This is a genomic window from Pseudomonas sp. RAC1, from assembly GCF_030658255.1.
In the GTDB taxonomy this organism is placed as follows: Bacteria; Pseudomonadota; Gammaproteobacteria; order Pseudomonadales; family Pseudomonadaceae; genus Aquipseudomonas; species Aquipseudomonas boreofloridensis.
On record NZ_JAUTXS020000014.1, the window covers coordinates 56,040 to 113,710 of the forward strand.

The following is a 57,671-nucleotide window of genomic DNA, read 5'->3' on the forward strand; positions in this document are numbered from 1 at the left end:
GATTTCCTGCGGACTGCCACCATGGTTGATTCATACGACGACGCCTTCGACGGCGAAAAAAGCAAGACCCAGATCAAGCGCGAGCTGCATGCACTGGTCGAACTCGGCGAGCGCCTCACCACGCTCAAGCCCGACACCCTCGCGCGCCTGCCGCTCACCGACGAGCTGCGCAAGGCCCTGGAGGAAGCCTCCCGGCACACCGCCCATGGCGCTCGCAAACGCCACATGTCGTTCGTCGGCAAGCTGATGCGCGTGCAGGATGTGGACGCCATCCAGGCGCTGCTGGAACAGATCGACAGCTCCACACGCCAGTACAACGAACGCTTCCATGGCCTGGAACGCTGGCGCGACCGGCTGATCGAGGGCAACGACGAAGACCTTGAGCGTTTCGTCAGCGAATTCCCCGAAACCGATCGCCAGCACCTGCGCTCGCTGATTCGCCATGCTCAGCACGAAAAAGCACGGAACAAGCCGCCCGCCGCAGCGCGCAAGGTATTCAAGTACATTCGCGACCTCGACGAACTGCAACGCGGCCTGCGCTGAGCGCGCGCGCAGGAGCGGGCTGGCCCGGCGAACGCGGGCGAAACCGCTGCCGGCCGGCAGCGCATCGCCCAGGTCGCGACACGGCGCCGCGCCTGCACCGCGCCCAGAATACGTCAAGCCCCGGTCCCACCTACGGTAATCGCATCGAGCTTGAGGGTCGGCTGGCCTACGCCCACCGGCACCGACTGCCCGTCCTTGCCGCAGGTGCCCACGCCACTGTCCAGCGCCAGATCGTTGCCGACCATCGACACCCGGCTCATCGCCTCCGGACCATTGCCGATCAGCGTCGCGCCCTTGACCGGTGCGGTGATCTTGCCGTCTTCGATCAGGTAGGCCTCGCTGGTGGAAAACACGAACTTGCCACTGGTGATGTCCACCTGTCCGCCACCCAGGTTGGCGCAGTAGATGCCCTTCTTGACCGAGGCGATGATCTCCTGCGGATCGCTCTGGCCAGCGCGCATGTAGGTATTGGTCATGCGCGGCATGGGCAGGTGCGCATAGGATTCGCGTCGGCCGTTGCCGGTCACCGCCATGCCCATGAGGCGAGCGTTGAGCTTGTCCTGCATGTAGCCTTTGAGGATGCCGTTCTCGATCAGCGTGGTGCACTCGGTGGGCGTGCCTTCGTCGTCGACGCTCAGCGAGCCGCGACGATCCTTGAGCGTGCCATCGTCGACGATGGTGCACAACTTCGACGCCACGGCTTCGCCGATGCGACCGCTGTAGGCCGAACTGCCCTTGCGGTTGAAGTCGCCCTCGAGACCATGCCCAACCGCCTCGTGCAGCAGCACACCTGACCAGCCCGGACCGAGCACCACCGGCAGTGAGCCAGCCGGCGCCGGTCGGGCATCGAGATTGACCAGCGCCTGACGCAACGCCTCGCGCGCATAGTCCATCACGCGCGCCTCGGTGAAGTAGCGGTAGTCGGTGCGCCCGCCCCCGCCGTGACCACCGCGCTCGCGGCGACCGTTGTGCTCGACGATGACGCTGACGTTGAAGCGCACCAAGGGCCGCACATCCGCCGCCAGACTGCCATCGGCCGCCGCCACCAAAATACGCTCCCAGACGCCCGCCATGCTGACGCTGACCTGCTGGATACGCGGATCGAGGGCACGGGTGGCGGCATCGACGCGCTTGAGCAACTCGACTTTGTCGGCGCGGCTCAGCACGTCAAGTGGGTTGTCCGGCGCATACAACGCGGCCACGTCCTGGCTGCGGAACGCCTGAACCTTGCCGTTCTGGCCGGCGCGCGAGATCGACCGGGCGGCACGGGCGGCCGAGGTCAGCGCTTCAAGGTTGATCGCATTGCTATAGGCGAAGCCTGTCTTCTCGCCGGACAGCGCACGCACACCCACGCCTTGGTCGAGGTTGAAACTGCCTTCCTTGACGATGCCGTCTTCCAGCGCCCAGGTTTCCGAGATCTGTCCCTGGAAATACAGGTCGGCCGCGTCGATGCCGGGCCCGGCCAACTCACCCAACACAGCTTGCAGGCTGTCGAGGGTCAGTCCGCCCGGTGCCAGGAGCTGATCGCTGACGGTCGATAACATCTGGCTCATAGTCACTCCACGGTGAACGCAGGCCGCAAGGCGTCCTGCGAGAAAAAGCGCCGGTGCGAAGTCACCGGCATGCGCGCCCGAATGGACGCTTGTTCGTCGATATCGCGCGCAGCGAGCAGCACACCTTCGCCGCGCGCCTGTTCGGCCACGATCCGCCCCCAGGGGTCGACGATCGCCGCTTGACCATGGGTCTGGCGCCCTCCGGGATGAGTCCCGCCCTGGGCGGCTGCCAGCACGTAGCACTGGGTTTCGATGGCCCGGGCACGGATCAGCACTTCCCAGTGCGCCGCACCGGTCACGGCGGTGAACGCCGCAGGTGCGCTGATCAGCTCCGCTCCTGCCTCGCGCAGGGCGCTGTAGAGCTCGGGAAAGCGCAGGTCGTAACACACCGACAGGCCCAGTTTGCCGACCGGGGTATCGGCCACCACCACGCGCGCACCCGGCGCATAGTCGTCTGACTCCCGGTAGCGTCCGCGATTATCAGCCACATCCACATCGAACAGATGCAGCTTGTCGTAGCGGGCAACGATTTCACCCTGCTCGTCGACCAGCAACGAACAGGCGTGGGCCTTGGCCTCGGGCGAAGCGACCGGTGGCAGCGGCAACGTGCCCGCCACTACCCATAACTTGAGGTCGCGGGCGGCACGTTTCAACCAGGGCAGTATCGGCCCCTGGCCCAGGGCCTCGGCACGGCCGATGGCGGCGGCATCGTGCCGCCCCATGGCCGCGAAGTTTTCCGGCAACACAGCCAAGCGAGCGCCGTCGGCGGCAGCCTGCTCCAGCAGCGCGTGCGCCCGCTGCAGGTTGGCCAGGACATCATCCTGACTGACCATCTGGATCACCGCTGACTTCATGACCGCTCCCGAAGCTATTTGTCGAAGGGTTTCACAAATGTGATCTTAGGCTCTTTGACCGGACCTTGAACCCGATAATGCACGCTGGCGAAGCGCGCAACGCGGTCGCCGATCAGACGATCGACCAGGAACAATGCCCCACCCACCGCCGGAGCACCGACGATCAACGCGGCCAGTGGCAGGTTGTTGGTGACCGGCAGGGTCACCTGCAGATTGGCGTCGATCCGGTCACGGACCAGATCGAGCGTACCGTCGAGTTCGAAATTGCTCGAAGGTCCGGTCACCGCGATCGGCTTGCGGGTCACATAGACACCTTCGCTGGCCACCAGCAAGCCCTTGACCCGATCATAGGCCAGGCCCTGACCGAACAGATCGGTGAAGTCCAGGCGCAGACGGCGACCGATCGAGTTGAAATTCAACAGGCCGAATACGCGAAGGGCTTGGGCACCGCCCTCGACCTCGACGAACTGCCCGGTGCGCAGTGCAGCATCGAGGCTTCCCGAGAAACGCTTGAGACTGACCCAGGCTGGCGAGCCTGGCCAGCGACCGTCGACGTCCATGCGGAAGCTGCGGCTGGTGACGGTCGGCGCAAAGCCCCAGGCCTTGAGCACATCACCGAGATTCGCGCCCTGCACGCGGCCTTTGTACCAGCTGGCGCTGCTGTCGGGCGTGCCCTCCCAGCCAGCGCTGCCATCGACACGCAGACCCTTCAGATCGAGCTTGATGTCATTCACCGAAACGCCGCGTGCCGTTGGGCGTAGCTTGACCGCCGCGCTGCCGAACAGATCGTCGCCGCGGTAGAGCTTGTCGATGCTCAGGTCGAGCATGGGCGCCTTGCGTGGATCGAAGGAGGCCAGCGGGTCCGGCGCATCGTCGGCCGCTTCCTGCTGCGGATCGGCCGGGGGCAGACGCAGGGTCTGCAGTGTAACCACCATCGGCGCTGCCTTGGCGTCGGGCAGGCGGGCGTTGCCCATCACTTCGCGGCTGTCCAGCCGCAGGTCCCAGGCGCTGGCCACCCGCGCCAGGCGCACCACGGCCTGATTGAGTTCGGTGCCGAAAGCGCTCAGCCGGCCGATGCTCAAGTCGACGCTCTGCAAGGTCTGGCGCGCGCTGCCGCCAGGGTCCTGCCCTGCATATTTGCTCATCTGCTGCTGCCAGGGCTCCAGGTCCAGCGTCTCCAGCCGGCCCCGCACTCGCAGGCCTTGAGCACCGGGTACGCTGGCCGAACCACCGCCGAGCACCAACTCGCCGCGGCCCTGTTCGGGCTTGTCCAAGGTGGTGGCATAGGCCAACTGCGCCAGGTCGGCATACCGCGCATCGAAGCGTCGCTCGGCGCCTTGCAGGGTCATGCCGAAGCTGCTGTCGCGCACCGTGGTCATGGCCTTGCCGAACGGCGGCGGCAAGTCGATGATCAGCCCCTTGAGCGACGAGTTGATGTCCAGACGGTTGTCACGACTGCCAAGGCTGAGTTGCAGTTGGTAGGGCAGATCGCCCGAAGCCGGCAATGGCTGCTTGAACTGCAGCCACTCGGTCAACGCCTTGAGTGCCACCTGACCGCTGGCCTGGATACGGGTCTGGATCTGGCCGCCCTGCCCTTCGGCGAAAATCTGCGCCGAGACCGGTTTACCGAAGGCCTGCAGGCTGATGTCCTTACCGCTCAAACCCTTGTCCAGATCGAAGTTGAAGTCGCCCTTGAGGCGGCTCAACTCAAGCGCAGGCGGCTCCACTTTCAGTCGCGCATCATGGGTGGCGAAATCGACGTTCACCTTGGGCTGCATGCCGTGCTCCAAGGGAATGTCCAGCTTGACCTTGCCCCGCAGCGGACCCTCGCCCTCCCAGCCGGCGAAGATCTCGCCAGTGCCGATGGGCGCCTGCTTGAGGATCTTCAGACCGTCGCCCAGGCTGCCGTCGAACTTGCCGTCCAGATACAGGTGGCTGTGCTGGTCGCCCTCGACGTGAGGAATATCGACGCGCACATCGCTGACCTTGGTATCGAGCAACAGGCCCTGGTTGGCGTGAATATGCACGCCGCTGTCCTGAATGCGCACCTTGCCGTCCACCTGTCGCACCTGCGGCCAGCCAGGCTGGAAATCGAGGGTGGCGTCGTGGACGTCGAAGAACAGGCTGATGCTGCGCGAATGATCCGGCGCATCGTGGTTCAACGAACCCTGGTACTGGAAATAACCCTCGTCGACCGCGCCCTTGACGATGGCGCTGCGCAACCACTGGTCCAGCGCCGGGCTGAGCACCTGCGGCAGGTACTTGGCCGTGTAGCGCCCGTCGCCGTCGGTCAGACCGACGCGCAGGTCCATGTAGTCGGCCTGTTGCTCGTGGAAACGGAAGCGAATGAGGAAGTCGGCGGCGATCTTGCCTTCATCGCCGAGCACTTTGATGTAGGGCGCGATCAGGGTGAAACCGTCGTCGTCCAGCGCCCAGGTCAGGCGAGCATTGGCTTTCTGGTAGTGCCAGGGCTTGGCGAAGATCGGGTAGAGGTGAAGCATGAAGGCATCGCTGTCCAGGCGCAGCTCGCCCTGGCCCAGATCGCCGCTGATGCTGCCGCTGACATTGCCGGCCGCCGGAGCGCCGTGGTAGGCGTCGAAGCCGACGTTGTCGAGGTTGGCGGCGAACGCCAGGCGTTGGTCGCCTTCGGCCTGGGGGCGGATGTCGAGTCGCACGTTGCGCAGGGCACCGGTAACCTTCAGCGCATCGACTACGGTCATCAGTTTGTCGGGCAGTGGCGCCAGTGCGTCGATCAACGGGGTGATCGGCGTCAGGTCGAGGCGGTCGGCCTGAACGTGCCAAGTGTCGCCTGAGTCATCCGTAGCGGGTGCTTGCTGCGCCTGCAGGTGGCTTTCCCAGCGAGTGTCGCCGATGTTCGCCGCCAGCGAATCGACCACCGCCTCGTACCCTTCTCGCCCTTGGCGAACCCAGGCCGACAGGGCCAGATTGTCCAGGGTGATCATCTTGCGGTCCGCGTAGGCACTTCGCAATGTCGGTGCGTTGAGCCGAACGACGCCGCGCTGCAAGCGCCCTTCGTGCCAGTCGACCCAGAACTCGCCGCCTGCACGCAGGGTCTTGGCCCGCCATTGGCCCAGCACACTGGGCGGCAGCCAGCGCGCCCAGTCGCTCTGCGGCAGGCTCAGATAGGCTTGGTAGTCGCCTTCGCGCCAGGCCTCGGGTTTGGCGCGACTGCGCAGGTTGAGCGCCAGAGGCTGGCCGTCCGGCAGCGTTGCCTGCAGTTCCAGGGACTGCCGCGCGGGACTGGCCTGCAGACCGAGGCTGACATAGGTCAGGGTGAGAGGGTCGCGTCCAAACGGCTGGAGGGTAACCTGACTGTCGAACACATCGACCCGTCCCAATTGACGCAGGCGCTGCAGCACCTGGGCGGCATCGAACGGCTCGTCATCCTTTTTCGGCAGCCCTTCCAAGCGCCACTCGCCCTGTGGATTCTCGCGCAGGATCACTTGCAGGCCGCCAAGCTGAATGTGCGCCAGACGCACTTCGCGGGCCTTGAGGCTGGCCCACAAGTCGGGTACCAGCTTGACCTCGTCCAGGCGCAGCGCCGACGCCCCCTCACCCAATTGCAGATCGCTGACCCGCAGCACCGGTGCCAGGCCGCTCCAGCGTCCCTCCAGGGCGCCGATATGCACGGGCATGCCCAGCGCCTGCTCGGCCTTGTCCTGCAGCTCGTTACGGTATTCGGCCACCAGCGGCGTCAATTGTCGGCCGAGACTCACATACAGCGCGAGTAACACGACCAGCAGTGCGCAGAGGCCAAGGCCCCACCGGGTCATCGCGCCCAGGACGCGGTTCAGACGTCCCATGGCCAAGGCCCTCCGAGTCGTCCTTCAACTATGGCCGCACCCGCAGATTTCGCCACAGCACGGAGGTATTCAGCGCGAGTCAGAGCAGCACCACATCATATTGTTCCTGGGAATACATGGACTCGACCTGGAAGCGAATGGTTCGCCCGATGAACGCTTCCAGTTCGGCGACGTTACCCGACTCCTCATCCAGCAGCCGATCGACCACCTTCTGATTGGCCAGCACCCGATAGCCCTCGGCCTGGTAGGCGCGGGCCTCGCGCAGAATCTCGCGAAAGATCTCGTAGCAAATGGTTTCCGGGGTTTTCAGCTTGCCGCGCCCCTGGCACGCCTGGCAGGGCTCGCAGAGCACCTGCTCGAGGCTCTCGCGGGTGCGCTTGCGGGTCATCTGCACCAGGCCCAGCTCGGTGATGCCGATGATGTTGGTCTTGGCGTGATCGCGCTCGAGTTGCTTCTCCAGCGTGCGCAGCACCTGGCGGCGGTGCTCCTCATCTTCCATGTCGATGAAGTCGATGATGATGATGCCGCCGATATTGCGCAGGCGCAGTTGTCGGGCAATGGCCGTGGCCGCTTCCAGATTGGTCTTGAAAATCGTCTCTTCGAGGTTGCGATGGCCGACGAAGGCGCCTGTGTTGACGTCGATGGTGGTCATGGCCTCGGCCGGGTCGACCACCAGATAACCACCGGACTTCAGCGGCACCTTGCGCTCCAGCGCGCGCTGGATCTCGTCTTCGACACCGTAGAGGTCGAAAATCGGCCGCTCGCCCGGATAGTGCTCGAGGCGGTCGGCGATCTCGGGCATCAGCTCGCCGACGAACTGCGTGGTTTTCTGGAAGGTTTCCCGGGAATCGATACGGATCTTCTCGATCTTCGGGTGGACCAGGTCTCGCAAGGTGCGCAGTGCCAGGCCCAGGTCTTCGTAGATGACGGTGGGCGCGCCGCAGGTCTGGATCTGGCTGGCGATCTGCTCCCAGAGGCGGCGCAGATAGCGGATGTCCTGCAGGATATCCTCGGCCCGCGCGCCTTCCGCGGCGGTGCGCAGGATGAAACCGCCGGCGTCCTTGAGGTTTTCCTGGGTCATGGAGTCGCTGACCACCTGTTTGAGGCGGTCACGCTCGGCTTCGTCTTCGATCTTCAGCGAGATGCCGACATGGCTGCTGCGCGGCATGTACACCAGGTAACGCGAGGGAATCGACAACTGGGTGGTCAGGCGCGCGCCCTTGGTGCCGATCGGATCCTTGGTCACCTGCACCACCAGGGCCTGGCCCTCGTGCACCAAGGCGGTGATGGTCTCGACCGCCGAGCCTTCGCGTTGGGAGATTTCCGAAGCATGGATGAAGGCTGCGCGCTCCAGACCGATGTCGACGAAAGCCGCCTGCATACCCGGCAACACCCGCACCACCTTGCCCTTGTAGATGTTGCCGACGATACCGCGGCGCTGGGTGCGCTCGACATGCACTTCCTGCAACACGCCGTTTTCCACCACTGCCACGCGTGATTCCATCGGGGTGATGTTGATCAGGATCTCTTCGCTCATGGCAGCTCTCGTCAAAGGTCTTCGGTAATCATGGATGGCGGGCGCACGTCTGGCCAGCGTTAAGCGGTTTCCTCATGCTGCCAGCAGGGAATGGCGAACTGTTCGAGCAGCTCGGCGGTTTCGCTCAGGGGCAGGCCGACCACGGCCGAGTAGCTGCCGGCGATGGCGCTGACGAATACCGCGCCAAGGCCTTGGATGGCGTAACCACCGGCCTTGTCCACAGGCTCGCCGCTGGCCCAGTAGCGCCAGGCTTCGTCGAAGGAGATGGCGCGAAAACGCACTTGGGTGGCCACGCACAGGCTCAGCGAGCGTTGGCCATCGGTGAGCGCCACGGCGGTGAGCACCTGGTGCTCGCGTCCGGACAGATCGCCGAGCATGGCCAGCGCATGCTCGCGATCGTCCGGCTTGCCGAGGATCACGCCGTCGAGCACCACGGCGGTGTCGGCACCGAGCACCACGCCGGGCGCCGTCAGCGTGGCGAAACCGGCTGCGGCCTTGGCCCGTGCCAGACGCTCGACATAGGCCTGGGGCGCTTCGGCGGGCAACGGCGTTTCATCGATGGGGGCGTGGACCCGAGTGAACGGCACGCCGATCTGGGCCAGCAGCTCGCGCCGACGCGGCGAGCCGGAGGCCAGGTACAGTTGGGTCATGTGGACATCTCCCTGTCAGTGACGACGCGTCAGTGGATGTGCAGGCGTCGGCGCAGGCCACGCAGGGCGAAGCTGATCCAGGGCCAGAGCAAGGCACTGATCACCGCCGACCAGACCAGCGCCAGGGTCGGCAGGCGGTTACCGGTCAGGGCGCTGAGCCACAGCTGGATCAACTGGGCGATGCCGAACACCACCAGGATCACCAGGCTTTGCTGCCACATGGGGAACATGCGCAGGCGCTGCTGCAAGGACAGCACCAGGAACGTGATCAACGTGAGAATCAGCGCGTTCTGTCCCAACAGGGTGCCATACAGCACGTCTTCGGCCAGCCCCAGGACGAACGCGGTGGTCATGCCGACCTTGCTCGGCACCGCCAGTGTCCAGAACGCCAGCAACAAAGCGAGCCACATGGGGCGAAACACTTCCATGAATTGCGGCATCGGCGTCACGCTGAGCAACAAGCCGATGACGAAGGTCAGCCAGATCGCCCAGCCATTTCTGCTACGGGTACTGACCATCATTCACTCCGCGGCTGGGCCGGCGCTGCTGGCGTGGCGGCCGGATGAGAGGTGGACGAGCCGTGCGCCGGCGCCGAGGAACCAGACGCGGCTGGAGCATGGCCCTGCGCGTCGCCGGTCGAGGCCGGCGCTTGGCCGGTCGCCGCGCCCGGATGAGCGTCCTTGGCACCCTGGCGATCGGCCTCCTCCTGCGCGATGGCCGCATCGGTGGCGCGTTGCTCAGGCGTGCGTCGGTCGCTGAACACCAGCAGCATGTAGCGACTGCGGTTGAGCGCGGCGGTGGGGATGGCACGAACGATGGCGAAGGGCTGCCCGGAGTCGTGGATCACTTCGTTGACCGTGGCCACCGGATAACCGGCCGGGAAACGTTGCCCCATGCCGGAGCTCACCAGCAGATCGCCTTCCTTGATGTCGGCGGTGTCAGCCACATGGCGCAGCTCCAGACGTTCCGGATTGCCCGTGCCACTGGCGATGGCGCGCAGGCCATTGCGATTGACCTGGACAGGGATGCTGTGGGTGGTGTCGGTGAGCAGCAGCACCCGCGAGGTGTAAGGCATCAGCTCGACCACCTGGCCCATCAGGCCGCGCGCATCGAGCACCGGCTGACCGAGAAACACGCCGTCGCGCTCGCCCTTGTTGATCAGGATGCGATGGGTAAACGGATTGGGGTCGACGCCGATCAACTCCGCCACCTCGACCTTCTCGTTGACCAGCGCGGAAGAATTGAGCAGTTCGCGCAGGCGCACGTTCTGCTCGGTCAGCGCGGCCAATTTCTGCAAACGCCCCTGCAACAGCAGCGCTTCGGTCTTGAGTTTCTCGTTCTCGGCGATCAGTTCGGTGCGGCTGCCGAACTGCCCGGCCACGCCTTGCCACAGACGCTGCGGCAAATCGGTGACCCAATAGGACTCCATCAGCACCAGCCCCATCTGGCTGCGCACCGGTTTGAGCACGTCGAAGCGCGAGTCGACCACCATCAGCGCGACCGACATCACCACCAGCACGAGCAGACGAACGCCCAGCGAAGGGCCCTTGGAGAAAAGCGGTTTAATGGGCCGTTCCTCGTGGACGACGATTCAGGCGGTCATTGCACAGGGTCAATGCAACCACCTGCCTGCGGGTTGACGGAAACGACGCCCAGCGGACGCCAGCCCAGCGCATACAGGTAGCACTGTGTGTGCCACCTGTAAACCGGGGGATTTCAGCGAACAGCGAACGGCACGCGACTCACTCGCTGGAGAGCAGGTCCATGGCGTGCTTATCCATCATCTCCAGCGCACGACCACCGCCGCGCGCGACGCAGGTCAGCGGGTCTTCGGCGACGATCACCGGCAGACCGGTTTCCTGGGCCAGCAGCTTGTCGAGGTCGCGCAGCAGGGCACCACCACCGGTCAGCACCAGACCGCGCTCGGCGATGTCCGAGGCCAGTTCCGGCGGCGACTGTTCCAAGGCGCTCTTGACCGCCTGGACGATGGTCGCCAGGGACTCCTGCAGCGCTTCGAGCACTTCGTTGGAGTTCAGGGTGAAGGCACGCGGCACGCCTTCGGCCAGGTTACGGCCGCGCACATCGACTTCGCGGATTTCGCCACCTGGGTAGGCGGTGCCGATTTCCTGCTTGATGCGCTCGGCGGTGGATTCGCCGATCAGGCTGCCGTAGTTGCGACGTACGTAGGTGACGATGGCTTCGTCGAAGCGGTCGCCGCCGACGCGAACGGACTCGGCGTAGACCACACCGTTGAGCGAGATCAACGCGATCTCGGTGGTACCACCGCCGATATCCACGACCATCGAACCGCGCGCTTCCTCGACCGGCAAGCCGGCGCCGATCGCGGCGGCCATGGGTTCTTCGATCAGGAACACTTCGCGGGCACCGGCGCCCAGCGCCGATTCACGGATGGCGCGGCGTTCGACCTGGGTCGATTTGCACGGGACGCAGATCAGCACACGAGGGCTGGGCTGCAGGAAGCTGTTTTCGTGAACCTTGTTGATGAAGTACTGCAGCATCTTTTCGCAGACGCTGAAGTCGGCGATCACGCCGTCCTTCATCGGACGAATGGCGGCAATGTTGCCAGGTGTACGGCCGAGCATGCGCTTGGCTTCGGTGCCGACGGCCACGACGCTTTTCTGGTTGCCGTGGGTACGGATGGCAACGACCGAGGGCTCATTCAGGACAATACCGCGCTCACGCACGTAAATAAGGGTGTTGGCAGTACCCAGGTCGATGGACAGATCGCTGGAAAACATGCCACGCAGTTTCTTGAACATGGGAAAGTGACCCTGGGGAAAGCGTGGGTAAAAAAGTGCGGCAAACTCTAACAATGGCAGGGATTTTGGGCAAGGAGCCAATATGGTAAATTGGCAGTTTTTCCGAGCACGCCAGCCGATGATCGCGGCCGTATGACCGCCAGAATCCCGGCATGTTCCTCAATACGGAAGCATTCTGTTTCTGTTTTTCCTGGAGATCCCCATGGCGCTTGAACGCTGTGACGTGGAAAAGATCGCCCATCTGGCCCGCCTGGGTCTCAATGAAGGCGAACTGCCACGCATTACCGATGCCCTGAACAGTATTCTCGGGCTGGTCGACCAGATGCAAGCCGTCGACACCACCGGCATCGAGCCGCTGGCCCACCCGCTCGAAGCCACCCAGCGCCTGCGTCCCGACCAGGTGACCGAAAGCAACCAGCGTGATCGCTACCAAGCGGTGGCACCCTCGACCGAGAACGGTCTGTACCTGGTTCCGAAAGTCATCGAGTAAGGGATAGAACCTGCCATGCATCAACTCACTCTGGCCGAGATCGCCCGCGCCCTCGCCGACAAGTCGTTTTCCTCCGAAGAGCTGACCCGCACGCTGCTGGCGCGCATCCAGCAGCTCGACCCCCAGCTCAACAGCTTCATCAGCATCACCGAAGAACAAGCCCTGCAACAGGCCCGCGCCGCCGACCAACGGCGCGCCCAGGGCGAGACCGGTGCGCTGCTGGGCGCGCCCATCGCCCACAAGGACCTGTTCTGCACCCAAGGCGTGCGCACCAGCTGTGGCTCGAAGATGCTCGACAGCTTCACCGCGCCCTATGACGCCACCGTGGTCGCACGCCTGGCCCAGGCCGGCATGGTCAGCCTCGGCAAGACCAACATGGACGAATTCGCCATGGGCTCGGCCAACGAGTCTAGCCACTACGGCGTGGTGAAAAACCCGTGGAATCTCGAACACGTGCCTGGCGGTTCTTCCGGTGGTTCGGCCGCCGCGGTGGCCGCACGCCTGCTGCCCGCTGCCACCGGCACCGACACCGGCGGTTCGATCCGCCAACCGGCGGCCCTGACCAGTCTCACCGGTCTCAAGCCTACCTATGGCCGGGTTTCGCGCTGGGGCATGATCGCCTACGCCTCGAGCCTCGACCAGGGCGGCCCAATGGCCCGCACCGCCGAAGACTGCGCGCTGTTGCTGCAAGCCATGGCCGGCTTCGACCCGAACGACTCCACCAGCGTCGACGAGCCGGTACCCGACTACAGCGCCAACCTGAATGCCCCGCTCGAGGGCCTGCGCATCGGGCTGCCGAAGGAGTACTTCGGTGCCGGCCTCGACCCGCGCATCGGCGAATTGGTGCACAACAGCGTCAAGGCGCTGGAAAAGCTCGGCGCGGTGGTCAAGGAAATCAGCCTGCCGAACATGCAGCATGCCATCCCGGCCTACTACGTGATCGCCCCGGCCGAAGCCTCCTCCAACCTATCGCGCTTCGACGGCGTGCGCTTCGGCCACCGCTGCGAAAACCCCAAAGACCTCACCGACCTGTACAAGCGCTCGCGCGGCGAGGGTTTCGGCCCTGAAGTGCAGCGCCGGATCATGGTCGGCACCTACGCCCTGTCGGCTGGCTACTACGATGCCTACTACGTCAAGGCCCAGCAAATTCGCCGCCTGATCAAGAACGACTTCATGACGGCCTTCGAGCAGGTCGACGTGGTCCTCGGCCCCACCACGCCGAACCTGGCCTGGAAACTCGGCGCCAAGAGCAGCGATCCGGTCGCCGCTTACCTCGAGGACGTCTACACCATCACCGCCAACCTGGCGGGCCTGCCGGGCCTGTCGATGCCGGCCGGCTTCGTCGATGGCCTGCCGGTGGGCGTGCAACTGCTGGCCCCGTATTTCCAGGAAGGCCGCCTGCTCAACGTCGCGCACCGTTACCAGCAAGTCACCGACTGGCACACCCGCGCCCCCAACGGCTTCTGAGGAATTCACACATGCAATGGGAAGTTGTGATCGGGCTGGAGATTCATACCCAGCTCGCCACCCAGTCGAAGATTTTCTCCGGCAGCGCCACCACCTTCGGCTCCGAGCCGAACACCCAGGCCAGCCTGGTCGACCTCGGTATGCCGGGTGTGTTGCCGGTGCTGAACCAGGAGGCCGTGCGCATGGCGTGCATGTTCGGCCTGGCCATCGATGCCCAGATCGGACCGCGCAACGTGTTCGCGCGCAAGAACTACTTCTACCCCGACTTGCCCAAGGGCTACCAGATCAGCCAGATGGAGCTGCCGATCGTCGGCAAGGGCCATCTGGACATCGCCCTGGAAGACGGCACGCTCAAGCGCATTGGCGTCACCCGCGCTCACCTTGAAGAGGATGCAGGCAAGAGCCTGCACGAAGACTTCAACGGCGCCACCGGCATCGACCTCAACCGCGCCGGCACGCCGCTGCTGGAGATCGTCTCCGAGCCGGACATGCGCAGCGCCAAGGAAGCGGTGGCCTACGTCAAAGCCATCCATGCGCTGGTGCGCTACCTGGGCATCTGCGACGGCAACATGGCCGAAGGTTCGCTGCGCTGCGACTGCAACGTGTCGGTTCGCCCGAAAGGCCAGGCCGAGTTCGGCACTCGCTGCGAGATCAAGAACGTCAACTCCTTCCGCTTCATCGAACGGGCGATCAACAGCGAGATCCAGCGCCAGATCGACCTGATCGAGGACGGCGGCAAGGTAGTCCAGGAAACCCGCCTGTACGACCCGAACAAGGACGAGACGCGCTCCATGCGCAGCAAGGAGGAAGCCAACGACTACCGTTACTTCCCCGATCCGGACCTGCTGCCAGTGGTCATCGAGCCGAGCTTCCTCGACACCGTTCGCGCCTCGCTGCCGGAGCTGCCGACGCAAAAGGTCGAGCGCTTCCAGAACCAGTACGGCCTGTCGCCGTACGACGCCAACGTGCTGGCCAGCAGCCGCGAACAGGCCGACTACTTCGAGCAGGTGGCCAAGATCGGCGGTGACGCCAAGCTGGCGGCCAACTGGGTGATGGTCGAGCTGGGCAGCCTGCTGAACAAGCTGGGCGTCGAGATCGACCAGTCGCCGGTCAGCGCCGAACAGCTCGGCGGCATGCTGCTGCGCATTCGCGACAACACCATCAGCGGCAAGATCGCCAAGACCGTGTTCGAGGCCATGGCTGCAGGTGAAGGCGATGCCGACGGCATCATCGAAAGCAAAGGCCTGAAACAGGTCACCGACACCGGTGCCATCGACAAGATGCTCGAAGACGTGCTGGCCGCCAACGCCGAACAGGTCGAGCAGTACCGCGCCGCCGATGAAGCCAAGCGCGGCAAGATGTTCGGCTTCTTCGTCGGCCAGGCCATGAAGGCCTCCAAGGGCAAGGCCAACCCGGGGCAGGTGAACCAACTGCTCAAGGCCAAGCTCGAAGGGTGACCTTCGCAGGAGCGGCCTCGCGCCGCTCCTGCAGGTTCTGCGCCTGACCTGCCAGCACCGGAGCACCCGATCTACCCATGCGTTACTTCATCCGTTTTCTGCCCCTCGCGGTGCTCGCCGTCCTCGGCGGCTGCGCCAACCACGTTATCGATCCGCGCGGCTATGACGAAACCGGCACGGCCTCGTACTACGGTGCACGCCACCACGGCAACCGCACCGCCAGCGGCGAACCCTTCAACCAGCATGGCCTGACCGCCGCCCATCGCTCCCTGGCGTTCGGCAGCCGGGTGCTGGTGACCAACCTGTCCAACCAACGCAGCGTTGTGGTGCGTATCAACGATCGCGGTCCGCACACCCGCGGCCGGCTCATCGACCTATCCCGGGCTGCCGCTGAAAAAATCGGCATGCTGCGTAGCGGAACGGCGCGCGTGCGGGTACAAGGATTGAGCGACTGACCTGACGGGAGCTGTACCATTTTCGACCTAGCCACCCTTCCCACCTTCAGCCTCCTGCAATTGGGCCTGGGCCTCGTGCTGCTGGTGCTCGGCGCCGAGCTGCTGGTACGCGCCGCCTTGCGCCTGGCGGTGCGCCTGCACGTCAGGCCACTGATCATCGGCCTGAGCCTGGTCGCCTTCGGCAGCACCGCGCCACAACTGACCGTCAGCCTGCAAGCCGCCTACCAGGGCGCGCCTGACGTGGCGATCGGCAGCGTGATCGGCAGCAACATCTTCAATGTCCTGGTGATCCTCGGCCTGGCCGCACTGATCATCCCGCTGCGCGTTTCGCGGCAACTGGTGCGCCTGGACATTCCGCTGATGATCGCCGCCAGTGCGCTGGTCTACCTGCTGGCCGCCAACGCAGAGCTGGGCCGTTTCGAAGGCCTGTTGCTGCTGTTGGGATTGCTCGGCTACCTGGGCATGCTGTGGCATCAGTCACGCCACTATGCCCGCACCTATCCGGCCCCGGACACAGCCCATCGCAGCGCCGCACGCTTCTGGAGCTTGGCGCTGTTGCAAGTGATCGGTGGGCTGGTGTTGCTGAGTCTGGGCGGGCATCTGTTGTTGCAGGCGGCAGTCGAGGTCGCCACCGACCTGGGACTGTCGGAGCGCGTCATCGGCCTGACCGTGGTCGCGGTCTGCACCTCATTGCCGGAACTGGCGGCGGCGTTGATCGCCGCCTTGCGCGGGGAGCGCGAGATCGCGGTGGGCACCGTGATCGGCAGCAATCTGTTCAACCTGCTGGGCGTGTTGGGCCTGACGGCGCTGATCACGCCCGAGCCGCTGTCGATCTCGCCCAATGCCCTGGACTTCGACTTGCCAGTCATGCTCGGCGTCGCGGCGCTGAGCCTGCCGGTGTTCTATTCCGGCTATCGCATCACTCGCGCCGAGGGCCTGGTGTTCCTGGCGCTGTACCTGGCCTACGGCCTGCACGTGGTGGCCTTCACCACAGGCCTGCCGCTGGCCGAACGCCTGGAACGACTGATGCTGCTGTATGTGCTGCCGGTGCTCGGTGCCGTGCTGCTCTACACCACCGTTCGCGCCTGGCGCCGACAGCACTGAGCAGCTCGCTCGGCAGGATCAGGCGCCGCTCTGACGGCGCTTCTTCAAGCGAAACGCTACCCACAGTGCGGCAATCCACAAGGGAATCAACAGCACCGAAATGCGCACCGGCGGCGTCAGGTACATCACCACCAGGATCAACACGATGAAGGCCAGGCACAGGTAGTTGGTCAACGGGTGTCCCAGGCTGCGGTAGAACGGCACGATGCCCGCCGCCTGCTTGGCCTTGCGGAACTTCAGGTGGGTGATGCTGATGCTCGCCCAGTTGATCACCAGCGCCGACACCGCCAGGGCCATCAGTAAGCCGAACGCTTCGCCCGGCATCACATAGTTGATGACCACGCACAGGCCAGTGGCCAGCGCCGAAACGCCCAGCGCCACCAGCGGCACGCCGCGTCGATTGACGGTGAGCAGTTGACGCGGCGCGTCGCCTTGGCTGGCCAGGCCAAACAGCATGCGGCTGTTGGCGTAGACGCAACTGTTGTACACCGACAGCGCCGCGGTGAGCACCACGACGTTGAGCACGGTCGCCACCACATCGCTGTCCAGCGCGTGGAAAATCATCACGAACGGGCTACCGCCCTGCACCACCTTCTGCCACGGGTACAGCGCCAGCAGCACGGCCAGGGCACCGATGTAGAAGATCAGGATGCGGTACACCACCTGATTGGTCGCCTTGGGAATGCTGCGCCGCGGGTCGTCCGCTTCGGCAGCGGTGATGCCGACCAGCTCCAGGCCGCCGAAGGAAAACATGATCACCGCCAGCGCCATCACCAATCCGGTGATGCCGTTGGGGAAAAATCCGCCGTACTGCCACAGGTTGGCCACGCTGGCATCCGGGCCGCCATGCCCGGTACTCAGCAACCAGGCACCGAAGCCGATCATGCTGACGATGGCCACGACCTTGACCAGCGCGAACCAGAACTCCATCTCGCCATAGACCTTCACCTGGGTCAGGTTGATGGCGTTGATCACCACGAAGAAGATCGCCGCCGTGGCCCAGGTCGGAAACGTGGGCCACCAGTACTGCACGTAGATGCCCACCGCCGTCAGTTCGGCCATGCCGACCAGCACGTAGACCACCCAGTAGTTCCATCCGGAGACGAAACCTGCGAACTCGCTCCAGTAGCGATGGGCGAAGTGGCTGAAGCTCCCGGCCACCGGTTCCTCGACCACCATTTCGCCGAGCTGGCGCATGATCAGGAAGGCCATGAGCCCGGCGATCGCGTAGCCCAGCAGCACCGAAGGGCCAGCCAACTGGATGGTCTGGGCGATACCCAGGAACAGGCCGGTACCGATGGCACCGCCCAACGCGATCAGCTGGATATGGCGGTTCTTCAGCCCGCGTTGCAACCCCTCGGGCGTGCTCTGGTCTTGCATGAAGTGTCCTTTGATGGCGAAGTTCTTGTGATTGAGGCTAGGGTGCCGACGGCTAGATCCATCCGCCCCACTGCAGGATGAAGATGCCGATATTGGTGGTGATCGCCGCCATCAACGTGGTGATGACGATGATCGAGGCGGCCAGTTCATGGTTGCCGCCGGCCGCACGGGCCATGACGTAGCTGGCCGCAGCGGTCGGGCTGCCAATGTAGAGGAACAGGATGCCCAACTCGGCCCCGCGGAATCCGCAGAGCCAGGCACCGAGCGTACCGAACAGCGGCAGCCAGACCATCTTCACCAGGCTGGCATCCACCGCCAGCTTGCCGCTGTCGCGCAGCGCCGCCAGCGACAAGGTGCCGCCGATGCAGATCAGCGCCAGTGGCAGGGTCATCTGCGCTAGGTAGTCGCCGGAGGTGAGCAGCCAGTTCGGCAGCGGCACCTGAGCGTAGGCCATGGGCGTGGCCAGCAGCACGCTGAGGATCAACGGGTTGCTGAAAATGCTCTTGCACAGGCTCCACGGATCGGACTTGAGGCTCGGGCTGTACACCGCCAGCACCACGGTCGACAGCGAGTTGTACATCAGGATCACCAGCCCGGCCAGCACCGCGCCGAGGGAGATACCGTAGTCGCCATACAGGCTGGCGGCCAGCGCCAGGCCGATCACCCCGTTGTTACCGCGAAAGGCGCCCTGGGTATAGATGCCACGATCCGCAGGCGGGCTGCGCCAGATCGCCAGTCCCCAGGACAGGCCGAAGCCGAGCAAGGTGGCGACGATGAAGTAAAGGATGACGCCGGGCTTGACCGCCGAAGACAGGTCGGCGTGATAAATGCCCAGGAACAACAGCGCCGGCATGCAGGCATTGAACACCAGCGATGAGGCGACTTTGATGAAGTTGTCGTCGATCAGGTGAATGCGTCTGAGCAGCACGCCCAGGAACAGCATGGCGAAGACCGGTGCCGTGATGTTCAGCGTCTGGATGAGAAGGGCGAGCATTGCCACGATCCTGGAAGGGGTTTGCCGTTTAGGGCGCTGATGATACGCCAACGGCCGGTATTTGCGGGGATCGCGGGGCTGTAGGAGAGAAACTTCTGTCAGATTGGCAGATCTGACCTGCGCAGAATGGGCCCGGTTGGCGCAGTCCTGGCGGGCTGCACCCATCGGGCCAGAAGGCAGCCTCAGCGGCGCACGGGGCGCTTCTGCAACTTGCGCTGCAAGGTGCGTCGGTGCATGCCCAGCGCCCGCGCCGTCGCCGAAATGTTGCCCTCGTGCTCGGCCAGCACGCGCTGGATGTGCTCCCACTGCAGGCGATCAACCGACATCGGGTTTTCCGGCACCAAGGTGTCCAGGTCGGCATGCTCGGACAGCAGCGCCGCCAACACGTCGTCGGCGTCGGCCGGCTTGCACAGGTAATTGCAGGCACCGCGCTTGATCGCCTCCACCGCCGTGGCGATGCTGGAATAACCGGTCAGGATCAGCACGCGCATTTCCGGGTCCAGCTCCAGCAACTTGGGCAGCAGCACCAGGCCCGAGTCGCCGTCCATTTTCAGGTCCAGCGTGGCGTAGTCGGGCAGGTCCTGCAGGGCCAGTTCCAACCCGGCCTCGGCACTGGACGCTGTGCTCACGCGAAAGCCGCGGCGGCTCATGGCGCGCGCCATGACGCGGGTGAAAGTGGCGTCGTCATCCACCAGCAGCAGGTGCGGCAGCTCTTCGCTTTCGATCTGGTTCTCGTCGCTCATCGTTCATCTCCTCGCGTGCCATGGGGCAGGCGCAGCTCGGTCAGGGTGCCGCCCTCTTCATGACTGTAGAGTTTCACCGAGCCCCCCGCGCGGGTCACGCTGGCCTTGCTCAGGAACAGGCCCAGGCCGAAGCCTTTGCCCTTGGTGGTAAAGAAGGGTTTGCCAATCGCCTCGGCAATGGCCACCGGCACGCCGGGGCCATGGTCGCGAATGCTGATCAGGATGTCCTGGGCGTCCCAGTCCAGGCGCACTTCCAGATCGTCCGGGCAGGCATCGGCGGCGTTGTTCAACAGGTTGAGCAGCGCCTGGGTCAAGTCCGGAGGCGGCGTCAGCGAAGGCACCTGACCGTCGCGCAGGCGCTGGAAGCGGTAGCTGGCCTCAGGACGCATCAGGTGCCAGCGGTTGAGCGCCTCGTCGAGCCAGGCCGTGACCTCCTGCTCGGGCACGTTCATGCGCCGATTGGCTTCGGCGGCGCGCACCAATTGCTGCAGGGTCTGCTTGCACAGCTTGACCTGGTCCTGGAGCACCGCGAGGTCTTCCTGCAACTGCGCATCGCTGTGGTCCTGGCGCATCTCGTTGATCAGCACGCTCATGGTCGCCAGCGGCGTACCCAATTCATGGGCAGCGCCGGCCGCCTGGGTGGCCACGGCCAGCAGTTGCTCGTCGCGCAGGCTGTCTTCGCGGCGCTCGGCACGCAATTGCTCCTGTCGACGCAACTCCTCGGCCATGCGCGCGGCAAAGAAGGTGATCACCGCAGCCGCCAGAGCAATGCTCAGCCACATGCCGTAGACCTGCATGGTGTCGCGCGCCAGCGGCAGCGTTTCCAGTGGATAGAACTGCACCAGCAGCAGGCTGTAGGCGACCAGCGCGATGCCCGACAGCAGTAGCGAATAGATCCACGGCAAGGTCACCGCCGCGATCGCCAACGGCACCAGGTAATAGGACACGAAGGGGTTGGTCGAGCCACCGGAGTAGTACAGCAGGGCGCTGTGGATGAGCAGGTCGCAGGCCAATTGCAGGGCATACTCGAGCTCGGTCACCGGTAAGGTCAGGCGCAGGCGCAGGGCGGTGAAGGCACACAGCAGGGACGACAAGGCCAGGGTGGCGGCCAGTGAGAACCACGGCAGCGGCAGCAGCTCGGTCCAGTAGGCGACGCCCACGGAACCTGCCTGGGCAGCCAGAACCAGAATGCGGATGATGGTCAGGCGCCAGAGGTTCTGACGCGTGGCGGACATCGGATGTGCGGGGGCGAGCATGAGCTCTCCTGATGAGTGCTCCAGGACAATCGGCTGGAGTATACCGAAGCCAGGCACTGGCCTGCAGCCATGCGGCAAACCGCCACAGGTTTCGCGCGTGCCATACTCTGTCACAAAGTCGTGATGGCATCGTTGAACCCACTGCCCGCTTTTCCAGTCTGAACGGCCATGCGGGACGCGACTGTTCCCCGCGCCTTCCATCCAAGGAGTGATACATGCAGATTTCCCGTTGCAGCGCCGCGTTCGCCCTGTCCTGTGGCCTGTTCGCCAGCCTGCCGGCCTTCGCCGCCGACGAGCCGCGTTACAACCAGGTCTCGCTGCGCGCCGAAGTCAGCAAGGAAGTGGCCCGCGACCTGATGGTCGTCACCCTCTACAGCGAAGCGCAGGACAACGATCCGGGCAAGCTCGCCAAGCAGATCACCGAAACCATGAACAAGGCCGTGCAGCAGGCGCGCGACGTCAAAGAGGTGAAGATCAGCCAGGGCAGCCGCAACAGCTACCCGATCTACGACAACAAAGGTCAGAAGATCACCGGCTGGCGCGAACGCGCCGAGTTGCGCCTGGAAAGCGCGGACTTCCCGGCCCTGTCCAAACTCACCGGCGATCTGCTGCAAACCCTGAAAATGGGTGGCATGGACTTCTCCATCGCCCCGGCCACGCGCAAGGCCAGCGAAGACGACCTGCTCAAGGAGGCGGTCAACGCCTTCAAGGCCCGCGCCCAATTGGCCACCGAAGCGCTCGGCGGCAGCGGCTACAAAGTGGTCAACCTCAACCTCAACAGCAGTGGCTACCCGCGCCCTTACCTGCGCAGCGCGCCGATGGCAATGAAGGCCATGGCCGCCGACGAGGCCGCCCCTTCGCCTGACGTCGAGGCGGGCACCAGCGAAGTCAGCATGAATGCCGATGGCCTGATCGAAGTGCAAATGCCCTGACCTGGGCGTGCACTCAACGCAACCTCGGGGCCGCATTGCGGCCCCGATCGTTTGACGCCCACAGCCAACATCAACCTGCTCTTACCCCGCCCCATCACTACCCATCCGAATGCCCCTACGCACTTAGAGCGCGCATCCTACATCCCCATTCCCGCCGAAACATGTCGCAAAATGCCGGTTTTTTTGTTGCGCAAACGTTCAACCACGGCAAAAGTTACAACAATGCGACATCCATGTACGCCCGTGCCACCTTTCCGGGACCGGCCATCCTGTTGAGTGTTGCAATGGGTATAGCCCCTGCATAAGTATCCGCAGGTCGGCTCACGAGGCCGCCTCAACTCAAAAAATGACAACAATGAGGCCACCATGCTCAAACACGCAGTCATTCCGTTTCTGGTAGGCGCAGGCCTGCTGGCTGGTGCAGCGCCCACCGCGCTCGCCGCATCCAACCTGGTGTTCTGCTCCGAGGGCAGTCCCGCCGGTTTCGACCCCGGCCAGTACACCACCGGAACCGACTTCGACGCCTCGGCCGAACCGCTGTTCAACCGCCTGACCCAGTTCGAGCGTGGCGGCACCGCCGTCATTCCAGGCCTGGCCACCACTTGGGACGTTTCCGAAGACGGCAAGACCTACACCTTCCACCTGCGCGAAGGGGTCAAGTTCCACACCACCGACTACTTCAAGCCCAGCCGTGAATTCAACGCCGACGACGTGCTGTTCACCTTCAACCGCATGCTCGACAAGGACATGCCGTTCCGCAAGGCATACCCCACCGAGTTCCCGTACTTCACCGACATGGGCATGGACAAGAACATCGCCAAGCTGGAGAAGCTCGACGACCGTACCGTGCGCTTCACCCTGAACACAGTGGACGCCGCCTTCATCCAGAATCTGGCCATGAGCTTCGCCTCGATCCAGTCCGCCGAATACGCCGAGCAGTTGCTCAAGCAAGGCAAAGCGCCCGACATCAACCAAAAGCCGATCGGCACCGGGCCGTTCGTGTTCAGCAAGTACCAGAAAGACGCGCAGATCCGCTACAAGGGCAACAAGGACTATTGGAAGCCCGAGGACGTGAAGGTCGACAACCTGATCTTCGCCATCACCACCGACGCCTCGGTGCGCATGCAGAAGCTCAAGAAGAACGAGTGCCAGGTCACCCTGTTCCCGCGCCCAGCCGACATCCAGCCGCTCAAGGCCGACAAGAACCTGAAGATGCCTGAGCAGGCCGGCTTCAACCTCGGTTACATCGCCTACAACGTGATGGACAAGATCAAGGGCAGCAACGAGCCCAATCCCATGGCCCAGCTCAAGGTTCGCCAGGCCCTGGACATGGCGGTGAACAAGGCGCAGATCATCGAGTCGGTGTATCAGGGCGCCGGGCAGCTGGCGGTCAATGCCATGCCGCCGACGCAATGGTCCTACGACACCACCATCAAGGACGCCCCCTACGACCCGGAAAAGGCTCGGCAACTGCTCAAGGAAGCCGGCGTCAAGGAAGGCACCGAAATCACGCTCTGGGCCATGCCGGTGCAACGCCCCTACAACCCCAATGCCAAGCTGATGGCCGAGATGCTGCAATCGGACTGGGCCAAGATCGGCATCAAGGCCAAGATCGTCACCTACGAGTGGGGCGAGTACATCAAGCGCTCCAAGGGCGGCGAAAACGGCGCCATGCTGATCGGCTGGAGCGGCGACAACGGTGACCCGGACAACTGGCTCGGCACCCTGTTCGGCTGCGACGCCCTGGAAGGCAACAACTTCTCCAAGTGGTGCTACAAGCCCTACGACGACCTCATCAAGCAAGCCAAGGCCACCTCCGACCAGGCCAAGCGCACCGAGCTGTACAAGCAGGCGCAGCACATCCTCAAGGAACAGGTGCCCTACACGCCCATCGCCCACTCCACCGTCTATCAACCCATGAGCATCAAGGTGCAGGACTTCAAGATCAGTCCATTCGCCCTGAACGCGTTCTATGGGGTGAGCGTGGAGAAGTGAGGCAGCGCCAGCCCTCTGTGCGCAGAGGGCTGGCGTATTCCAGGCAGTGCGACGGCCACGCCCGGCCATCTGCCTGAAGCCACACCGCACCGTCAGCGATACCACACCCGTGATTCGTTTTCCTGCCACCGCTACGGCCAGGAACGGAATTCTGTTGCCGCACGTCCGGCGCACGGCAACGCACTGATGAGGATGTACCGATGAGCAAAAGGATTGCCCTACGCCGTACCACACTGCTGGGCGCCGCACTGGGCCTGGGCCTGATGAGCCAGGTCAGCGCCGCTGCCAGCAACCTGGTGTTCTGCTCCGAAGGCAGTCCGGCGGGCTTCGACACCGCGCAGTTCACCTCGGCCACCGACAACGATGCCGCCGAGCCGATCTACAACCGCCTGGTAGAGTTCGAGCGCGGAGGCACCGCCGTGCAGCCGGGCCTGGCCACTGACTGGCAGGTATCCGACGATGGCCTGACCTACACCTTCCACCTGCGCCCCGGGGTCAAGTTCCACAGCAACAAGGCGTTCACACCGACCCGCGACTTCAACGCCGATGACGTGCTGTTCACCTTCCAGCGCATGCTCGACCGCGATCATCCGTTCCGTAAGGCCTACCCCACCGAGTTCCCCTACTTCGTCAGCATGGGCCTGGACAAGAACATCGCCAAGGTCGAGAAGCGCGACCCGATGACCGTGGTGTTCACCCTGAACACGGTCGATGCTGCGTTCATCCAGAACATCGCCATGGCCTTCGCCTCGATCCTGTCCGCCGAGTACGCCGACCGCCTGCTGGCCAGCGGCAGAGCCAGCGACATCAACCAGCAACCCATCGGCACCGGCCCGTTCGTGTTCCAGCGCTACCAGAAGGATGCGCAGATTCGCTACAAGGGCAACAAGGACTACTGGGCGCCGGACCGGGTCAAGCTGGACAACCTGGTGTTCTCGATCAACATCGACCCGTCCGTGCGCATCCAGAAACTGCGCCGCGGCGAATGCCAGATCACCCTGCACCCCCGCCCGGCCGACCTGCCGGCGCTCAAGCAGGACGCCAAGCTGCAAGTGCTCTCGCAACCGGGCTTCAACCTCGGCTACATCGCCTACAACATCAAGCACCCGCCCTTCGACCGACTGGAAGTCCGCCAGGCACTGGACATGGCGGTGAACAAGGCGGCGATCATCGATGCGGTGTACCAGGACGCTGGCCAAGCGGCCGTCAACGCCATGCCGCCCACCCAGTGGTCCTACGACAGCAGCATCAAGGACGCCCCCTTCGATCCGGCCAAGGCCAAGCAACTGCTGGAGCAGGCCGGGGTCAAGCCGGGGACCGAAATCACCCTGTGGGCCATGCCGGTACAACGTCCCTACAACCCCAACGCCAAGCTCATGGCGCAGATGCTCCAGGCCGACTGGGGCGCGCTCGGTTTCAAGGTCCGCATCGTCAGCTACGAATGGGGCGAGTACCTCAAGCGCATGAAGAATGGCGAGCACGACATCGCCCTGATCGGCTGGACCGGCGACAACGGCGATCCGGACAACTGGCTCGGCACCCTGTTCAGTTGCGACGCCATCGGCAGCAACAACTACTCGCAGTGGTGCGACCAGCCCTACGACGCGCTGGTCAAGAAAGCCAAGCAGGTCACCGACCGCGCCCAGCGCACCGAGCTGTACCAGCAGGCCCAGCGCCGCCTCAAGGCCCAGGTGCCAATCACGCCCGTGGCGCACTCCACGGTCAACCAGCCGCTGAGCCTGCGCGTCAAGGACTTCAAGGTCAGCCCCTTCGGCCGCAACGTTTTTTCCGACGTCGGCATCGATTGACGCCATCACGGATCCGGGCGTGCCACGCACGTCCGCGAACCCGTGCAGCCCGAATTTGCCCGGCGACCCCAGGCAGATACCCGCAACACCGTGACAACACTGGCCCCTGAGGCCGGCTGATAACTAGAAAAGAGAAAGGGAGCTTTCATGTCGATACGCACCAGAACCACTGCACTGGCCTTGTCCGTCGGCGCCTTCTGCGCCTTCGCCCAGGCCGAACCCGCCAGCCAGGACTACATGCCCATCACGCTGAAGTCCGCCAGCGACCAGGCGCAGGCCACCGGCTTCTTCGAAGGCCAGAGCCTGAGCGGCAGCACGCGCAACTGGTACGCACGCGAACACGCCGCGCGCGGCCCGCTGTGGCGCTACTACAAGAGCGACGGCACCCGCCACGACACCCACAGCCGCGAGAACTGGGTGCAGGGCACCATCCTCAACTACAGCTCCGGCTTCACCCAGGGCACCATCGGCTTCGCCACCGAAGTGGCGGCCTACAACGCCGTCGCCCTGCTGCGCGACCGCGAATCCATCGCCGGGCCGAACAACCGCACCCTGACCCACAGCGACGGCGATCCGGTCGACCAGTGGAGCAAGGCGGGCCTGGCCAACGTCAAGGCGCGCATCTCCAACACCACCCTGACCGTCGGCCGCCAGTCGCTGGACACGCCGATGATCGCCTACATCGGCAACCGCGCCCTGCCCTCCAGCTTCCAGGGCGTGGCCCTGCACAGCGCCGAGTTCGACAACCTGACCTTCGACCTGGGCACCTTCGACCGCGTCTCGCCGCGTACCGAACAGAGCCTGAGCAAGTTCCGCAGCGAATACGGCGCCCTGGGCGTGGAAACCGACCGCGCCAGCACCGCGGGCCTGAGCTACCAGCCGTTCAAGAGCCTGACCACCAGCCTGTACGCCACGCGCGTGGACGACTTCTGGAACCAGTACTACTTCGGCGCCAGCCACGTGCTGGGCGACAGTTCGGTGCTGAGCCTGAACACCGGCCTGAACTACTACAAGACGGTGGACACCGGCAGCAAGAAAATGGGCGAGATCGACAACGACACCTACAGCCTGTCGCTCGGCCTCACCCACCAGGCCCATACCCTCACCGCGTCCTGGCAGCAGGTCAACGGCAACGAGTACTTCGACTACCTGCACGAAACCAACGGCATCTACCTGGCCAACTCGCTGCTGTCGGACTTCAACGGCCCGAACGAGAAATCGCTGCAGATCGCCTATGTGCTGAACATGGCGCAATACGGCGTGCCGGGCTTGAAATTCAACCTGTACAACGCGCGCGGCTGGGGCATCGACGGCACCCACTACCGTGGCACCGCCTATGACGTGCGCGGCATGGACGGCGAAACCCACTACGAGTGGGGCTTCGGTACCAGCTACGCGGTGCAGAGCGGCCCGCTGAAGGACACCAGTATCCGCGCCACCTACACCGCGCACCGGGCGAGCCGAGCCCAGGCCGACGGCAGCCTGGACGAGTTCCGCGTGGTGACCACCATTCCGTTCAACATTCTCTGACCCGCACCCCATGCCCCGGACCCGCGGGGCCATGGGGTCTACGCTGAAGACATACGCAGGGAGGTTCCATGCATTCGCTACCGCTACGCGCTGCCCTGGCAGCGATCATTCTCGGCGCCGCCGGTCAGCTCGCGGCCAAGCCGCTGGTGGTGTGCACCGAGGCGAGCCCGGAAGGGTTCGACATCGTCCAGTACACCACGGCGGTCACCGCCGACGCCTCGGCCGAGACGGTGTTCAATCGCCTGGTCGATTTCAAGCCCGGCACCACCGACATCGAACCGGCCCTGGCCGAACGCTGGGAGATCAGCGACGACGGCCTGACCTACACCTTCCACCTGCGCCAGGGCGTGAAGTTCCACAGCACCGACTACTTCACCCCTACCCGCGCATTCAACGCCGACGACGTGCTCTGGAGCCTGAACCGCCAGCTCGATCCCGCGCACCCGTGGCACGACAAGACCAGCGTCGGCTACCCCTATTTCGAGAGCATGGCCTTCAAGGACCTGCTCAAGTCGGTGACCAAGACCGACGACCACACCGTGGTCATCACCCTCACCCGTCCCGAAGCGCCATTCCTGCGCGACATGGCCATGGCCTTCACCTCGATCTACTCGGCCGAGTACGGCGACCAATTGCTCAAGGCCGGCAAGACCGGCGAGCTCAACAGCAAGCCGATCGGCACCGGCCCATTCGTCTTCCAGCGCTACAACAAGGACGCCCAGGTCCGCTACAAGGCCAACCCGGACTACTTCCGCGGCAAACCGCCGAGCGAAACCCTGGTGTTCGCCATCGCCACCGACAACAACGTGCGCCTGCAAAAACTGCGCGCCAACGAGTGTCAGATCGCCCTGTACCCCAAACCTGACGACGTACCCGGCATCAAGACCGATGCCAGGCTGAAAGTGGCCGAGATCGAAGCCCTGGTGACCGGCTACATCGCCCTCAATACCGAGCACAAGTACCTGAGCGACGTACGCGTGCGCCAGGCGATCAACATCGCCTTCGACCGCCAGACCCATGTCGATCAACTGTTCGGCAAGGGCAATGCGCTGGTGGCGGTCAATCCTTACCCGCCGACCCTGATCGGCTACAACACCGACAACCGCAATCCGCCCCGCGACCTGGACAAGGCCCGCGCCTTGCTCAAGGAGGCCGGCGTGCCCGAAGGCACCACCTTCACCCTGTTCACCCGCAACGGCGGCGGGCCGACCAACCCCAATCCGCGCCTGTCGGCGGAAATGCTCCAGGCGGACCTGGCCAACATCGGCCTGAAGCTCGACATCCGCGTGATGGAGTGGGCCGAGATGTTGCGCCGCGCGAAAAAAGGCGAAGCGGACCTGGTGTCCGCCGGCTGGGCCGGCGACAACGGCGACCCGGACAACTTCCTCGGCCCCATGCTCAGTTGCGAGGCGGCCAAGAGCGGAGAGAACTATGCGCGCTGGTGCAACCCTAAGTTCCAGGAACTGATCACCCAAGCCCGTCTGATCATCGACAATGAGCAGCGTGCAGCGCTCTATCGCCAGGCCCTGGCGGTGTACGATGCCGACCTGCCGTGGATCGCCATGGCCCACCCGAAGATGTTCACGGCCCTGCGCCAGAACGTGGAGGGCTATGTCATCAGTCCCCTGACCAATAACAACTTCGCCACCACCCAGGTGAAGTAGAAGAAACGACCGCCGCCGACCTGCTCGCGCAGCCGGCGGCCGCCTTGACCGGCCCGATGAGGTACCTCCGACGATGTTGAGTTTTATTGCCCGGCGCCTGGGTCTGCTGATTCCGACCTTTTTCGGTATCACCTTGCTGACCTTCGCGCTCATACGCCTGATCCCCGGCGACCCGGTGGAAGTGATGATGGGCGAGCGCAGGGTCGACCCCGAGATGCACGCCCAGGCCATGGAGCGCCTGGGCCTGAACAAGCCGCTGCCTGCCCAGTACCTGGACTACATCGGCAAGCTCGCCCAGGGAGACCTGGGCGAATCGCTGCGCACCCGCGAGAGCGTGTGGAACGAGTTCACCACGCTGTTCCCCGCCACGCTCGAACTGGCCTTGTGCGCCCTGCTGTTCGCCGGCGTGTTCGGCCTGCTCGCCGGGGTGATCGCTGCGCTCAAGCGCGGCTCGCTGTTCGACCATGGGGTGATGGGCATTTCCCTGGCCGGCTACTCCATGCCGATCTTCTGGTGGGGCCTGATCCTGATCATGTTCTTCTCCGTGAGCCTGGGCTGGACCCCGGTATCCGGCCGCATCGACCTGCTCTACGACATCGAGCCGAAGACCGGCTTCATGCTCATCGACACCCTGCTCAGCGACGAAGAAGGTGCGTTCAAGGACGCGCTGATGCACCTGATCCTGCCGTCCATCGTGCTCGGCACCATCCCGCTGGCGGTGATCGCGCGCATGACCCGCTCTTCGATGCTCGAAGTGCTGCGCGAGGACTACATCCGCACCGCCCGCGCCAAGGGCCTGTCGCCGGCCCGCGTGGTGTTCATCCACGGCCTGCGCAACGCGCTGATCCCGGTGCTGACCGTGTTCGGCCTGCAGGTCGGCACCTTGCTGGCTGGAGCGGTGCTCACCGAGACCATCTTCTCCTGGCCGGGCATCGGCAAATGGCTGATCGAAGCCATCGGCGCCCGCGACTACCCCGTGGTGCAGAACGGTATCCTGCTCATCGCCTGCCTGGTGATCCTGGTCAACTTCGTGGTGGACATCCTCTACGGCCTGGCCAACCCCCGTATCCGTCATCAGCGCTGAGGACCTCGTCATGTCTCATCCGATTTCCGACGCTGCGACGCCGGCTACCGCCGCCGACCACAGCGCACTCTACCCCTCCCCCTACAAGGAGTTCTGGCAAGCCTTCTCGCGCAACAAAGGCGCAGTGGCAGGCCTGGCCTTCATGTGCCTGATCGTGTTCTGCGCGCTGTTCGCCCCCTGGGTCGCGCCGCATAACCCTAGCGAGCAGTACCGCGACTTCCTGCTGACGCCGCCGGTGTGGCTCGAAGGCGGCACCTGGCAGTTCGTGCTGGGCACCGACGAGCTGGGACGCGACCTCCTCTCGCGGCTGATCCAGGGCGCCAGGCTGTCGCTGCTGATCGGCCTGTCGTCGGTGGTGATGTCGCTGATTCCAGGCATCCTGCTGGGCCTGTTCGCCGGCTTCTTCCCGCGTCTTCTTGGCCCTTCGATCATGCGCCTGATGGACGTGATGCTGGCGCTGCCATCGCTGCTGCTGGCCGTGGCGATCGTCGCCATCCTCGGCCCTGGCCTGATCAACACCGTGATCGCCATCGCCGTGGTCTCGCTGCCGTCCTACGTGCGCCTGACCCGCGCCGCCGTGATGGGTGAGCTGAACCGCGACTACGTCACCGCCGCGCGCCTGGCCGGCGCCAGCCTGCCGCGCCTGATGTTCGTCACCGTGCTGCCCAACTGCATGGCGCCGCTGATCGTGCAGGCGACCCTGAGCTTCTCCTCGGCGATCCTCGACGCGGCGGCCCTGGGCTTCCTCGGCCTGGGCGTACAACCGCCAACGCCGGAATGGGGGACCATGCTGGCGTCGGCGCGCGACTACATCGAGCGCGCCTGGTGGGTGGTGAGCCTGCCCGGCCTGACGATCCTGCTCAGCGTCTTGGCAATCAACCTGATGGGCGACGGCCTGCGCGATGCGCTGGACCCGAAACTCAAGAACGCCGCCTGAGGAGAACGCCATGTCACTGTTGCAGATCAACAACCTCAACGTGCGCTTCGGCGACGCCGATGCCGTCCCCGTGGTCGACGGCCTGGACCTGGTGGTGGATGCCGGCGAGATTCTCGCCATCGTCGGCGAGTCCGGCTCGGGCAAGTCGGTGACCATGATGGCCCTGATGGGGCTGATCGAAGCGCCCGGCCGCATCACCGCCGACTCGCTCACCTTCGACGGCACCGACATGCTCAGGCTCAGCGCCCGGCAGCGGCGCAAGGTGGTGGGCAAGGACATCGCCATGGTCTTCCAGGACCCGATGACCGCACTGAACCCCAGCTACACCGTGGGCTACCAGATCGAAGAAGTGCTGCGCCAGCACCTGGGCCTGAAAGGCAAAGCGGCCCGCCAGCGCGCCCTGGAGCTGTTGCAGAAGGTCGAGATTCCGGCGCCCGAAAGCCGCCTGGACGCTTACCCGCACCAACTCTCCGGCGGCATGAGCCAGCGCGTGGCAATCGCCATGGCGATTGCCGGCGAGCCCAAGCTGCTGATCGCCGACGAACCGACCACCGCGCTGGATGTGACCATCCAGGCGCAGATCATGGAACTGCTGGTCAACCTGCAGCGCGAGCGCAACATGGCGCTGATCCTGATCACCCACGACCTGGCGGTGGTCGCCGAGACCGCCAAGCGCGTCTGCGTGATGTACGCCGGCCAAGCGGTGGAGGTGGGTCAGGTGCCGGAACTGTTCGACCTGCCCGCCCACCCCTACAGCGAAGCGCTGCTGGCGGCGATTCCCGAGCACAGTCTGGGCGCCGAGCGCCTGGCGACGCTGCCGGGCATCGTGCCCGGTCGCTACGACCGGCCGCAGGGCTGCCTGCTGTCGCCGCGCTGCCCTTACGTGCGTGACAATTGCCGGGCCCAGCGTCCGGCCCTCGATCCCCAGGCCCACAGCCTGGCACGTTGCTTCTATCCGCTGAACCAGGAGGTGGCGTGATGAGCGTCGTGCTGTCTGCCCGTGAACTGACCCGTCATTACGAAGTGTCCCGTGGCCTGTTCAAAGGCCATGCCCTGGTGCGTGCACTCAATGGCGTATCGTTCGAACTGGAGGCTGGCAAGACGCTGGCCGTGGTCGGCGAGTCCGGGTGCGGCAAGTCCACCCTGGCGCGCGCCCTGACCCTGATCGAAGAGCCGTCCTCCGGCTCGCTGCAGATCGCCGGCACCGAAGTCGCCGGCGCCAACAAGGCCCAGCGCCGGCAATTGCGCCGGGACGTGCAAATGGTCTTCCAGAGCCCCTATGCCTCGCTCAACCCTCGGCAGAAGATCGGCGACCAGTTGGCCGAGCCGCTGTTGATCAACACCTCCCTCAGCCGCGCCGAGCGCCGCGAGCGGGTGCAGCAGATGATGCAGCAGGTGGGGCTGCGCCCCGAGCATTATCAACGCTACCCGCACATGTTCTCTGGCGGCCAGCGCCAGCGCATCGCCCTGGCCCGGGCGATGATGCTGCAACCCAAGGTGCTGGTGGCGGACGAGCCCACGTCGGCGCTGGACGTGTCGATCCAGGCGCAGGTGCTGAACCTGTTCATGGACCTGCAGCAGGAGTTCAACACCGCCTATGTGTTCATTTCGCACAACCTGGCGGTGGTGCGGCACGTGGCCGATCAGGTGCTGGTGATGTACCTGGGGCGACCGGCGGAGATGGGGCCGAAGGCCGATATCTACGACAAACCCCTGCACCCCTATACCCAGGCACTGCTGTCGGCGACGCCGGCGATTCATCCCGACCCGCTCAAACCGAAGATTCGCATCGCAGGCGAGCTGCCCAATCCGCTGAATCCGCCGGATGGCTGCGCGTTTCACAAACGCTGTCCGTATGCGACGGAGCGGTGTGCCAAGGAGATACCGGCGTTCCGGCAGGTGGGAAGTCGGCAAGTGGCATGTCATTACGCGGAGCAGTTCTTGTAAGGAAGGCTATCGCTGGGGGCGTCAGCGCCCCTAGCGCGATACAAGGCCGCCCTCATCGGTCATGCGCACTGCTTCAACTGTGCGCAAACTGGTGAGGGCGGCCTTGTGTCGTCATGGGGCTGGGCAGCAGCCCCAGAAGTGGGATCAGTGCATGAAGATCGCGATCAGGATGATCACTGGAATTGGGACGCCGAGCATCCAGAGCAGAATCGAGCGCATGATGAGTTCTCCAGTAGTGAATGCGGATTAGCGCACGACGGTGGTCGAGGCGTGAACGTGGCGGTCTTCTTCGATCCAGCGTGCGCGGTCACGCAGACGACCGCCGAACAACGCGGCGAAGCTGGCGAAGAAGGCGCCACACAGCAGGGAGATGAAGGTCCAGATGGCGGTCCAGGCGGCTACTTTGGCTGCAGTGTCAGCGGCTTGCTGAGCGGCCTGCTTGGCCTGGGCGGCATCCTGACGTGCTTCCTCATAAACCTGCTCGACGCGCGATTGCGCTTCAGCCTGGGTCAGACGAGTGCGCTGGGCAACCATCTGCGCCAAGTAGGTCCGATCTTCGGCGGACATGCCATTGTCGGCAGCCAGGCCACGCAACAGGATGCGGCTGGCGACGCCGTTGGCAGCATCTTCGCTCACACCCACCGGGCCTTCGCTGCGGAACAACCGATCGACGTAGTAGCCCATCGGGTCGGCGGCGCCGGACGGCTTGCTCTTGTCATCGCTCATCGACAAGCTGGCCACGGCGCCCGAAGCAGCGGCGGCACCGGCCGACGCGCCCGCACTGGCCAGACCGCCTGCCGAGGACACCACCAGCACGGCAGTGACCAGGGTCGCTACAGCCCAGGACAGGAACCCATGCGCCGTGTCGCGGAAATACACTTCGTCACCGTGCAAGTTGGCCCATTTCACGCGTAGACGACCGGCCATGTAGCCACCCAGGCCAGAGGCCAGGATCTGCGTGATCAGCAGCCAGACGATGGTGGAAATGCCCAATGCCTTGGCGCTGGCCCCCTCGTTCGCCCACGGCGAGGAGGCCGCGAAGCCCAGGCCTGCGCCCAGAATGATGAGGATCAGTGACAAGGCAGCCGCAGCAGCGGCACCGGCGAAGATGGCGGCCCAGGAAACGCCCGAGCGATTCGGGGCCTCGGAGACAGCGGTTGGCAGATCGGCAGTGGTTATCATGATTCGGCGCCTTATGAAGGTGAGCAAAACTTCCGTTGGTTTGCACGAGGGTCGGTGCACTGCCCGTGCCAGATGTGTCAAAAAACAACCTCGCTATAAATCAACGACTTGCAGAATCGACGAATCTTAGGATCGTGCGAAACGCCCGAAGTCCGATAAAACAGGTGGGCGTTATGCAGTGCCATGCGCTCAAGCCCGGCCACCGGGCTTGCCCGTCGAACTGCGACGATGCACTATCGCGCCATGACCGCGCCCACGCTGATAGACGGCCCCGAACAGACTCCGCTGACTGCGCAGATCGTCTTGCGCTACCACCTGTGCTGGAAGCATCGCGACCTGGATGGAGTGATGGCGCTCTACCACCCGCAGGTGCGTTACCACGACTTCTTCCAGAACCGCGTGCTCGGCTACGACGAACTGCGCGAGTACGTGGCCGCCTGCCTGCCCCACCAGCAGGGCGAAGACATCGTTCACAGCGACCGCATTCGCGTCGATGGCTGCACGGCGTTCATTCAATACCAGGTGACGGTCCAGGGCGGTGAGGGGCTGGTGGCCTTTCAGTCCAGCGAAGCGATCACCGTGCGCGATGGGCTGATCTGGCAGGTCAACGAATATGCCACGCTGGTGCGCCAGGACGCGCGCGTGGGCAACGGTGGGCGGACGCGTCCGGCCACAAGCCGGCTCGGTTTGTCGCCGCGTCAGTTGAGCACCATGGCGCAGGATCTGGAGCACTACTTCCAGCAGCGCCGGCCGTATCTGGATCCGCAGCTCAACCTGCAACAGGTCGCACAGCACAGTGGCTACAGCCGCAACCAGATCTCCTACCTGTTCAACCAGGTGCTGGGACAGAGCTTCTATCGCTACGTCAATCAGGCGCGGCTCCAGCACCTGCTGGCTCAGCTCAGCGATACCGACATCCAGACGCCGGTCGACGAACTGGCGTTCAGTGCCGGCTTCAACTCGCTCTCGGCCTTCTACAAATGCTTTCGCGAACAGACCGGCCTGTCTCCCAAGGCGTACGTGAAGCAGATTTCTCTGCGTGCACGCACGTAAGACAGTGGAGCGGACCTGCCACTAGCATCGAGCACAACCCAACCTTTTTTCCGGGAGCCGTACTCGATGCAAGCCTGGCGCACGATCAGCCTGTGGATGGACCAGCTCGACGAGCCGCTGGACGCGCGACCGTCCCTCGCGCAAGACATCGATGTCGACGTGTGCATCATCGGCGCCGGCTACACCGGGCTGTGGACAGCCTATTACCTCAAGCGCCAGGCCCCGCACCTGCGCATCGCCATCCTTGAAGCGAACACGGCCGGTTTCGGTGCATCCGGTCGTAACGGCGGTTGGCTGATGGGCAACCTGCTGGGTGAAGATCGTCTGCTCGCCACACTGTCGCCGCTACAACGCCGCGACAGCATCGACCTGCTGCACGACATTCCCGACGAAGTGCAGCGTGTGTTGCAGCGCGAAGGCATCGACTGCGATTACCGCAAGGGTGGGGTCATCTACTGCGCGGCCCGTTACCCGGAGCAGGAGCGTAGCCTGCGTGCCTACCTGGACGACCTGTATCGCCAAGGCATGAACGAGGACGACTACCGCTGGCTCACGCCCGAGGCGCTGGCCGGGCAACTGCGGGTCAGCAATGCCTATGGCGCAATCTTCAGCCCGCATGTGGCGACCATTCAGCCGGCCAAGCTGGTGCGGGGCCTGGCACGGGTGGTGGAGGGCCTGGGCGTGGCGATCTACGAAAACACCCCGGCCCTCGATTGGCAGAGTGGCGAGGTGCGCAGCGCCCAGGCCAAGGTGCGCTGCCAGTGGGTGGTGCCTGCGGTGGAAGGCTACGCGGCCAGCTTGCCACCGCTGGGGCGGCATCAACTGCCCGTGCAGAGTCTGCTGGTGGCCACTGAGCCGCTGCCCGACTCCGCCTGGGAGCAGATCGGCCTCAGCCAGGGCCAGGCCTTCAGCGAAGGCAGCCGTCAGGTCACCTACGGCCAGCGCACCCTCGACAACCGCCTGGTATTCGGCGCTCGCGGCGGCTACCGCTTCGGCGGTCGCCTGCGCGAAGACTTCAATCTCACCGACGCCGAAATCGAGCTGCGCCGCTACCTGTTCGGCGAACTGTTCCCGCACCTGAAGCACGTGCGCATCACCCACTCCTGGGGCGGCAACCTGGGCATGGCGCGGCGTTTCCGCCCGCATATGCTGTGTGACCGTCAACGCGGCCTGGCGCTATCGGGCGGCTATGGCGGCGAAGGCGTCGGCGCCACCAACCTCGGCGGACGCACGCTGGCGGCCTTGATCCTCGGCCAGCAGAACGTACTGACTGCCCAGCCCTGGGTGCACGACAACCGGCCGCTGTCGAGCCTGGCCAGTTGGCCGCCCGAGCCCTGCCGCTGGCTGGGCTACAACGCCATCATTCGCAGTTTCGTTCATGAAGACCGCGTCCTCGCCGACCCGGCCAGCCCGGCCTGGCGACGTAACCTGGCCAGTGGCCTGGCCGACTTCATGGAAGGTTTCATGCACTGAGTTTCATCCACTCCCACACGAGAATCCGCCGTCATGAGCATCACCCAGTTCAAAGACACAGAACGCGCCGTCCTGGAGACTTCCAACCCGGTCGCCGTGCCCCTTGGCGAACCCGTTGCCGTGACCTCGGTGACCTGCGTCGAGCGCAGCGACGGCGTCGAAACCGGCATCTGGGAATGCACCCCAGGCCGCTGGCGCCGGCAGATCGTGCAACAGGAGTTCTGCCACTTCATCAAGGGCCGCTGCACCTTCACGCCAGACGGTGGCGAGCCGCTGCTCATCGAAGCCGGAGACGCCCTGATGCTACCGGCCAACAGCACCGGTACCTGGGACATCCAGGAAACCGTGCGCAAGACCTATGTGTTGATTTTCTGATCCGCTGATCGCCTGCCGCTCCTCGACAACAACAAACTCAGCAAGGTAAACCGGACATGCGCACACTTCTCATCGCTCCCCTGATACTGGCGGCCGGCGTGGCCAGCGCCGCCGACTCGGTGAAGATCTACAACTGGTCGAGCTACGTCGCGCCCGACACGCTGAAGAATTTCCAGAAGGCCACCGGCATCGCCCCCACCTACGACGTCTACGACAGCAACGAGACCCTCGATGGCAAGCTGATGACCGGCAACTCCGGTTACGACGTGGTGTTTCCCTCCAACCACTTCATGGCGCGGCAGATCCAGGGCAAGGCGCTGAAGAAGCTCGACAAAAGCCAGTTGCCGAACTGGCAGAACCTCGACCCGCGCCTGCTCAAGGTGCTCGAGGTGAACGATCCGGGTAACCAGTATGGTTTCCCCTACCTGTGGGGCAGTACCGGCATCGGTTACAACATCGACAAGGTCAAGGCCGCGCTGGGCGCCGACGCGCCTGTGGATTCCTGGGACCTGATCTTCAAGCCCGAGTACCTGAGCAAGCTCAAGAGCTGCGGCGTGGCGGTGCTGGACAATGGTCCGGAGCTGCTGCCCATCGCCCTGAACTACCTGGGCCTGCCGCACCACAGCCAGAAACCCGAGGATTACGAGAAAGCCAAGGCGCTGCTGATGAAGGCTCGTCCGTACATCAGTTACTTCCATTCGTCCAAGTACACCGGCGACTTGGCCAATGGCGATGTGTGCGTGGTGGTGGGTTTCTCGGGCGATGTATTGCAGGCCAAGAACCGCGCCGAGGAAGCGAAGAATGGGGTCAAGGTGGGCTATTCGATCCCGAAGGAAGGCGCGCCGCTGTGGTTCGACATGGTCGCCATGCCCGCCGACGCCCCGGACGAGAAGGCCGGCTACGCCTACATGAACTATCTGCTCGAGCCTGAGGTGATGGCCAACATCAGTAACTACGTGCAGTACGCCAACGGCAATGCCAAGGCCGACGCCTTGGTCGATCCGGCGCTCAAGCACAACACCATGATCTACCCCAGCGACGATGTGATGAACAAACTGTTCGCCCTGGAAGCGATGCCAGCCAAGATCGATCGCCTGCGCACCCGTATCTGGACCAGCGTAAAGGCAGGCAACTAGCGGCTTGCCGCTAGTTGCAAGCGGCAAGCTACAAGCTGCAAGCTGCAAGCTGCAAGCTGCAAGCAAGAGCAAGAGCAAGAGCCCTACGCGATCTGCTTTTTTCTTGCCGCTTGCAGCTTGCCGCTTGCAGCTTTTTTTTTGCCGCTTGCAGCTCTGAGTCGCCGGGCCTACGGCCCCGGCGACTCAGTGGTGCTCACGCGTAGCGCGGAACTGGATGTCTGGCCAGCGCTCTTCCATCAGCGCCAGGTTGACTCGGGTGGGCGCCAGGTAGGTCAGGTGGCCGCCACCGTCGATGGCCAGGTTTTCCACGGCCTTGTTCTGGAATTCCTCGAGCTTCTTCTTGTCGTCGCAGGCGATCCAGCGGGCCGACCACACGGTGATCGGCTCGTAGGCGCACTCCACCTTGTATTCCTCCTTCAGGCGGCTGGCGACCACATCGAACTGCAGCACACCCACGGCGCCCAGAATGATGTCGTTGCTGCGCTCAGGGAAGAACACCTGGGTCGCGCCCTCTTCGGCCAACTGCTGCAGGCCCTGACGCAGTTGCTTGGACTTCAGCGGATCTTTCAGGCGCACACGACGGAACAGTTCCGGCGCGAAGTGCGGAATGCCGGTGAAACCGAGCACCTCGCCCTCACTGAAGGTGTCGCCGATCTGGATGGTGCCGTGGTTGTGCAGGCCGATGATGTCGCCGGCGTAGGCTTCTTCCAGTTGCTCGCGCTCGGAGGAGAAGAAGGTCAGCGCATCGCCGATGCGCAAATCCTTGCCCAGGCGCACATGACGCATCTTCATGCCCTTCTCGTACTTGCCCGAGCAAATGCGCATGAACGCGATACGGTCGCGGTGCTTGGGGTCCATGTTCGCCTGGATCTTGAACACGAAGCCGGTGAACTTCTCCTCCACCGGCTCCACGGTGCGCTCGTGGGCGACCCGTGCCAGTGGCCGTGGCGCCCAGTCGACCACGGCGTCGAGCACGTGATCGACGCCAAAGTTGCCCAGCGCGGTGCCGAAGAACACCGGAGTGAGTTGGCCGTTGATGAACTCGTCCTGGTTGAACTCGTGGCAGGCGCCCTGCACCAGCTCCAGTTGTTCAACGAACGAATCGTACTGATCGCCCAGGTGGGCGCGGGCTTCGTCCGAGTCCAGCTTCTCGATGATCTTGGCCTCGGTGCGCTCATGACCGTGCCCAGGGGTGTAGACCACGATGTAGTCGCCGGTCAGGTGATACACGCCTTTGAAATCGCGGTAGCAGCCAATCGGCCAGGTGATGGGCGCCGCCTTGATCTTCAGCACGGCCTCGATCTCGTCGAGCAGTTCGATCGGATCGCGGATGTCGCGGTCGAGTTTGTTGATGAAGCTGACGATCGGCGTGTCGCGCAGACGGCAGACGTCCATCAGGGCGATGGTCCGCGGCTCGACGCCCTTACCGCCGTCGAGCACCATCAGCGCCGAGTCCACCGCCGTCAGGGTGCGGTAGGTGTCTTCGGAGAAGTCTTCGTGGCCGGGGGTGTCGAGCAGGTTGACCATGTGCTCGCGGTACGGGAACTGCATCACCGAGGTGGTGATGGAGATGCCGCGCTGCTTCTCCATTTCCATCCAGTCGGAGGTGGCGTGGCGGTCGGACTTGCGCGACTTCACGGTACCGGCGACGGAAATGGCCTTGCCCATCAGCAACAGCTTCTCGGTGATGGTGGTCTTACCGGCGTCGGGGTGGGAAATGATTGCGAAAGTGCGGCGCTTCGCGACTTCGGCGGCCTGATGGGTCATGGGAAATCGCCTGAATGGGGATCGAAAAAGGGGCGATATCATACCTGAAGTCGCACGCCAGACCAAAGTGCGCTCGGCCGCAGGTCGCTGGAATGGTCCCGTATCGCTAAGAGATCAAAGGCGTGACGCCCAATCGCCCGCCAACCCGTCGATCGTAACTGGCGCGCGCCCCGGCAGATGCGCGACCAACTCCAGCCTGCCGCCCATGGCTTCCAGATAGGCGCGCAGGGTAGAGATCAGCATGTCATTGCGATTCTCCACCTTGGAAACGTTCCCCTGCCCCACCTCCAGACGAGCGGCCATTTCTTCCTGGGTAATCTCAAGCTGCTTACGAAGCGCTTGAAGCGTGACTTCTTCACGGATGAGCTCACGACCGCGTGTCTCTATCTTCGCTCTGCGCTCGGGGGACAGCTCGTTCATAAGCTCGACCAGTGTCTTGGACATGGTTTTCAACCTCTGGATAAATGCCGATCAAAGCGTTCGTCGGCGCGCTGAATCAGGTTCCGATAAAATCTCCGCTCCTGAACGCCCGACTTGTCGCCCGCCACTAAAAGAAGCGCACGACGTGCTTTGTCGAAAGCGAATGCGACTCGCCAAACTCCGCCATCAGCGCTGAAGCGTAACTCTTTCATATTCGAATGCCTGGAACCTTTCAATGTGTCCACGCGAGGCCTTCCCAACGCTGGACCATAGTGTTGTAGAAGATAGAGCTGCGCCAAAAGCTCATCCTGAACCTCTCCACCCAGATGCTCGAACTCACCCATGAATTCCGAACACATCACCACACACCACACGGCAAAAAATACCTCCAAGGGAATATTCTCTCAAGAGAATTATCAATCCGTCTCGTGAGAAAGACTGCCGCTGCAACTCGTTGGCCGATAGCAGGTAAATCACCGCCTTTCAGCAGAAAATCCACTGTTCTCCTGAAGGAAAAATCGACTAGACCAGTGATGAACACTGGCCAAACGCCTCTACCCATGGGAACCTTTGTCCCCCCGGAGACGTCCACTCCCCTGCAACCCGCTTCGGTTCCAGGGCTGGTTACACCAGCATCCACGAGCCTGACGGGGCTCGACTCATGGCGTGAACGCCCTGCTTGGCAGGCGCCGCGCTGCTACTCGCGAACACACCACCGCCCCCTCCACGGGTCGGCCAAGAAGAAGTGTGCTCGCCGACGACAAAAAAGGAGTCCACCTGTGGCGAAACGCTACGGAACAGGGCTGTTGGGATGGGCCACCGTGCTCGTCATCCTGGCCCTGCTGATCCACTGGATCGGCCTCGACACGATCGCGCGCTATCGCGACGATCTGACGTTCTACCTGCAAGCGCACCTGGTGTTGGTGCTGGCTTCGATGGCGACGGCACTGGCCGTGGGCATCCCCGCCGGCATTGCCTTGAGTCGACCGCACCGGGTCGACAAAGCCGAGCGCTTCATGCAGTTCTTCAATATTGGCAACACCATCCCTCCCCTGGCCGTACTGGCCATCGCCCTCAGCGTTCTGGGCATCGGCGCAGGCCCTGCGATCTTCGCCCTGTTCCTCGCCTCCCTCCTGCCGATCGTGCGCAACACCTACGAAGGCCTCAAGAACGTCCCCGCCTCGCTCAAGGAAGCCGCCACCGGCATCGGCATGACTCCACGCCAGCAACTGTGGCAGGTCGAGTTGCCCAACGCCGTGCCGATCATCGTCGGCGGCGTGCGCGTGGCCCTGGCGCTCAATGTCGGCACCGCACCACTGGCCTTCCTGATCGGCGCCAACAGCCTGGGCAGCCTGATCTTCCCCGGCATCGCCCTGAACAATCAGCCACAGCTACTGCTCGGCGCGGCCTGCACGGCCTTGCTGGCACTGCTGCTCGACGCGCTGGTGAGTGCCTCCAGCAAACGCTGGCTGGAACGCGGCCTGGCCCATTAAAAAGAGGCAATCCATGAAGAAAGCTATCGCCTTGCTCCTGGGCGCGGGCCTGCTGTTGGCAGGTGTTGCCCAGGCGGCGGAAAAACCCCTGATCCGCATCGGTGCGCGGGTCTTCACCGAGCAGACCGTGCTCGCCGAAATCACTGCCCAGTACCTGCGTGCCAACGGCTTCGACGTGCGCGTCACTGGCGGTCTGGGCAGCAGCCTGGCGCGCCAGGCCCAGGAAACCGGCCAACTGGACCTGATGTGGGAATACACCGGCGTGTCGCTGGTCTCCTACAACCATATTCAGGAACGCATGCCCAGCGCCGAGGCCACCTACGCCAAGGTCAAGGAGCTGGACGCGAAGAAAGGCCTGGTCTGGCTCAAACCGTCCAAGTTCAGCAACACCTATGCCCTGGCCTTGCCCAGCGCGGTGGCCAAGGCCTATCCGCAGGTGCGCACCATCAGCCAGTTGAATCAGGTGCTGCAGGATGAACAGGCGCGCAAGCACCTGGTCGCCCTCGACACCGAGTTCGCCAATCGCCCGGATGGCCTGGACGGCCTCCAGCAGCGCTATGGCATGCAACTGGGCCGCGCCAACATCCGCCAGATGGACGCCGGGCTGGTGTACACCGCTCTGCGCAACGACCAGGTGTTCGCCGGCCTGGTCTACACCACCGACGGTCGCCTCAACGCCTTCGAGCTGACGCTGCTGGAGGACGACAAGCACTACTTCCCGGACTACACCGCCGGCCCCGTGGTCCGCAAGGCCGTGCTCGACGCCCATCCGCAACTGGCCGACCTGCTCGCGCCGCTGGCCGATGCCCTGGACGACGAAACCATGCGCCAGCTCAATGCCAAGGTCGATGTCCAGCACCAGAGCCCGTCCTCGGTCGCGGCCACCTTTCTGCGTGATCATGACCTGCACGAGGTGACCCCATGAGCCTGCTCGACACCTTCGCCCACCTCGACTGGGCATTGGTCCTGCAACTGACCTGGCAGCACATCATGCTGGTGGGCATCGCCGTGGGCCTGGCCATCGTCATCGGCGTGCCGCTGGGCGTCCTGATGACCCGCTTTCCGGTCCTGGCCGGGCCGCTGCAAGCCAGCGCCACGGTGCTGCTGACCATCCCCTCCATCGCCCTGTTCGGCCTGCTGCTGCCGTTCTACTCCACATTCGGCCAGGGCCTGGGGCCGCTGCCGGCGATCACCGCCGTGTTCCTCTATTCGCTGCTGCCGATCCTGCGCAACACCTACCTGGCCCTGACCAACGTGGAACCCGGCATCCGCGAGGCCGCGCGCGGCATCGGCATGACCTTCGGCCAGCGCCTGCGCATGGTCGAATTGCCCATCGCCGTGCCGGTGATTCTCGCCGGCGTGCGTACCGCCGTGGTGATGAACATCGGCGTGATGACCATCGCCGCCACCATCGGTGCAGGGGGCCTGGGCGTACTCATCCTGACCTCCATCAGCCGCAGCGACATGTCGATGCTGCTGGTCGGCGCCGTGCTGGTCAGCCTGCTGGCGATCGTCGCCGACCTGCTTCTGCAAACCCTGCAACGTGCCCTGACTCCAGAAGGACTGCGCCCATGATCGAATTGAAGAACCTCAGCAAGACCTTCGACGTCAACGGCAAGGACGTCAAAGCCGTGGACTCGGTCAGCCTGACCGTCAACGAAGGCGAGATCTGCGTCTTCCTCGGTCCCTCGGGCTGCGGCAAGAGCACCACGCTGAAAATGATCAATCGCCTGATCACCCCGACCTCCGGCCAGGTGTTCATCAACGGCGAGGACACCAGCGGCCTCGACGAGGTCACCCTGCGCCGCCACATCGGTTATGTGATCCAGCAGATCGGCCTGTTCCCCAACATGACCATCGAGGAAAACATCACCGTGGTGCCGCGTCTGCTCGGCTGGGACAAGCAACGTTGCCACGACCGGGCGCGCGAGCTGATGAGCATGATCAAGCTCGAACCCAAGCAGTACCTGCAGCGCTACCCACGCGAGCTGTCCGGCGGGCAGCAGCAGCGGATCGGCGTGATCCGCGCCCTGGCGGCCGATGCGCCGGTGCTGTTGATGGACGAGCCGTTCGGTGCGGTCGACCCGATCAACCGCGAGATGATCCAGAACGAATTCTTCGAGATGCAGCGGGCGCTGAACAAGACCGTGATCATGGTCAGCCACGACATCGACGAAGCCATCAAGCTGGCCGACAAGATCGCCATCTTCCGCGCCGGCAAGCTGCTGCAACTGGACCATCCGGACACCCTGCTGGCGCATCCGGTGGACGACTTCGTCAGCAGCTTCGTCGGCCAGGACAGCACACTCAAGCGCCTGTTGCTGGTGCGCGCCGAGGATGCCGCGGACAACGCACCGTCGGTCAGCCCCGAGACGCCGGTGGCCGAAGCGCTGGAGTTGCTCGACGAGCACGACCGCCGCTATGTGGTGGTGACCGACGCGACGAACAAGGCCCTGGGCTACGTGCGCCGCCGCGACATGCACCGCCAGCAGGGCACGTGCGCCGACTTCCTGCGTGAGTTCAACGCCACCGCCGCCCATGACGAGCACCTGCGCATCCTGCTGTCGCGCATGTACGAGTTCAACCGCGCCTGGCTGCCGGTGCTCGATGCCGAGCAGGTGTTCCTTGGCGAGGTCACCCAGGAGTCGATCGCGGCCTACCTGAGCTCGGGTCGCTCACGCGGTGCCAAGACCAGCATCGTCTCACCGGCCGAGGTTGCCGCCTCCTGAGCGGCGGCCCAGTCGATTTTCATCTCGGTAACAAAAAATTTATTGTCCCGGACGGGTACGGCCGTACCTGTTCCGGGTGGCCATAAATATGAACACTCGGACCCGCCTGTCAGCGGACCGAGTGCCCTGTCCAACCCCTCCATGCCTGTAAGCAGGGCATCACCTGCAAAGGTGCCGACCCACTCCATTCCACAATTTTTTACGCCTGGATCGTCCACGGGAACATCAACCGGCCACAAGGGTCGTTAATTCCACCGGTTGCGCGTCGAACGGTGACGAACAGGCGCGGATCGCGGGTTGATTCCACCTTTCTCACGCCCTACAGTGCGCGCCGAACGTCCATGCTGGAAACGATCCATCCGGCTCAAGTACTGAGTAGGCGAACCAAAGTGGGGATACGGAGGACGTTCAGTTTGCAGCCACTTATTCTTTCAGTTTGCCCATGGAGTCCCTGAGTATGTCGATCCAGGTCGAAGACTATTTCGCACGCGACACCTTCCAGAAAATGAAGGCGTTCGCCGACAAGCAGGAAACCCCGTTCGTACTCATCGATACACAGATGATCAGCCAGGCCTATGACGACCTGCGCGCGGGCTTCGAATTCGCCAAGGTCTACTACGCAGTCAAGGCCAACCCGGCCGTCGAGATCATCGACCTGCTCAAGGACAAGGGTTCGAACTTCGACATCGCCTCGATCTACGAACTGGACAAGGTGATGGAGCGCGGCGTCAGCGCCGATCGCATCAGCTACGGCAACACCATCAAGAAGTCCAAGGACATCCGCTATTTCTTTGAAAAGGGCGTGCGCCTCTACGCCACCGACTCCGAAGCGGACCTGCGCAACATCGCCAAGGCCGCGCCCGGCTCGAAGGTGTACGTGCGTATTCTCACCGAAGGCTCGACCACCGCCGACTGGCCGCTGTCGCGCAAGTTCGGCTGCCAGACCGACATGGCCATGGACCTGCTGATCCTGGCCCGCGACCTGGGCCTGGTGCCCTACGGCATCTCCTTCCACGTCGGCTCCCAGCAGCGCGACATCAGCGTGTGGGACGCGGCCATCGCCAAGGTCAAGGTGATCTTCGAACGCCTGAAAGAAGAAGACGGCATCGAACTGAAGCTGATCAACATGGGCGGCGGCTTCCCGGCCAACTACATCACCCGCACCAACAGCCTGGAAACCTACGCCGAGGAAATCATCCGCTTCCTCAAGGAAGACTTCGGTGACGACCTGCCGGAAATCATCCTCGAGCCGGGCCGCTCGCTGATCGCCAACGCCGGCATCCTGGTCAGCGAAGTGGTGCTGGTGGCGCGCAAGTCGCGTACCGCCGTGGAGCGCTGGATCTACACCGACGTGGGCAAGTTCTCCGGTTTGATCGAAACCATGGACGAAGCCATCAAGTTCCCGATCTGGACCGAGAAGAAAGGCGAGACCGAGGAAGTGGTGATCGCCGGCCCGACCTGCGACAGCGCCGACATCATGTACGAGAACTACAAGTACGGCCTGCCGCTGAACCTGGCCATCGGCGACCGCCTGTACTGGCTGTCCACAGGCGCCTACACCACCAGCTACAGCGCAGTGGAATTCAACGGTTTCCCACCGCTGAAGGCGTACTACCTGTAATCAGGTCCGGGGCCGCCTGGCGGCCCCGATCTCACCCCTCGCAGCGCTCGATCGCCTCGGCGTAGCGCGCCGCAAAGCTGGTCAGTGTCGGCCCCGCGTCCTGCAAGGTCGCCAGCGCACTGCGCAGGAAGTCCACGGGCCCCTGCTGTCGCGCCTGCTCGAACCACTGCGCCGCCTCGCCCATCTGCCCGCGTGACGCCAACACCAGCGCCAGACTGAACATGCCGCGAAAATCTCCCGCTTCGGCCGCCCGCCGATACCAGCGCGCCGCCCGCAACGGACTCGCCGTGGTCGCGATGCCCTGTTCCAGATAACGCCCGTACAGGTTCATCGACTTGGCATGGCCCATCTGCGCGGCCTTCTCATAGCAGGTCAGTGCCAGCCCCTGATCGGCGGGCAAGCCACGTCCGGTCGCCAACAGATTGCCCAAGTTGTACAGGCCCCAGCCTGAGCCCGCATCGGCGGCCTGGGCATAGTGGATCGCGGCCTGGCTCAGCGCCACCTCGCCGCCCCAGCCATGCTCCAGGCAGCGGCCCAGCAGGTTGTGCGCCTTGGCATTGCCGGCCTGGGCTGCCACCGCCAGCCAATGGCGGGCCAGACGCTCGTCCTGCTCGATGCCGCGCCCGTCCAGCAGGATCTGCCCCAGCAGCGCCTGCGCCTCGACCACGCCCTGCCCGGCGGCGGCGAGAATCGCCTTGGAGGCTTGGCCAGGTTGATGGTCGAGCATCGACGCCAACTGATCGGCACCGAAGCGTTCCGAGGTGGAGGCAGACATGGGACGGTGACCTGTGAAATCGCAAAAGGCCCCCATCATAGGGAGTCGGTTTCAGTGCGGGCAAGGATGGCGGGACGAGCGCACGAGTGGATCACGCGCAGAAGACAGGTGTACCGGCTCGCAAATGCTAACCAGTCTCAATTGTTACTCTCCCTCGCTTGCATTAGAATCCCAGCGCCGCGCTGGCAGCCCTGCCCTAAACACCTCCGCCACTAAGCGCCACCCTCTGGAATTCAAGGTAATCGAAGTGCTGAAGAAGTCGCTGTTCCAATTGCACTGGTTCTTCGGCATCAGTGCCGGCGTGGTCCTGGCGCTGATGGGCATCACCGGGGCGATCTGGTCGTTCCAGGAAGAACTGCTGCGCTTTTTCAACCCTGAGGTGTTGAAGGTCGAGGTGCGTCGCGAAGGCGTGCTGCCACTGCCGGAACTGGTGCGCCGCGCCGAGGCCGCCCAGCACGACAAGGTGGCCATGCTCTGGGTCGACACCCGCAGCGACGAGGCCGCCCGGCTGTTCTTCACGCCGCCCCCAGGCGAGCGCCGCGGCGAACTGCGCTACGCCGATCCCTACACCGGCGAACTGCTCGGCGCCGTGGCCGGTCAGGACTTCTTCAACCTCATGCTGCAACTGCACCGTTTCCTGGCCATGGGCGACAGCGGCCGACAGATCACTGGCGCCTGCACCCTGCTGCTGATCTTCTTCTGCCTGTCCGGCCTGTACCTGCGCTGGCCACGGCGGGCACGGGACTGGCGGGTGTGGCTGACCTTCGACTGGGCGCGCAAAGGTCGGGCGTTCAACTGGGATCTGCACGCCGTCGCCGGCACCTGGTGCCTGCTGTTCTATCTGCTGTTCGCCCTGACCGGCCTGTTCTGGTCCTACGAGTGGTACCGCGAGGGGCTGAACAGGCTGCTGGCCGACCCGCCTGCTGCCGGGCAGTCGACACTGTCGCGCAGCGAGCGCCGCGCACGGGCCATGGCACCGCCCGACAAGGACGCAGCGCCTTTGGTGGTGGATTATCCGGCCCTGTGGTCTGCCCTTCAGGTCGCGGCCGGACCGGGTCTGGCCTCCTACAACCTGCGCCTGCCCGCCACCGGTGGCCAACCCGCCAACGTCTTCTACATGCTGGACGACGCCGCACACCCGCGCGCCTACAACACGCTGACGCTGGATCCGGCCACCGGCGAGGTGAGCAGCCACGAGCGCTACACCGACAAGTCGTTCAAGGCGCAACTGCTGCAGAGCGTCTATGCCCTGCATGTGGGTGAATACTTCGGCCTGACCGGACGCATCCTGCTCACCCTCGCCAGCCTGAGCATGCCGCTGTTCTTCGTCACCGGCTGGCTGCTGTATCTGGATCGACGCCGTAAACAGCGTCAGGTGCGTGCCGCTCGGGGCTCGGTGGACCACGCCAGCGACGGCGAAGGCGGTTGGCTGATCGCCTTCGCCAGCCAGAGCGGCCTGGCCGAACAACTGGCCTGGCAAAGCGCCGGGCAATTGCAGGCCGCGGGCGTGGCGGTTCGGGTGCGCAGCCTCGCCCAGCTCGACCAGGCGCAACTGAGCCAGTCCTTGCGCGTGCTATTCGTGGTCAGCACCTTCGGCGAAGGCCAGGCACCGGACAGCGCCCGTGGCTTTGAGCGCAACGTGCTGGGTCAGGCCCTGGACCTGAGCCACCTCAGCTACGCCGTGCTCGCGCTGGGCGATCGTCAGTACCCGCATTTCTGTGGTTTCGCCCGACGCCTGCACGCCTGGTTGGGTGAGCGCGGGGCGACTTCAGCGTTCAGCCCGGTGGAAGTCGATAACGCCGACGCCGGTGCGTTGCAGCACTGGCAACAGGCGCTGAGCGCGCTGACCGGTGCCGCGGCCGTCACCCCCTGGCAGGCGCCGGACTATGGCAACTGGCGCCTGATCCGACGACAGTTGCTCAATCCCGGCAGCCAGGGTGCACCGGTGTTCCTGCTGGGCCTGAGCGCCGAACGACCGAGCACGTGGGAGGCCGGCGATCTGGTGGAGATACTGCCTCGTCATGGCCAGGTACGGATCGACGCGTTCTTGGCGGGCCTGGGCCTGGATGCCGCGCAGCCGGTGCACCTCGACGGACTGTCGCAGCCACTGGGACAAGCGCTGGCCAGTCGTCAATTGCCGGGCAGCCGCGAACACCTGGTCGGGCTGCATGCCCAGGCGCTGATCGATGCACTGATCCCACTCGGCACACGCGAGTACTCCATCGCCTCCATCGCCAGCGACGGCGTGCTGGACTTGATCGTGCGCCAGGAACGGCATCCCGACGGCAGCCTGGGGCTGGGCTCCGGCTGGCTGACCGAGTTCCTGCCACTGGACGGCCATGTGCGTCTGCGGGTACGCCGCAACAGCAGCTTTCACTTGCCAGCGGGGCCGGCACCGCTGGTGCTGATCGGCAACGGTACTGGCCTGGCGGGCCTGCGCAGCTTGCTCAAGGCGCGCATCGCCGCCGGGGAGCGGCACAACTGGCTGTTTTTCGGCGAGCGTAATCGAGCCTGCGACCTGCTCTGCGGCGAGCAGCTGCACGCTTGGCTGGACAGCGGCGATCTGGCTCGGCTGGACCTGGCCTTTTCACGGGATCAGGCGGAAAAGATCTACGTGCAGGATGTACTGCTGCAGCAGGCCGAGACGCTGCGCCGTTGGGTCGATGACGGTGCGAGCCTGTACGTCTGCGGCAGCCTTCAGGGCATGGCGACGGGCGTGGATGCGGCGCTCAGGGGGATTTTCGGTGAGGATGGGGTGGAGCACCTGATCGAAGAAGGCCGCTACCGGCGGGACGTGTATTGACCTCCCATCGGTGGCGGCCAGACCCTCTGGCCGCATGGCTCAGTGGATATCGAAGGTGTCGGCATCCAGGTTCGCCGGGAACCGTGCACGGTAGGCGGCCAGGTCCACGGCATTGAGCGCCACATGGAAGACACCATCGGCTTCGGCTGCGCCCAGCAGGCTCTCGCCCTGGAAATCCAGTACCTGACTGTCCCCCGAGTAGGCAAAGCCCTTGCCGTCGGTGCCCACCCGATTGACCGCCGCCACATAGCACAGGTTCTCGATCGCCCGCGCGGGCAGCAGACGGTTCCAGTGCTGGCGGCGCGCTGCCGGCCAGTTGGCGGTGTACAACAGCAGGTCGGTGTCGTGCGGGTCGCGGCTCCACACCGGGAAGCGCAGGTCGTAGCAAATCAGCGGACGCACGCGCCAACCCTTGAGCTCGAACTGTACCTGCCGCTCGCCCGGCGTGTAGTGCTGGTGCTCGCCAGCCATGCGGAACAGGTGACGCTTGTCGTAGTGCAGCACCTCGCCATCGGGGCGCGCCCACAGTAGGCGGTTGCGCTGGCTGCCGTCAGCCGCACGAATGATCACGCTGCCGGTGATCACCGCGTCGAGCTTCTTCGCCTGGGCCTTGAGCCATTTACAGGTGGGCCCCTGCTCCGGCTCGGCGAGGCGCTCGGAATCCATGGTGAATCCGGTGGTGAACATCTCCGGCAGAATCACCAGGTCCGCCCCTCGGGCTTGCTCCAGCAGCACCTCGAAATGTGCGTGGTTGCCTTCGCGGTCATGCCAGGCCAGGTGAGTCTGCACCAGGGCCAGGTTCAGGTTGGGCAGTTGGCTCAGATCGCGCATAGCTTTTCCGCTGCCTGACGCAGCGTCTCCTCACGTTTGGCGAAGCACAGGCGCACCAGGCGCTGCGCGGGGATGGGTTGCTGGTAGAACACCGACACCGGAATGCTCGCCACGCCGTGCTCGCGGGTCAGCCACAGCGCCATCTGCACGTCATCGAGGTCGGGACGGATCGCCGAGTAGTCCACCAGTTGGAAATAGGTGCCCGCCGCGCGGGTGAACCTGAAGCGCGAGGTGTGCAACAGGTCGCAGAACAGATCGCGTTTGGCCTGGTAGAAACCCGGCAGTTCGTCCACATGGGCCGGGTGTTCGGCCATGAAGTCGGCCAGCGCCCACTGCAGGGGGGTCACGCCACAGAAGTTGACGTACTGGTGCACCTTGCGCAGCTCCGCGCTCAGTGCTGGCGGCGCGACCACATAGCCGGTTTTCCAACCCGTGACGTGATAGGTCTTGCCGAACGAGCTGACCACGAAGGCCCGCGCGTACAACGCCTCGTGGGCCAGCACGCTGGCATGCTGCACCCCGTCGTAGACCAGGTGCTCGTAGACTTCGTCGCTGAGCAGGTACAGATCGCGCCCGGCGATCAGCGCCGCCAACTGGTCGAGGTCTTCGCGGGTAATCAGCGCGCCGCTGGGGTTGTGCGGGGAGTTGAGCACCACCAGGCGCGTGCGGGGTGTCAATGCATCGCTGAACGCTTGCCAGTCGATACGAAAATCACCATCGCTCAGTTGCAGATGCACGCAGCGACCGCCAGCCAGTGCCACGGCGGGTGCGTAGCTGTCGTAGCAGGGATCGAAGACGATTACCTCGTCACCGGGCTGAATCACTGCCTGGATGGCGCAGAAGAGCGCCTCGGTGGCGCCGGGGGTAATGGTGATTTCCTGCTCGGCGTCCACTTGAACGCCATACAGGCGGGCAATCTTCGCCGCGACCTGTTCGCGCAGTACAGGCAGGCCGGTCATGGGTGCGTATTGGTTGTGGCCGGCGTTCACATGCCGCGAGACCGCTTCGAGCAGCGCGGGCGGTGCGTCGAAATCGGGAAAACCCTGGGAAAGGTTGAGCGCGCCGGTCTGGGCGGCGAGCTGGGACATGCGGGTAAAGATGGTCGTGCCGACGTTCGGCAGTTTGCTGCGGATCATGGAGCCCTCTTTCCTGCGGACTGAGGGGGGATAAGCTACAAGCTCTGAATGGCAAGCGACAAGAGTGAAGGAGCGGCGGTTCGCCGCTCCTTCTGGGCTCAGCGCTTGTCTTTGCGCTTCTTCTCGGCCTTCTTGTGGTGTGACATCAGGCGGCGCTTCTTGTTGACCTGACGGTCGGTGAGGGTGTTCTTGTTGCCCTCGTAGGGGTTTTCGCCGCCTTTGTACTCTATACGGATCGGCGTGCCGACCAGCTTGAGGACACGGCGGTAGGTGTTTTCCAGATAACGCGAGTAGGAACGCGGAATCTTGTCGGTCTGGTTGCCATGGATCACGATCAGCGGCGGGTTGGCGCCACCGAGGTGGGCATAGCGCAGCTTGATGCGGCGACCGTTGACCAGCGGCGGCTGGTGCTCGCTGACGGCGTCCTCGAGAATCTGCGTCAGGCGGCTGGTCGGCCAGCGGGTGACCGCCGACTTGAACGCGGCCTGCACCGACTTGTACAGGTTGCCAACGCCCGTGCCGTGCAGCGCGGAGATGAAGTGGATGTCGGCGAAATCGACGAAGAACAACCGGCGCTCCAGCTCGGTCTTCACGTAGTCGCGCTCGCCCGACTCCATGCCATCCCACTTGTTCAGGGCGATGACGATGGCCCGGCCGGCTTCGAGGGCGAAGCCCAGCAGGTTGAGGTCGTGGTCGACCACACCTTCACGGGCGTCCATGACGAACACCACCACGTTGGCGTCCTTGATCGCCTGCAACGTCTTCACCACCGAGAACTTCTCGACTTCCTCGTGGATCTTACCGCGCTTGCGCACGCCCGCGGTGTCGATGAAGGTGTACTTCTCGCCATCGCGCTCGAACGGAATGTAGATGCTGTCGCGCGTGGTGCCCGGCTGGTCGTACACCACCACACGCTCTTCACCGAGCATGCGGTTGACCAGGGTGGACTTGCCGACGTTGGGACGGCCGATGATGGCGATCTTGATGCCATCCTTCTCGCTCGGCCCCGGAATGCGCACCGCCTCCTCGCCCTCGGCGACCTCAGCATCCAGCGCTTCTTCGACCTGGTCGCGCGGGATGTGGCCCAGCACAGCTTCCATCAGGCCATTGATGCCGCGGCCTTGGGAGCCGGCCACCGGGATGGCGTTGCCCATGCCCAGCGGCGAGAACTCGGCGCGGGCGACGTCGGCGTCGATGTTGTCGATCTTGTTGGCGACCAGGATCGCTTCCTTGTTCCGCTTGCGCAGATGCTCGGCGATCATCTGGTCGGCGGCGGTCATGCCGGCACGGGCATCGACCAGGAACAGGACATAGTCGGCTTCTTCGATGGCCATCAGCGATTGCGCGGCCATTTTCTCGTCCATGCCCACTTCGTCGCCGGTGATACCGCCGGTGTCGATGAGAATGTAGGAGCGACCCTGCCAGCTGGCGTCGCCGTACTGGCGGTCACGGGTCAGGCCCGAGAGGTCGCCGACGATGGCATCGCGGGTCTTGGTCAGGCGGTTGAACAGGGTGGATTTGCCGACGTTCGGCCGTCCCACCAGGGCGATTACGGGAACCATGCGGCTCTCCACTCTGAATTCTTGAAAATGCAAAGGCCGCTGCAAGGCAGCGGCCGGAGTTCGGGCGGCGCGTCCTGCGCCGCAGCCTGAAACCGAGGTCGGTTTCAAGCATAGCTTCAGCGGATGGTCAGTGCCTCGAGCTTGCCGCTGTTGCCATAGACGTAGATGGTGTTGCCCACCACCAGCGGACGGGCACGCAGGCCGTCGCTGTCGATGCGCTCACGGCCGACGAAGCGACCGTCGACCTGGCTGAGCAGGTGCAGGTAACCCTCGAAGTCGCCCACCGCCACGTAGCTGGAGAACACCTCCGGCGCGGACAGTTGGCGACGGGCCAGGGAGTCGTTGCTCCACAGGGCCGACGACGAGCGCTCGTCGATGCTCTCGACGGTGCCGGACGCCTCGCTGACGTACACGTTGCCCAGGCCCTGGGCGACGCCCACGTAGCTGGAGGCATCGCGCTGCCACAGGACACGACCGCTTTCCAGGTCCAGGCCAGCGACGCGGCCCTGGTAGCTGCTGACGTAGAGCACACCACCGGACAGTTGCAGGCCGCCGTCGATGTCCACCACGCGCTCCAGTTCCGAACGACCTTGCGGGATGGCGACGCGCGCCTCCCACACCGGTACGCCGTTCTGGGTATCGACTGCGACCACCTTGCCGGTGGACAGACCTGCCACGGCCATGCGATTGGTCACGATCGGCGCGCCGGTGCCACGCAGCGTCAGCACCGCAGGCGAGCTTTCGTAGATCCAGCGGCGGTCGCCGGTGTTGAAGTCCAGGCCGACCAGACGATCGTCCTGGGTCTGCACCACCACCACGTCACCGTTGGTGGCCGGCGGAGCCAGCACCTCGCTGGTCACGCGCGAGCGCCAGCGCTCTTCGCCGGTGCTGGCATCCAGAGCGATGACTTCACCTTTGAGGGTGCCCATCATCACCAGGCCGTAGCCCACGCCGACAGCACCGGACACTGGCACTTCCAGGTCCTTGTCCCAGATCACGTCACCGTTGAGGCGGTTCAGTGCGTAGACCTTGCCATTGACGTCGGCCGCGTAGATACGGTCGTTCTCGATGGCCGGCACCAGGAGGTTGTACTTTTCCCCCTGACCGTCACCGATCGAACGGCTCCACTGCTTGGTCAGCACCACCTCTTCGGTGAACTTGGTCAGTTCGGCCGGGGGCAGTTCCTTCTTGCTGTTGCTGCTGCAACCCGCGGCCAGGACGGCCAGGGCGAGCACTGCTGCTTGTTTCCAACCGGTCACTTCACGCGTCCCCTTTGGCCAGGTCATCGAGCTTCAGTTGCAAACCACCGATCGCGGCGTCGTCAGACAGCGCGGCCTTGGCTTTTTCGTAGGCACCATGGGCATCGTCGGTACGGCCCAATTGCACCAGCAGATCGCCTTTGAGCTCCTCGCGACTGGCCTGGTAGGCCTTCTCGGCGTTGCCGTCGAGCAACTTGAGTGCCTCTTCGGCTTTGTTCTGCGCCGCGAGCACGCGCGCCAGACGCTGACGGGCGAGCTCGCCCAGGGTCGCGTCGGCGGGTTTATCCACCACGCCCTTGAGTTCTGCGGCAGCGTCGTCGAGCTTGCCGCTCTCCACCGCCACTTTCGCCACGAACAGGCTGCCGTACTGGGCGTAGGCGGTGCCGCCGTACTCGCTCTTGAGCTTGCCGGACAACTCGGCCACCTTGGTCGCATCCGGCTTGCCGTCAGCCGACAGGGCCGTTTCGATCAACGCCTGATAGACCATCGAAGCGCCCTGCGACTGGTTGTTCTGGTACTTGTGCCAGGCCTGCCAGCCCATCACCACCGCCGCGGCGAGCAAAGCACCGGTCAGCAGCGGCTTGCCGTTGCGGTTCCACCAGTCCTTGGCTGCGACCAGGCCTTCATCATCGGTACTCGACACCCCAATACTCCTTTTCAGCAATTCGGCTGTATGACCGCTTCACGCCTGCGCGAGAGCAGCTTGCAGGTGCTCGGCCAGAGCATCCCAGGCAATGTTCTGTTGTTCGCCCTGGCCACGCAGGGGTTTGAAACCTACCACTTGTTGCGCCAGTTCGTCGTCCCCCAGGATCAGGGCGAACAGCGCCCCGCTGCGGTCGGCCTTCTTGAACTGGTTCTTGAAATTGCCACCGCCGGCGTTGACGGCAAGGCGCAGCGCCGGCAAGCGGTCGCGCAGTTGCTCGCTGAGCGCCAGCCCCGCCAGCTCGGCCTGCTCGCCGAAGGCGCACAGGTACACATCCAGCGTGCGCGCAATCGACTCGGGCACCTGACCCAGGGTTTCGATCAGCAGCAGCAGGCGTTCGATACCCATGGCGAAACCCACGCCAGCGGTAGGCTTGCCGCCCATCTGCTCGACCAGGCCATCGTAACGGCCACCCGCGCAGACCGTGCCCTGGGCGCCGAGCTTGTCGGTGACCCACTCGAAGACGGTCTTGCTGTAGTAATCCAGGCCACGCACCAGCTTGGTGTTGATCACGAACGGGATACCGGCGGCGTCCAGGCGCGCCTTGACGCCTTCGAAATGCACGCGCGACTCTTCGTCCAGGTAATCCTCCAGCTTCGGCGCACCGACCAGCGCGGCCTTGGTGCCCTCGTGCTTGCTGTCGAGGATACGCAGCGGATTGCTCTTGAGGCGGCGCTGGCTGTCTTCGTCCAACTGGTCGAGGCGCTCGGAGAGGAACTCGACCAGTGCCTCGCGATAGCGCCCGCGCGCTTCGCTGGTGCCCAGGCTGTTGAGTTCGAGGGTGACGGCATCCTGAATACCCAGGCGCGCCCACAGGCGCCAGGTCAGCATGATCAGCTCGGCATCGATGTCGGGACCGGCCAGGTTGAACACCTCGACGCCGATCTGGTGGAACTGGCGATAGCGCCCCAATTGCGGGCGCTCGTGGCGGAACATGGGCCCGACATACCAGAGTTTCTGAACCTGGCCGTTGCCGATGATGCCGTGCTCGAGCACTGCACGCACGCACGCGGCGGTGCCTTCGGGACGCAAGGTCAGCGAATCCTTGTTGTCCTGAAAGGTATACATTTCCTTTTCGACGATATCGGTGACTTCACCGATCGAACGCTTGAACAGTTCGGTGAACTCGACGATCGGCGTGCGGATCTGGCTGTAGCCGTAGGTGTCCAGCAAGCTGGCCACGGTGCCTTCGAAGTAGCGCCACAGCGGCGATTGCTCGGGCAGGATGTCGTTCATGCCACGAATGGCTTGCAGCGATTTGCTCACGAAAAGTCCTTACGAATCTGTATATCAGCCGCGGGCGATCAGCGCCGCGTCGGCCTCGACCTTTTCGGCCGCTTTCTGGCGGATGAGCTTTTCCAGCTCATCGACCAGGTTGTCGTTGGTCAGCTTCTGTGCCGGCTTGCCATCGATGTACACCAGGTTGGGCGTGCCACCGGTCAGGCCAACATGCGATTCCTTGGCTTCGCCCGGTCCGTTGACCACACAGCCGATCACCGCGACGTCCAGCGGCACCAGCAGGTCTTCCAGGCGCCCTTCCAACTCGTTCATGGTCTTGACCACATCGAAATTCTGCCGCGAGCAGCTCGGGCAGGCGATGAAGTTGATGCCACGCGAGCGCAGGTGCAGCGACTTCAGAATGTCGTAGCCGACCTTCACTTCCTCGACCGGATCGGCCGCCAGCGAAATGCGGATGGTATCGCCGATGCCTTCGGCGAGCAGCATACCGAGGCCGACGGCGGATTTCACCGTTCCGGAACGCAGTCCTCCCGCTTCGGTGATGCCCAGGTGCAGGGGCTGCACGATCTGCTTGGCCAGCAGGCGATAGGCTTCGACGGCCATGAACACGTCGGAGGCCTTCACGCTGACCTTGAAGTCATGGAAATCCAGGCGGTCGAGGTGCTCGACATGGCGCAGCGCCGACTCGACCAGCGCGGCCGGAGTCGGCTCGCCGTACTTCTTCTGCAGGTCTTTTTCCAGGGAGCCGGCGTTGACGCCGATGCGGATCGGAATGCCACGATCGCGAGCGGCATCGACCACCGCGCGCACTCGGTCTTCACGGCCGATGTTGCCCGGGTTGATGCGCAGGCAGTCGACGCCGAGCTGGGCGACGCGCAGCGCGATCTTGTAGTCGAAGTGGATATCGGCGACCAGCGGGACGCTCACCTGCTGCTTGATCTTGCCGAAGGCTTCGGCGGCGTCCATGTCGGGCACCGACACGCGGACGATATCGACACCGGCATCCACCAAACGCTGGATCTGCGCCACGGTGGCGGCCACATCGTTGGTGTCGGTGTTGGTCATGCTCTGTACCGCGATGGGAGCATCGCCGCCCACCGGCACATTGCCGACCCAGATTTTGCGGGATT

At 64.2% G+C, this 57,671-nt stretch carries 49 protein-coding genes (1 of these 49 only partly in view); 25 read left to right on the forward strand and 24 right to left on the reverse strand.

The window, feature by feature from the left end:
- Positions 1 to 21: 21 nt before the first annotated feature.
- Positions 22 to 543 (forward strand): ribosome biogenesis factor YjgA, encoded by a 522-nt coding sequence (gene yjgA / locus Q7C30_RS02880; protein WP_317870614.1) that lies wholly within the window; start codon positions 22 to 24, stop codon positions 541 to 543.
- Positions 544 to 656: 113 nt separating this feature from the next.
- Here the strand turns inward: yjgA and tldD are convergent, their stop codons facing one another.
- The 8 genes from tldD to mreB form a co-directional block, all read right to left on the reverse strand.
- Positions 657 to 2,096, reverse strand: a complete 1,440-nt coding sequence (gene tldD / locus Q7C30_RS02885) for a metalloprotease TldD (RefSeq protein WP_029613611.1) — start codon at positions 2,094 to 2,096, stop codon at positions 657 to 659.
- Between the two features lie 2 nt (positions 2,097 to 2,098).
- Positions 2,099 to 2,950 (reverse strand): carbon-nitrogen hydrolase family protein, encoded by an 852-nt coding sequence (locus tag Q7C30_RS02890; protein WP_304483812.1) that lies wholly within the window; start codon positions 2,948 to 2,950, stop codon positions 2,099 to 2,101.
- A gap of 14 nt (positions 2,951 to 2,964) precedes the next feature.
- Positions 2,965 to 6,774, reverse strand: a complete 3,810-nt coding sequence (locus tag Q7C30_RS02895) for a YhdP family protein (RefSeq protein ID WP_317870617.1) — start codon at positions 6,772 to 6,774, stop codon at positions 2,965 to 2,967.
- A 79-nt stretch (positions 6,775 to 6,853) separates the two neighbouring features.
- Positions 6,854 to 8,311, reverse strand: a complete 1,458-nt coding sequence (rng, locus tag Q7C30_RS02900) for a ribonuclease G (protein WP_039575586.1) — start codon at positions 8,309 to 8,311, stop codon at positions 6,854 to 6,856.
- A gap of 59 nt (positions 8,312 to 8,370) precedes the next feature.
- Complete coding sequence (locus Q7C30_RS02905; RefSeq protein WP_295484375.1) at positions 8,371 to 8,961, reverse strand: Maf family protein; 591 nt, start codon at positions 8,959 to 8,961, stop codon at positions 8,371 to 8,373.
- 29 nt (positions 8,962 to 8,990) lie between these two features.
- Positions 8,991 to 9,479, reverse strand: a complete 489-nt coding sequence (gene mreD / locus Q7C30_RS02910; RefSeq protein ID WP_039575581.1) for a rod shape-determining protein MreD — start codon at positions 9,477 to 9,479, stop codon at positions 8,991 to 8,993.
- A complete protein-coding gene (gene mreC / locus Q7C30_RS02915) occupies positions 9,479 to 10,552 on the reverse strand; it encodes a rod shape-determining protein MreC (protein ID WP_205419317.1) in 1,074 nt (357 codons plus the stop codon). Before mreC ends, mreD begins: the two co-directional genes overlap by 1 nt.
- A 151-nt stretch (positions 10,553 to 10,703) precedes the next feature.
- Positions 10,704 to 11,741 (reverse strand): rod shape-determining protein MreB, encoded by a 1,038-nt coding sequence (gene mreB / locus Q7C30_RS02920; RefSeq protein ID WP_039575577.1) that lies wholly within the window; start codon positions 11,739 to 11,741, stop codon positions 10,704 to 10,706.
- A gap of 202 nt (positions 11,742 to 11,943) precedes the next feature.
- On the opposite strand from mreB, the gene gatC reads away from it, so the two are divergent.
- From gatC to Q7C30_RS02945, 5 genes are all read left to right on the forward strand, one after another.
- Positions 11,944 to 12,231, forward strand: a complete 288-nt coding sequence (gatC, locus tag Q7C30_RS02925; protein WP_029613616.1) for an Asp-tRNA(Asn)/Glu-tRNA(Gln) amidotransferase subunit GatC — start codon at positions 11,944 to 11,946, stop codon at positions 12,229 to 12,231.
- A 15-nt stretch (positions 12,232 to 12,246) separates the two neighbouring features.
- Positions 12,247 to 13,698 (forward strand): Asp-tRNA(Asn)/Glu-tRNA(Gln) amidotransferase subunit GatA, encoded by a 1,452-nt coding sequence (gene gatA, locus Q7C30_RS02930; RefSeq protein WP_317870619.1) that lies wholly within the window; start codon positions 12,247 to 12,249, stop codon positions 13,696 to 13,698.
- Between the two features lie 11 nt (positions 13,699 to 13,709).
- Positions 13,710 to 15,155, forward strand: a complete 1,446-nt coding sequence (gatB, locus tag Q7C30_RS02935) for an Asp-tRNA(Asn)/Glu-tRNA(Gln) amidotransferase subunit GatB (RefSeq protein ID WP_317870620.1) — start codon at positions 13,710 to 13,712, stop codon at positions 15,153 to 15,155.
- A gap of 77 nt (positions 15,156 to 15,232) precedes the next feature.
- Positions 15,233 to 15,610: a septal ring lytic transglycosylase RlpA family protein gene (locus Q7C30_RS02940; RefSeq protein ID WP_317870621.1), complete on the forward strand. Its 378-nt coding sequence runs from the start codon at positions 15,233 to 15,235 to the stop codon at positions 15,608 to 15,610.
- 60 nt (positions 15,611 to 15,670) lie between these two features.
- A complete protein-coding gene (locus Q7C30_RS02945; RefSeq protein ID WP_039575567.1) occupies positions 15,671 to 16,714 on the forward strand; it encodes a calcium/sodium antiporter in 1,044 nt (347 codons plus the stop codon).
- A gap of 18 nt (positions 16,715 to 16,732) precedes the next feature.
- Here the strand turns inward: Q7C30_RS02945 and Q7C30_RS02950 are convergent, their stop codons facing one another.
- From Q7C30_RS02950 to Q7C30_RS02965, 4 genes are all read right to left on the reverse strand, one after another.
- Positions 16,733 to 18,094: an amino acid permease gene (locus Q7C30_RS02950; RefSeq protein WP_116887619.1), complete on the reverse strand. Its 1,362-nt coding sequence runs from the start codon at positions 18,092 to 18,094 to the stop codon at positions 16,733 to 16,735.
- Between the two features lie 52 nt (positions 18,095 to 18,146).
- A complete protein-coding gene (locus Q7C30_RS02955) occupies positions 18,147 to 19,088 on the reverse strand; it encodes an AEC family transporter (protein WP_039575563.1) in 942 nt (313 codons plus the stop codon).
- 182 nt (positions 19,089 to 19,270) lie between these two features.
- Complete coding sequence (locus Q7C30_RS02960; protein ID WP_029613619.1) at positions 19,271 to 19,831, reverse strand: response regulator transcription factor; 561 nt, start codon at positions 19,829 to 19,831, stop codon at positions 19,271 to 19,273.
- Entirely contained in the window at positions 19,828 to 21,087 is a 1,260-nt protein-coding gene (locus Q7C30_RS02965; protein ID WP_039575560.1) for an ATP-binding protein, read from the reverse strand. Before Q7C30_RS02965 ends, Q7C30_RS02960 begins: the two co-directional genes overlap by 4 nt.
- A 215-nt stretch (positions 21,088 to 21,302) precedes the next feature.
- Here Q7C30_RS02965 and Q7C30_RS02970 point away from each other — a divergent pair, with 215 nt between their 5' ends.
- From Q7C30_RS02970 to Q7C30_RS03010, 9 genes are all read left to right on the forward strand, one after another.
- Positions 21,303 to 22,019, forward strand: a complete 717-nt coding sequence (locus Q7C30_RS02970; RefSeq protein ID WP_116887618.1) for an SIMPL domain-containing protein — start codon at positions 21,303 to 21,305, stop codon at positions 22,017 to 22,019.
- Between the two features lie 366 nt (positions 22,020 to 22,385).
- A complete protein-coding gene (locus Q7C30_RS02975; protein ID WP_317870623.1) occupies positions 22,386 to 24,014 on the forward strand; it encodes an ABC transporter substrate-binding protein in 1,629 nt (542 codons plus the stop codon).
- A 263-nt stretch (positions 24,015 to 24,277) separates the two neighbouring features.
- Positions 24,278 to 25,822, forward strand: coding sequence for an ABC transporter substrate-binding protein (locus Q7C30_RS02980; protein WP_317870647.1), 1,545 nt, complete (start codon positions 24,278 to 24,280; stop codon positions 25,820 to 25,822).
- Between the two features lie 147 nt (positions 25,823 to 25,969).
- The gene (locus Q7C30_RS02985; RefSeq protein ID WP_317870625.1) at positions 25,970 to 27,352 is read left to right on the forward strand and encodes an OprD family porin; all 1,383 of its coding nucleotides are present in this window, start codon (positions 25,970 to 25,972) and stop codon (positions 27,350 to 27,352) included.
- 68 nt (positions 27,353 to 27,420) lie between these two features.
- Positions 27,421 to 29,016, forward strand: a complete 1,596-nt coding sequence (locus tag Q7C30_RS02990; protein WP_029613622.1) for an ABC transporter substrate-binding protein — start codon at positions 27,421 to 27,423, stop codon at positions 29,014 to 29,016.
- Between the two features lie 73 nt (positions 29,017 to 29,089).
- Positions 29,090 to 30,100: an ABC transporter permease subunit gene (locus Q7C30_RS02995; RefSeq protein ID WP_317870626.1), complete on the forward strand. Its 1,011-nt coding sequence runs from the start codon at positions 29,090 to 29,092 to the stop codon at positions 30,098 to 30,100.
- A gap of 10 nt (positions 30,101 to 30,110) precedes the next feature.
- A complete protein-coding gene (locus Q7C30_RS03000; RefSeq protein WP_029613623.1) occupies positions 30,111 to 31,037 on the forward strand; it encodes an ABC transporter permease subunit in 927 nt (308 codons plus the stop codon).
- 10 nt (positions 31,038 to 31,047) lie between these two features.
- Positions 31,048 to 32,016, forward strand: a complete 969-nt coding sequence (locus Q7C30_RS03005) for an ABC transporter ATP-binding protein (protein WP_116887616.1) — start codon at positions 31,048 to 31,050, stop codon at positions 32,014 to 32,016.
- Positions 32,016 to 32,984, forward strand: coding sequence for a peptide ABC transporter ATP-binding protein (locus Q7C30_RS03010; RefSeq protein ID WP_029613625.1), 969 nt, complete (start codon positions 32,016 to 32,018; stop codon positions 32,982 to 32,984). Before Q7C30_RS03005 ends, Q7C30_RS03010 begins: the two co-directional genes overlap by 1 nt.
- Positions 32,985 to 33,230: 246 nt before the next feature.
- Here Q7C30_RS03010 and Q7C30_RS03015 read toward each other — a convergent pair whose 3' ends face one another.
- Complete coding sequence (locus Q7C30_RS03015) at positions 33,231 to 34,166, reverse strand: hypothetical protein (protein ID WP_317870628.1); 936 nt, start codon at positions 34,164 to 34,166, stop codon at positions 33,231 to 33,233.
- A 228-nt stretch (positions 34,167 to 34,394) separates the two neighbouring features.
- Between Q7C30_RS03015 and Q7C30_RS03020 the strand changes: the two genes are divergently transcribed.
- From Q7C30_RS03020 to Q7C30_RS03035, 4 genes are all read left to right on the forward strand, one after another.
- Complete coding sequence (locus tag Q7C30_RS03020) at positions 34,395 to 35,219, forward strand: helix-turn-helix domain-containing protein (RefSeq protein ID WP_317870630.1); 825 nt, start codon at positions 34,395 to 34,397, stop codon at positions 35,217 to 35,219.
- Positions 35,220 to 35,285: 66 nt separating this feature from the next.
- On the forward strand, positions 35,286 to 36,692 hold the full coding sequence (locus Q7C30_RS03025; RefSeq protein WP_039575540.1) for an FAD-dependent oxidoreductase: 1,407 nt from the start codon (positions 35,286 to 35,288) through the stop codon (positions 36,690 to 36,692).
- Positions 36,693 to 36,725: 33 nt separating this feature from the next.
- Entirely contained in the window at positions 36,726 to 37,067 is a 342-nt protein-coding gene (locus Q7C30_RS03030; RefSeq protein WP_029613627.1) for a cupin domain-containing protein, read from the forward strand.
- Positions 37,068 to 37,123: 56 nt separating this feature from the next.
- On the forward strand, positions 37,124 to 38,203 hold the full coding sequence (locus tag Q7C30_RS03035; RefSeq protein ID WP_304483790.1) for a polyamine ABC transporter substrate-binding protein: 1,080 nt from the start codon (positions 37,124 to 37,126) through the stop codon (positions 38,201 to 38,203).
- A 183-nt stretch (positions 38,204 to 38,386) separates the two neighbouring features.
- Here Q7C30_RS03035 and Q7C30_RS03040 read toward each other — a convergent pair whose 3' ends face one another.
- The 3 genes from Q7C30_RS03040 to Q7C30_RS03050 form a co-directional block, all read right to left on the reverse strand.
- A complete protein-coding gene (locus Q7C30_RS03040; protein WP_039575533.1) occupies positions 38,387 to 39,970 on the reverse strand; it encodes a peptide chain release factor 3 in 1,584 nt (527 codons plus the stop codon).
- Between the two features lie 114 nt (positions 39,971 to 40,084).
- Positions 40,085 to 40,414: an XRE family transcriptional regulator gene (locus tag Q7C30_RS03045; RefSeq protein ID WP_029613629.1), complete on the reverse strand. Its 330-nt coding sequence runs from the start codon at positions 40,412 to 40,414 to the stop codon at positions 40,085 to 40,087.
- 5 nt (positions 40,415 to 40,419) lie between these two features.
- Positions 40,420 to 40,734 (reverse strand): type II toxin-antitoxin system RelE/ParE family toxin, encoded by a 315-nt coding sequence (locus Q7C30_RS03050; protein ID WP_295484430.1) that lies wholly within the window; start codon positions 40,732 to 40,734, stop codon positions 40,420 to 40,422.
- 435 nt (positions 40,735 to 41,169) lie between these two features.
- On the opposite strand from Q7C30_RS03050, the gene Q7C30_RS03055 reads away from it, so the two are divergent.
- From Q7C30_RS03055 to Q7C30_RS03075, 5 genes are all read left to right on the forward strand, one after another.
- The gene (locus Q7C30_RS03055; protein WP_317870631.1) at positions 41,170 to 41,883 is read left to right on the forward strand and encodes an ABC transporter permease; all 714 of its coding nucleotides are present in this window, start codon (positions 41,170 to 41,172) and stop codon (positions 41,881 to 41,883) included.
- 13 nt (positions 41,884 to 41,896) lie between these two features.
- Positions 41,897 to 42,808 carry a glycine betaine ABC transporter substrate-binding protein gene (locus Q7C30_RS03060; protein WP_317870633.1) on the forward strand — a complete coding sequence of 304 codons (912 nt, stop codon included), beginning with the start codon at positions 41,897 to 41,899 and terminating at the stop codon, positions 42,806 to 42,808.
- Positions 42,805 to 43,458, forward strand: coding sequence for an ABC transporter permease (locus Q7C30_RS03065; RefSeq protein WP_116887612.1), 654 nt, complete (start codon positions 42,805 to 42,807; stop codon positions 43,456 to 43,458). The genes Q7C30_RS03060 and Q7C30_RS03065 overlap by 4 nt, the downstream gene beginning before the upstream one ends.
- Positions 43,455 to 44,612, forward strand: a complete 1,158-nt coding sequence (locus tag Q7C30_RS03070; RefSeq protein WP_317870635.1) for an ABC transporter ATP-binding protein — start codon at positions 43,455 to 43,457, stop codon at positions 44,610 to 44,612. The genes Q7C30_RS03065 and Q7C30_RS03070 overlap by 4 nt, the downstream gene beginning before the upstream one ends.
- A gap of 457 nt (positions 44,613 to 45,069) precedes the next feature.
- Complete coding sequence (locus Q7C30_RS03075; RefSeq protein WP_039575523.1) at positions 45,070 to 46,233, forward strand: type III PLP-dependent enzyme; 1,164 nt, start codon at positions 45,070 to 45,072, stop codon at positions 46,231 to 46,233.
- Positions 46,234 to 46,264: 31 nt separating this feature from the next.
- On the opposite strand, the gene Q7C30_RS03080 is transcribed toward Q7C30_RS03075, so the two are convergent.
- Positions 46,265 to 47,008 carry a tetratricopeptide repeat protein gene (locus tag Q7C30_RS03080; protein WP_317870636.1) on the reverse strand — a complete coding sequence of 248 codons (744 nt, stop codon included), beginning with the start codon at positions 47,006 to 47,008 and terminating at the stop codon, positions 46,265 to 46,267.
- A 247-nt stretch (positions 47,009 to 47,255) separates the two neighbouring features.
- Here Q7C30_RS03080 and Q7C30_RS03085 point away from each other — a divergent pair, with 247 nt between their 5' ends.
- A complete protein-coding gene (locus Q7C30_RS03085; protein WP_317870637.1) occupies positions 47,256 to 49,811 on the forward strand; it encodes a sulfite reductase flavoprotein subunit alpha in 2,556 nt (851 codons plus the stop codon).
- A 39-nt stretch (positions 49,812 to 49,850) separates the two neighbouring features.
- On the opposite strand, the gene Q7C30_RS03090 is transcribed toward Q7C30_RS03085, so the two are convergent.
- The 7 genes from Q7C30_RS03090 to ispG all read right to left on the reverse strand — a co-directional run.
- Positions 49,851 to 50,642 carry an amidohydrolase gene (locus Q7C30_RS03090; protein WP_317870638.1) on the reverse strand — a complete coding sequence of 264 codons (792 nt, stop codon included), beginning with the start codon at positions 50,640 to 50,642 and terminating at the stop codon, positions 49,851 to 49,853.
- A complete protein-coding gene (locus Q7C30_RS03095) occupies positions 50,630 to 51,778 on the reverse strand; it encodes a pyridoxal phosphate-dependent aminotransferase (RefSeq protein WP_317870639.1) in 1,149 nt (382 codons plus the stop codon). Before Q7C30_RS03095 ends, Q7C30_RS03090 begins: the two co-directional genes overlap by 13 nt.
- Positions 51,779 to 51,876: 98 nt before the next feature.
- The gene (der, locus tag Q7C30_RS03100; protein ID WP_039575508.1) at positions 51,877 to 53,340 is read right to left on the reverse strand and encodes a ribosome biogenesis GTPase Der; all 1,464 of its coding nucleotides are present in this window, start codon (positions 53,338 to 53,340) and stop codon (positions 51,877 to 51,879) included.
- 116 nt (positions 53,341 to 53,456) lie between these two features.
- Positions 53,457 to 54,599, reverse strand: a complete 1,143-nt coding sequence (bamB, locus tag Q7C30_RS03105; protein ID WP_039583053.1) for an outer membrane protein assembly factor BamB — start codon at positions 54,597 to 54,599, stop codon at positions 53,457 to 53,459.
- Between the two features lies 1 nt (position 54,600).
- Positions 54,601 to 55,242 carry a tetratricopeptide repeat protein gene (locus Q7C30_RS03110; protein WP_029613648.1) on the reverse strand — a complete coding sequence of 214 codons (642 nt, stop codon included), beginning with the start codon at positions 55,240 to 55,242 and terminating at the stop codon, positions 54,601 to 54,603.
- Between the two features lie 39 nt (positions 55,243 to 55,281).
- Positions 55,282 to 56,568 carry a histidine--tRNA ligase gene (gene hisS / locus Q7C30_RS03115; protein WP_317870640.1) on the reverse strand — a complete coding sequence of 429 codons (1,287 nt, stop codon included), beginning with the start codon at positions 56,566 to 56,568 and terminating at the stop codon, positions 55,282 to 55,284.
- Between the two features lie 24 nt (positions 56,569 to 56,592).
- On the reverse strand, positions 56,593 to 57,671 hold the 3' portion of the coding sequence (ispG, locus tag Q7C30_RS03120; RefSeq protein ID WP_317870641.1) for a flavodoxin-dependent (E)-4-hydroxy-3-methylbut-2-enyl-diphosphate synthase. Its footprint extends 31 nt past the window's final position; only the last 1,079 of its 1,110 coding nucleotides appear in the window; its start codon lies beyond the right edge, outside the window; the stop codon is at positions 56,593 to 56,595.

Bases quoted from the DNA above. Each gene is read 5' to 3' on its own strand.
- Q7C30_RS03025 (WP_039575540.1), top strand. From the start codon at position 35,286: ATGCAAGCCTGGCGCACGATCAGCCTGTGGATGGACCAGCTCGACGAG.
- Q7C30_RS03095 (WP_317870639.1), bottom strand. From the start codon at position 51,778: ATGATCCGCAGCAAACTGCCGAACGTCGGCACGACCATCTTTACCCGC.
- Q7C30_RS02980 (WP_317870647.1), top strand. From the start codon at position 24,278: ATGAGCCAGGTCAGCGCCGCTGCCAGCAACCTGGTGTTCTGCTCCGAA.
- Q7C30_RS02975 (WP_317870623.1), top strand. From the start codon at position 22,386: ATGCTCAAACACGCAGTCATTCCGTTTCTGGTAGGCGCAGGCCTGCTG.
- rng (WP_039575586.1), bottom strand. From the start codon at position 8,311: ATGAGCGAAGAGATCCTGATCAACATCACCCCGATGGAATCACGCGTG.
- Q7C30_RS02965 (WP_039575560.1), bottom strand. From the start codon at position 21,087: ATGCTCGCCCCCGCACATCCGATGTCCGCCACGCGTCAGAACCTCTGG.
- Q7C30_RS03050 (WP_295484430.1), bottom strand. From the start codon at position 40,734: ATGGGTGAGTTCGAGCATCTGGGTGGAGAGGTTCAGGATGAGCTTTTG.
- der (WP_039575508.1), bottom strand. From the start codon at position 53,340: ATGGTTCCCGTAATCGCCCTGGTGGGACGGCCGAACGTCGGCAAATCC.
- Q7C30_RS03035 (WP_304483790.1), top strand. From the start codon at position 37,124: ATGCGCACACTTCTCATCGCTCCCCTGATACTGGCGGCCGGCGTGGCC.
- gatB (WP_317870620.1), top strand. From the start codon at position 13,710: ATGCAATGGGAAGTTGTGATCGGGCTGGAGATTCATACCCAGCTCGCC.
- gatA (WP_317870619.1), top strand. From the start codon at position 12,247: ATGCATCAACTCACTCTGGCCGAGATCGCCCGCGCCCTCGCCGACAAG.
- Q7C30_RS03065 (WP_116887612.1), top strand. From the start codon at position 42,805: ATGAGCCTGCTCGACACCTTCGCCCACCTCGACTGGGCATTGGTCCTG.
- Q7C30_RS02970 (WP_116887618.1), top strand. From the start codon at position 21,303: ATGCAGATTTCCCGTTGCAGCGCCGCGTTCGCCCTGTCCTGTGGCCTG.
- Q7C30_RS03060 (WP_317870633.1), top strand. From the start codon at position 41,897: ATGAAGAAAGCTATCGCCTTGCTCCTGGGCGCGGGCCTGCTGTTGGCA.
- Q7C30_RS02905 (WP_295484375.1), bottom strand. From the start codon at position 8,961: ATGACCCAACTGTACCTGGCCTCCGGCTCGCCGCGTCGGCGCGAGCTG.
- mreB (WP_039575577.1), bottom strand. From the start codon at position 11,741: ATGTTCAAGAAACTGCGTGGCATGTTTTCCAGCGATCTGTCCATCGAC.
- mreD (WP_039575581.1), bottom strand. From the start codon at position 9,479: ATGGTCAGTACCCGTAGCAGAAATGGCTGGGCGATCTGGCTGACCTTC.
- Q7C30_RS02960 (WP_029613619.1), bottom strand. From the start codon at position 19,831: ATGAGCGACGAGAACCAGATCGAAAGCGAAGAGCTGCCGCACCTGCTG.
- Q7C30_RS03030 (WP_029613627.1), top strand. From the start codon at position 36,726: ATGAGCATCACCCAGTTCAAAGACACAGAACGCGCCGTCCTGGAGACT.
- Q7C30_RS03070 (WP_317870635.1), top strand. From the start codon at position 43,455: ATGATCGAATTGAAGAACCTCAGCAAGACCTTCGACGTCAACGGCAAG.
- Q7C30_RS03005 (WP_116887616.1), top strand. From the start codon at position 31,048: ATGTCACTGTTGCAGATCAACAACCTCAACGTGCGCTTCGGCGACGCC.
- tldD (WP_029613611.1), bottom strand. From the start codon at position 2,096: ATGAGCCAGATGTTATCGACCGTCAGCGATCAGCTCCTGGCACCGGGC.
- Q7C30_RS02955 (WP_039575563.1), bottom strand. From the start codon at position 19,088: ATGCTCGCCCTTCTCATCCAGACGCTGAACATCACGGCACCGGTCTTC.
- Q7C30_RS02990 (WP_029613622.1), top strand. From the start codon at position 27,421: ATGCATTCGCTACCGCTACGCGCTGCCCTGGCAGCGATCATTCTCGGC.
- Q7C30_RS03020 (WP_317870630.1), top strand. From the start codon at position 34,395: ATGCACTATCGCGCCATGACCGCGCCCACGCTGATAGACGGCCCCGAA.
- Q7C30_RS02940 (WP_317870621.1), top strand. From the start codon at position 15,233: ATGCGTTACTTCATCCGTTTTCTGCCCCTCGCGGTGCTCGCCGTCCTC.
- Q7C30_RS03090 (WP_317870638.1), bottom strand. From the start codon at position 50,642: ATGCGCGATCTGAGCCAACTGCCCAACCTGAACCTGGCCCTGGTGCAG.
- Q7C30_RS03075 (WP_039575523.1), top strand. From the start codon at position 45,070: ATGTCGATCCAGGTCGAAGACTATTTCGCACGCGACACCTTCCAGAAA.
- Q7C30_RS03000 (WP_029613623.1), top strand. From the start codon at position 30,111: ATGTCTCATCCGATTTCCGACGCTGCGACGCCGGCTACCGCCGCCGAC.
- Q7C30_RS03040 (WP_039575533.1), bottom strand. From the start codon at position 39,970: ATGACCCATCAGGCCGCCGAAGTCGCGAAGCGCCGCACTTTCGCAATC.
- Q7C30_RS02890 (WP_304483812.1), bottom strand. From the start codon at position 2,950: ATGAAGTCAGCGGTGATCCAGATGGTCAGTCAGGATGATGTCCTGGCC.
- Q7C30_RS03045 (WP_029613629.1), bottom strand. From the start codon at position 40,414: ATGTCCAAGACACTGGTCGAGCTTATGAACGAGCTGTCCCCCGAGCGC.
- Q7C30_RS02950 (WP_116887619.1), bottom strand. From the start codon at position 18,094: ATGCAAGACCAGAGCACGCCCGAGGGGTTGCAACGCGGGCTGAAGAAC.
- Q7C30_RS02895 (WP_317870617.1), bottom strand. From the start codon at position 6,774: ATGGGACGTCTGAACCGCGTCCTGGGCGCGATGACCCGGTGGGGCCTT.
- Q7C30_RS03010 (WP_029613625.1), top strand. From the start codon at position 32,016: ATGAGCGTCGTGCTGTCTGCCCGTGAACTGACCCGTCATTACGAAGTG.
- Q7C30_RS02985 (WP_317870625.1), top strand. From the start codon at position 25,970: ATGTCGATACGCACCAGAACCACTGCACTGGCCTTGTCCGTCGGCGCC.
- Q7C30_RS02995 (WP_317870626.1), top strand. From the start codon at position 29,090: ATGTTGAGTTTTATTGCCCGGCGCCTGGGTCTGCTGATTCCGACCTTT.
- gatC (WP_029613616.1), top strand. From the start codon at position 11,944: ATGGCGCTTGAACGCTGTGACGTGGAAAAGATCGCCCATCTGGCCCGC.
- Q7C30_RS03015 (WP_317870628.1), bottom strand. From the start codon at position 34,166: ATGATAACCACTGCCGATCTGCCAACCGCTGTCTCCGAGGCCCCGAAT.
- yjgA (WP_317870614.1), top strand. From the start codon at position 22: ATGGTTGATTCATACGACGACGCCTTCGACGGCGAAAAAAGCAAGACC.
- Q7C30_RS03080 (WP_317870636.1), bottom strand. From the start codon at position 47,008: ATGTCTGCCTCCACCTCGGAACGCTTCGGTGCCGATCAGTTGGCGTCG.